At 41.6% G+C, this 55888-nt stretch carries 57 protein-coding genes (1 of these 57 running past the window's edge); 34 read left to right on the top strand and 23 right to left on the bottom strand.

Features of this window, described 5'->3' with window-relative positions; all coding sequences use genetic code 11:
- Together FXV91_RS10800 and FXV91_RS10795 are read right to left on the bottom strand one after the other, a co-directional pair.
- A partial coding sequence (locus FXV91_RS10800; protein ID WP_229390621.1) for a helix-turn-helix domain-containing protein occupies positions 1 to 171 on the bottom strand: 171 nt, incomplete at its 3' end.
- Positions 172 to 804: 633 nt separating this feature from the next.
- Positions 805 to 1053: a hypothetical protein gene (locus FXV91_RS10795; protein ID WP_229390612.1), complete on the bottom strand. Its 249-nt coding sequence runs from the start codon at positions 1051 to 1053 to the stop codon at positions 805 to 807.
- Positions 1054 to 1668: 615 nt separating this feature from the next.
- Between FXV91_RS10795 and FXV91_RS10790 the strand changes: the two genes are divergently transcribed.
- Both FXV91_RS10790 and FXV91_RS10785 read left to right on the top strand, forming a co-directional pair.
- Positions 1669 to 2568, top strand: a complete 900-nt coding sequence (locus FXV91_RS10790; protein WP_229390611.1) for a hypothetical protein — start codon at positions 1669 to 1671, stop codon at positions 2566 to 2568.
- A gap of 133 nt (positions 2569 to 2701) precedes the next feature.
- Positions 2702 to 4552 carry a TIGR04279 domain-containing protein gene (locus FXV91_RS10785; protein ID WP_229390610.1) on the top strand — a complete coding sequence of 617 codons (1851 nt, stop codon included), beginning with the start codon at positions 2702 to 2704 and terminating at the stop codon, positions 4550 to 4552.
- Positions 4553 to 4649: 97 nt separating this feature from the next.
- Here FXV91_RS10785 and FXV91_RS10780 read toward each other — a convergent pair whose 3' ends face one another.
- Positions 4650 to 5546 (bottom strand): SDR family NAD(P)-dependent oxidoreductase, encoded by an 897-nt coding sequence (locus FXV91_RS10780; protein WP_229390609.1) that lies wholly within the window; start codon positions 5544 to 5546, stop codon positions 4650 to 4652.
- Between the two features lie 824 nt (positions 5547 to 6370).
- Between FXV91_RS10780 and FXV91_RS10775 the strand changes: the two genes are divergently transcribed.
- From FXV91_RS10775 to dapB, 8 genes are all read left to right on the top strand, one after another.
- A complete protein-coding gene (locus tag FXV91_RS10775) occupies positions 6371 to 7258 on the top strand; it encodes a DUF1616 domain-containing protein (protein WP_229390608.1) in 888 nt (295 codons plus the stop codon).
- 2 nt (positions 7259 to 7260) lie between these two features.
- Positions 7261 to 8136 carry a type II CAAX endopeptidase family protein gene (locus FXV91_RS10770; protein WP_229390607.1) on the top strand — a complete coding sequence of 292 codons (876 nt, stop codon included), beginning with the start codon at positions 7261 to 7263 and terminating at the stop codon, positions 8134 to 8136.
- Positions 8137 to 8223: 87 nt separating this feature from the next.
- Positions 8224 to 9180 carry a hypothetical protein gene (locus tag FXV91_RS10765; protein WP_229390606.1) on the top strand — a complete coding sequence of 319 codons (957 nt, stop codon included), beginning with the start codon at positions 8224 to 8226 and terminating at the stop codon, positions 9178 to 9180.
- Positions 9181 to 9295: 115 nt separating this feature from the next.
- Positions 9296 to 10060 (top strand): heparan-alpha-glucosaminide N-acetyltransferase, encoded by a 765-nt coding sequence (locus FXV91_RS10760; protein WP_229390605.1) that lies wholly within the window; start codon positions 9296 to 9298, stop codon positions 10058 to 10060.
- Positions 10061 to 10641: 581 nt separating this feature from the next.
- Positions 10642 to 10983, top strand: a complete 342-nt coding sequence (locus FXV91_RS10755) for a hypothetical protein (RefSeq protein ID WP_229390604.1) — start codon at positions 10642 to 10644, stop codon at positions 10981 to 10983.
- A gap of 355 nt (positions 10984 to 11338) precedes the next feature.
- The gene (locus FXV91_RS10750) at positions 11339 to 11533 is read left to right on the top strand and encodes a 30S ribosomal protein S17e (protein ID WP_229390603.1); all 195 of its coding nucleotides are present in this window, start codon (positions 11339 to 11341) and stop codon (positions 11531 to 11533) included.
- Between the two features lie 83 nt (positions 11534 to 11616).
- Positions 11617 to 12492 (top strand): 4-hydroxy-tetrahydrodipicolinate synthase, encoded by an 876-nt coding sequence (gene dapA, locus FXV91_RS10745; RefSeq protein WP_229390602.1) that lies wholly within the window; start codon positions 11617 to 11619, stop codon positions 12490 to 12492.
- Entirely contained in the window at positions 12489 to 13280 is a 792-nt protein-coding gene (gene dapB / locus FXV91_RS10740; RefSeq protein WP_229390601.1) for a 4-hydroxy-tetrahydrodipicolinate reductase, read from the top strand. Before dapA ends, dapB begins: the two co-directional genes overlap by 4 nt.
- 460 nt (positions 13281 to 13740) lie before the next feature.
- On the opposite strand, the gene FXV91_RS10735 is transcribed toward dapB, so the two are convergent.
- The 4 genes from FXV91_RS10735 to FXV91_RS10720 all read right to left on the bottom strand — a co-directional run bounded on the left by FXV91_RS10735 (position 13741) and on the right by FXV91_RS10720 (position 15205).
- Complete coding sequence (locus FXV91_RS10735) at positions 13741 to 14133, bottom strand: hypothetical protein (RefSeq protein WP_229390600.1); 393 nt, start codon at positions 14131 to 14133, stop codon at positions 13741 to 13743.
- 143 nt (positions 14134 to 14276) lie between these two features.
- Positions 14277 to 14438 (bottom strand): hypothetical protein, encoded by a 162-nt coding sequence (locus tag FXV91_RS10730; protein WP_229390599.1) that lies wholly within the window; start codon positions 14436 to 14438, stop codon positions 14277 to 14279.
- Complete coding sequence (locus FXV91_RS10725) at positions 14438 to 14776, bottom strand: hypothetical protein (RefSeq protein ID WP_229390598.1); 339 nt, start codon at positions 14774 to 14776, stop codon at positions 14438 to 14440. Before FXV91_RS10725 ends, FXV91_RS10730 begins: the two co-directional genes overlap by 1 nt.
- A 30-nt stretch (positions 14777 to 14806) precedes the next feature.
- A complete protein-coding gene (locus FXV91_RS10720; RefSeq protein ID WP_229390597.1) occupies positions 14807 to 15205 on the bottom strand; it encodes a helix-turn-helix domain-containing protein in 399 nt (132 codons plus the stop codon).
- A gap of 241 nt (positions 15206 to 15446) precedes the next feature.
- On the opposite strand from FXV91_RS10720, the gene FXV91_RS10715 reads away from it, so the two are divergent.
- Genes FXV91_RS10715 through FXV91_RS10680 form a run of 8 tightly spaced genes read left to right on the top strand, consistent with a single transcriptional unit; the run spans position 15447 to position 20449 of the window.
- Positions 15447 to 15902 (top strand): hypothetical protein, encoded by a 456-nt coding sequence (locus FXV91_RS10715; protein WP_229390596.1) that lies wholly within the window; start codon positions 15447 to 15449, stop codon positions 15900 to 15902.
- 34 nt (positions 15903 to 15936) lie between these two features.
- Complete coding sequence (locus FXV91_RS10710) at positions 15937 to 16617, top strand: DUF1673 domain-containing protein (protein ID WP_229390595.1); 681 nt, start codon at positions 15937 to 15939, stop codon at positions 16615 to 16617.
- Complete coding sequence (locus FXV91_RS10705) at positions 16601 to 17257, top strand: DUF1673 domain-containing protein (RefSeq protein ID WP_345945498.1); 657 nt, start codon at positions 16601 to 16603, stop codon at positions 17255 to 17257. The genes FXV91_RS10710 and FXV91_RS10705 overlap by 17 nt, the downstream gene beginning before the upstream one ends.
- 5 nt (positions 17258 to 17262) lie before the next feature.
- Positions 17263 to 17877 (top strand): DUF1673 domain-containing protein, encoded by a 615-nt coding sequence (locus tag FXV91_RS10700; RefSeq protein ID WP_229390594.1) that lies wholly within the window; start codon positions 17263 to 17265, stop codon positions 17875 to 17877.
- Complete coding sequence (locus tag FXV91_RS10695) at positions 17874 to 18506, top strand: DUF1673 domain-containing protein (RefSeq protein WP_229390593.1); 633 nt, start codon at positions 17874 to 17876, stop codon at positions 18504 to 18506. The genes FXV91_RS10700 and FXV91_RS10695 overlap by 4 nt, the downstream gene beginning before the upstream one ends.
- The gene (locus tag FXV91_RS10690) at positions 18503 to 19120 is read left to right on the top strand and encodes a DUF1673 domain-containing protein (RefSeq protein WP_229390592.1); all 618 of its coding nucleotides are present in this window, start codon (positions 18503 to 18505) and stop codon (positions 19118 to 19120) included. The genes FXV91_RS10695 and FXV91_RS10690 overlap by 4 nt, the downstream gene beginning before the upstream one ends.
- A complete protein-coding gene (locus FXV91_RS10685; RefSeq protein WP_229390591.1) occupies positions 19121 to 19729 on the top strand; it encodes a DUF1673 domain-containing protein in 609 nt (202 codons plus the stop codon).
- Entirely contained in the window at positions 19730 to 20449 is a 720-nt protein-coding gene (locus tag FXV91_RS10680) for a DUF1673 family protein (RefSeq protein WP_229390590.1), read from the top strand.
- 105 nt (positions 20450 to 20554) lie between these two features.
- On the opposite strand, the gene FXV91_RS10675 is transcribed toward FXV91_RS10680, so the two are convergent.
- A complete protein-coding gene (locus FXV91_RS10675; RefSeq protein ID WP_229390589.1) occupies positions 20555 to 21028 on the bottom strand; it encodes a DUF5788 family protein in 474 nt (157 codons plus the stop codon).
- A 709-nt stretch (positions 21029 to 21737) separates the two neighbouring features.
- Between FXV91_RS10675 and FXV91_RS10670 the strand changes: the two genes are divergently transcribed.
- Positions 21738 to 22184 (top strand): hypothetical protein, encoded by a 447-nt coding sequence (locus FXV91_RS10670; protein WP_229390588.1) that lies wholly within the window; start codon positions 21738 to 21740, stop codon positions 22182 to 22184.
- Positions 22185 to 22407: 223 nt separating this feature from the next.
- On the opposite strand, the gene pyrI is transcribed toward FXV91_RS10670, so the two are convergent.
- From pyrI to FXV91_RS10655, 3 genes are all read right to left on the bottom strand, one after another.
- Positions 22408 to 22878 (bottom strand): aspartate carbamoyltransferase regulatory subunit, encoded by a 471-nt coding sequence (pyrI, locus tag FXV91_RS10665; protein WP_229390587.1) that lies wholly within the window; start codon positions 22876 to 22878, stop codon positions 22408 to 22410.
- On the bottom strand, positions 22875 to 23801 hold the full coding sequence (gene pyrB / locus FXV91_RS10660) for an aspartate carbamoyltransferase (protein ID WP_229390586.1): 927 nt from the start codon (positions 23799 to 23801) through the stop codon (positions 22875 to 22877). The genes pyrI and pyrB overlap by 4 nt, the downstream gene beginning before the upstream one ends.
- A 104-nt stretch (positions 23802 to 23905) precedes the next feature.
- On the bottom strand, positions 23906 to 24385 hold the full coding sequence (locus tag FXV91_RS10655) for a DUF5788 family protein (protein WP_229390585.1): 480 nt from the start codon (positions 24383 to 24385) through the stop codon (positions 23906 to 23908).
- Positions 24386 to 24741: 356 nt separating this feature from the next.
- On the opposite strand from FXV91_RS10655, the gene hxlA reads away from it, so the two are divergent.
- The 3 genes from hxlA to FXV91_RS10640 all read left to right on the top strand — a co-directional run bounded on the left by hxlA (position 24742) and on the right by FXV91_RS10640 (position 27699).
- On the top strand, positions 24742 to 25989 hold the full coding sequence (hxlA, locus tag FXV91_RS10650; protein WP_229390619.1) for a 3-hexulose-6-phosphate synthase: 1248 nt from the start codon (positions 24742 to 24744) through the stop codon (positions 25987 to 25989).
- 229 nt (positions 25990 to 26218) lie between these two features.
- Positions 26219 to 27007 (top strand): A24 family peptidase C-terminal domain-containing protein, encoded by a 789-nt coding sequence (locus FXV91_RS10645; RefSeq protein ID WP_229390584.1) that lies wholly within the window; start codon positions 26219 to 26221, stop codon positions 27005 to 27007.
- A gap of 161 nt (positions 27008 to 27168) precedes the next feature.
- Positions 27169 to 27699 (top strand): hypothetical protein, encoded by a 531-nt coding sequence (locus FXV91_RS10640; RefSeq protein ID WP_229390583.1) that lies wholly within the window; start codon positions 27169 to 27171, stop codon positions 27697 to 27699.
- Here FXV91_RS10640 and recQ read toward each other — a convergent pair.
- Positions 27691 to 30567: a DNA helicase RecQ gene (gene recQ, locus FXV91_RS10635; protein ID WP_229390618.1), complete on the bottom strand. Its 2877-nt coding sequence runs from the start codon at positions 30565 to 30567 to the stop codon at positions 27691 to 27693. The two genes, FXV91_RS10640 and recQ, sit on opposite strands and share 9 nt — an antisense overlap.
- A 1913-nt stretch (positions 30568 to 32480) precedes the next feature.
- Positions 32481 to 32624 carry a hypothetical protein gene (locus FXV91_RS10630; RefSeq protein WP_229390582.1) on the bottom strand — a complete coding sequence of 48 codons (144 nt, stop codon included), beginning with the start codon at positions 32622 to 32624 and terminating at the stop codon, positions 32481 to 32483.
- Between the two features lie 557 nt (positions 32625 to 33181).
- Here FXV91_RS10630 and guaA point away from each other — a divergent pair.
- Both guaA and FXV91_RS10620 read left to right on the top strand, forming a co-directional pair.
- Complete coding sequence (gene guaA / locus FXV91_RS10625) at positions 33182 to 34099, top strand: glutamine-hydrolyzing GMP synthase (RefSeq protein ID WP_229390581.1); 918 nt, start codon at positions 33182 to 33184, stop codon at positions 34097 to 34099.
- Between the two features lie 231 nt (positions 34100 to 34330).
- Positions 34331 to 35371, top strand: coding sequence for an archaeosine biosynthesis radical SAM protein RaSEA (locus FXV91_RS10620; RefSeq protein WP_229390580.1), 1041 nt, complete (start codon positions 34331 to 34333; stop codon positions 35369 to 35371).
- Between the two features lie 649 nt (positions 35372 to 36020).
- Here FXV91_RS10620 and argB read toward each other — a convergent pair.
- Positions 36021 to 36920 carry an acetylglutamate kinase gene (argB, locus tag FXV91_RS10615; protein WP_229390579.1) on the bottom strand — a complete coding sequence of 300 codons (900 nt, stop codon included), beginning with the start codon at positions 36918 to 36920 and terminating at the stop codon, positions 36021 to 36023.
- Positions 36921 to 37164: 244 nt separating this feature from the next.
- Positions 37165 to 37449 carry a non-histone chromosomal MC1 family protein gene (locus tag FXV91_RS10610; RefSeq protein WP_229390578.1) on the bottom strand — a complete coding sequence of 95 codons (285 nt, stop codon included), beginning with the start codon at positions 37447 to 37449 and terminating at the stop codon, positions 37165 to 37167.
- A 412-nt stretch (positions 37450 to 37861) separates the two neighbouring features.
- On the opposite strand from FXV91_RS10610, the gene mptA reads away from it, so the two are divergent.
- The gene (gene mptA / locus FXV91_RS10605) at positions 37862 to 38818 is read left to right on the top strand and encodes a GTP cyclohydrolase MptA (RefSeq protein WP_229390577.1); all 957 of its coding nucleotides are present in this window, start codon (positions 37862 to 37864) and stop codon (positions 38816 to 38818) included.
- A 141-nt stretch (positions 38819 to 38959) separates the two neighbouring features.
- Here mptA and FXV91_RS10600 read toward each other — a convergent pair whose 3' ends face one another.
- Together FXV91_RS10600 and FXV91_RS10595 are read right to left on the bottom strand one after the other, a co-directional pair.
- Positions 38960 to 39097: a hypothetical protein gene (locus tag FXV91_RS10600; protein WP_229390576.1), complete on the bottom strand. Its 138-nt coding sequence runs from the start codon at positions 39095 to 39097 to the stop codon at positions 38960 to 38962.
- A 24-nt stretch (positions 39098 to 39121) separates the two neighbouring features.
- Positions 39122 to 39262, bottom strand: a complete 141-nt coding sequence (locus tag FXV91_RS10595) for a hypothetical protein (protein WP_229390575.1) — start codon at positions 39260 to 39262, stop codon at positions 39122 to 39124.
- Between the two features lie 210 nt (positions 39263 to 39472).
- Here FXV91_RS10595 and FXV91_RS10590 point away from each other — a divergent pair, with 210 nt between their 5' ends.
- Positions 39473 to 39799, top strand: a complete 327-nt coding sequence (locus FXV91_RS10590) for a DUF2098 domain-containing protein (RefSeq protein WP_229390573.1) — start codon at positions 39473 to 39475, stop codon at positions 39797 to 39799.
- A 147-nt stretch (positions 39800 to 39946) separates the two neighbouring features.
- Here FXV91_RS10590 and FXV91_RS10585 read toward each other — a convergent pair whose 3' ends face one another.
- Positions 39947 to 41380 (bottom strand): methanogenesis marker 14 protein, encoded by a 1434-nt coding sequence (locus FXV91_RS10585; RefSeq protein WP_229390572.1) that lies wholly within the window; start codon positions 41378 to 41380, stop codon positions 39947 to 39949.
- 845 nt (positions 41381 to 42225) lie between these two features.
- Between FXV91_RS10585 and FXV91_RS10580 the strand changes: the two genes are divergently transcribed.
- Positions 42226 to 43389, top strand: a complete 1164-nt coding sequence (locus FXV91_RS10580) for a Coenzyme F420 hydrogenase/dehydrogenase, beta subunit C-terminal domain (RefSeq protein WP_229390570.1) — start codon at positions 42226 to 42228, stop codon at positions 43387 to 43389.
- Between the two features lie 730 nt (positions 43390 to 44119).
- Here the strand turns inward: FXV91_RS10580 and FXV91_RS10575 are convergent.
- Entirely contained in the window at positions 44120 to 44659 is a 540-nt protein-coding gene (locus FXV91_RS10575; RefSeq protein ID WP_229390568.1) for an OsmC family protein, read from the bottom strand.
- A gap of 392 nt (positions 44660 to 45051) precedes the next feature.
- On the opposite strand from FXV91_RS10575, the gene gatC reads away from it, so the two are divergent.
- From gatC to gatB, 3 genes are read left to right on the top strand one after another with little or no spacing between them, the layout of a single operon-like run.
- Positions 45052 to 45333 carry an Asp-tRNA(Asn)/Glu-tRNA(Gln) amidotransferase subunit GatC gene (gatC, locus tag FXV91_RS10570; protein WP_229390567.1) on the top strand — a complete coding sequence of 94 codons (282 nt, stop codon included), beginning with the start codon at positions 45052 to 45054 and terminating at the stop codon, positions 45331 to 45333.
- Positions 45334 to 45345: 12 nt separating this feature from the next.
- A complete protein-coding gene (gene gatA / locus FXV91_RS10565; RefSeq protein WP_229390566.1) occupies positions 45346 to 46773 on the top strand; it encodes an Asp-tRNA(Asn)/Glu-tRNA(Gln) amidotransferase subunit GatA in 1428 nt (475 codons plus the stop codon).
- Positions 46773 to 48260, top strand: a complete 1488-nt coding sequence (gene gatB / locus FXV91_RS10560; protein WP_229390562.1) for an Asp-tRNA(Asn)/Glu-tRNA(Gln) amidotransferase subunit GatB — start codon at positions 46773 to 46775, stop codon at positions 48258 to 48260. Before gatA ends, gatB begins: the two co-directional genes overlap by 1 nt.
- Before the next feature lie 228 nt (positions 48261 to 48488).
- Here gatB and FXV91_RS10555 read toward each other — a convergent pair whose 3' ends face one another.
- The gene (locus FXV91_RS10555; protein WP_345945497.1) at positions 48489 to 49307 is read right to left on the bottom strand and encodes a nitrilase-related carbon-nitrogen hydrolase; all 819 of its coding nucleotides are present in this window, start codon (positions 49305 to 49307) and stop codon (positions 48489 to 48491) included.
- Between the two features lie 297 nt (positions 49308 to 49604).
- On the opposite strand from FXV91_RS10555, the gene FXV91_RS10550 reads away from it, so the two are divergent.
- Positions 49605 to 50204, top strand: coding sequence for a class I SAM-dependent methyltransferase (locus FXV91_RS10550; RefSeq protein WP_255680199.1), 600 nt, complete (start codon positions 49605 to 49607; stop codon positions 50202 to 50204).
- 364 nt (positions 50205 to 50568) lie between these two features.
- On the opposite strand, the gene FXV91_RS19770 is transcribed toward FXV91_RS10550, so the two are convergent.
- From FXV91_RS19770 to FXV91_RS10540, 3 genes are all read right to left on the bottom strand, one after another.
- Positions 50569 to 50703 (bottom strand): hypothetical protein, encoded by a 135-nt coding sequence (locus FXV91_RS19770; protein WP_255680188.1) that lies wholly within the window; start codon positions 50701 to 50703, stop codon positions 50569 to 50571.
- A gap of 170 nt (positions 50704 to 50873) precedes the next feature.
- The gene (locus FXV91_RS10545) at positions 50874 to 51947 is read right to left on the bottom strand and encodes a hypothetical protein (RefSeq protein WP_229390560.1); all 1074 of its coding nucleotides are present in this window, start codon (positions 51945 to 51947) and stop codon (positions 50874 to 50876) included.
- 59 nt (positions 51948 to 52006) lie between these two features.
- Positions 52007 to 53287, bottom strand: a complete 1281-nt coding sequence (locus FXV91_RS10540; RefSeq protein WP_229390559.1) for an ATP-binding protein — start codon at positions 53285 to 53287, stop codon at positions 52007 to 52009.
- Positions 53288 to 53627: 340 nt separating this feature from the next.
- On the opposite strand from FXV91_RS10540, the gene FXV91_RS10535 reads away from it, so the two are divergent.
- From FXV91_RS10535 to htpX, 3 genes are all read left to right on the top strand, one after another.
- Positions 53628 to 54173, top strand: a complete 546-nt coding sequence (locus tag FXV91_RS10535; RefSeq protein WP_229390558.1) for a dihydrofolate reductase family protein — start codon at positions 53628 to 53630, stop codon at positions 54171 to 54173.
- An 80-nt stretch (positions 54174 to 54253) separates the two neighbouring features.
- Positions 54254 to 55174 carry a restriction endonuclease gene (locus FXV91_RS10530; RefSeq protein ID WP_229390556.1) on the top strand — a complete coding sequence of 307 codons (921 nt, stop codon included), beginning with the start codon at positions 54254 to 54256 and terminating at the stop codon, positions 55172 to 55174.
- Positions 55175 to 55623: 449 nt separating this feature from the next.
- Positions 55624 to 55888, top strand: partial view of a zinc metalloprotease HtpX gene (htpX, locus tag FXV91_RS10525; protein WP_229390554.1) — the 5' portion only. Its footprint extends 596 nt past the window's final position; 265 of the gene's 861 nt are visible here — the first part of the coding sequence; the start codon lies at positions 55624 to 55626; its stop codon lies beyond the right edge, outside the window.

Raw genomic sequence — 55888 nt, 5'->3', positions numbered from 1 at the left:
TAAAATCMTTTGTAAATMAAACCTTGATATCGGTTTGTTATTTTGCTGATAAGTTTTTATTTTCTGTTCTAAAGCCCAATTATAGACAAATCTACATGCACCAAAATTTACTTTTATGAATACTTCTTGGTCTTTATCTGGGTAGATTCGGTACTTGTAGGCTTTTAACATACGATAGATTATACGTTTTAAGGATATCTATAGGTTTTGTTAAACTTCCTATTATGAAGTTGACGGCTTTCATCCCCCACCTGTCGGCTGATGCCTCCGAGGAAGGGGACTTCCCGCCTCAAAGTTCATTTCAACTTTTCGCCATTATCCTTTCTTTGAATAATTTTTATTTTTTCCTTGAGTGATTTCGTATTCTCAATGAGTTATGTAATTTTAATATGTTATTTAATATATTATTTTAGTCGAGTTATTCTATTTTTTAATCGTTCCCGGATTGTTTACTTTTCTCCTTTTTTCGTAACTCTTGAATATTCTCGTTTATCAGTTCTTCAGGTACTCCAGACTCCTGGCTCTTGAACCTTAATGCTAAAGGTACTCAAGCCTCTATTCGCCTTATTTTAAAAAAAAAGGTGAGAAACAGAAGAAAAATCAAAGAAGGGTCAGATAAAAACTTGAAAAAGTAATTTAAAACAAAACTTGAAAAACGGAATCTAAAGAAACCTGAAAAAATGTAGTCAAAAATTGAAAAAAAACTTACTCAAAAAGAAAAAAATAGTGCAGGAATGCACAAAACATGTTTATTATGTCAATTATTATGTCAAAAAGGATGGGATAATTCCGGAAGCCCGGAATTTAAATGATTTCCGCAACCTTAAAAACGACAATTGCACCAAAGCAGAAAAGCAAAGGCAGAATTGACATATTAAAGGAACTGTCAAGGGACCTGTTCCAGTGCTCGGAAGCCGAAAGGACCTCCTTTAAAGAAAGGAGGGAAATCAGCCCGACAACTACCGCAGCACCGTACTGAGGAAGCCCGGGACTAGTAACCATAGAAATTGCACTTGAAGAAATTGCACTCGATGAAACTATACTTAACAGCATAAAGATACCTCCCATAAATAATTAATTTGTCTCACTCAAGATTTTGTGAAATTATTCATATAGAAAGACACCATATTATAAAAAAGTTTCCCGAAATATTAAACGATTAAGATATGATATTGATTAGAATACTATCATGGAATTGCAGTTTGTAAATATTACAAATAGAGAGGAATAAAGAGAATAATCAATATCATGTTAAGCTCCATGAGTGTAAAAACAGGAACATCGAAGCAAGGAGCAGTTAGGGATCTGAAAGAATAATTTAAGAAAATGATATAAACATTTAATAACATTACTGAACCATTTGAGAAAAAAATAAGAGGAAGTGAAACAGAGAAACATTAGCGATCTGAACCCAAAAAGATTAGTATGTTAGTCGAAATCGGGATATGCTATAAAAAACATAATCAAAATATAAAAATCTAAAATTAATTTGAAAAGAATTTAGTTTACTATCGATAAAAGTTTATATGACATTCACAGTAAAAGACTACATAATATCTTTCTTCAGCATTATTATAAAAGTTTAATTTTGCGACATAGGTCAAAAAAATTTAAATACTTACATAATAAAAATAATGAGCATATCCTGGTTTGAAAGGAGTCGTTCCCGTGAAAAGATCCATTCATCTCCATAAAAGGCGAAAAGAACATGCCTTTATAATCACCTCCCTTTCGGTTCTGATTCTGGCTCTACTGACAATTTCACCTGCAGCTGCAGCAGTTAGCAGCTGGGATTTATCCCCTGAAAAACCGGTTCTTGGAGATACCCTTCGCATTAAAGGAAGTGCATCTCCGGAAGAGGAAATCGAAGTACAGGTAACTTTTGAAAAGGAAGCCCCGGTGTCCGGAGGGGAGTACGAGTACATATTAGAAGGCGTGAAAATCCCTGAAGGATTCAACAATCGCTTTACGGTCCGGGCTACCGGAGCCAGCGACCTCAATGTAAGGGTAAAAATGCTAATCTGGGTGACTAAAAGTTCAGAAGCTTCCGGGGGCATTGCAACTGTAACACAGTCAAGTGTCCCTCCTGGAACCTACCAGATAAAGATGGACGGAGATGCCACAGGGGGAACTTCAACTGTAAACCTGAGAATTACCGCTGTTCAGCAAATAAAAGCGGATTCAGATGGAGATTTCAGTTATTCCTATAATACTAAAGCCGTTCCTCCCGGAGACTTTGAAATAAGTGTTGGAGGCGTCAAGAAAAAAGTAACCCTTGAACAGGGGAAAACTTCAGCTTCAGCCTCCGGTTCTTCTTCGCAGGGAATAGAGCCCGAAACCATAGAAGAGACTGAGGAAACAGAAGAGACTGAGAAAACAGAAGAGACTGAAGCCGTATTAAATCCGGAACAGATCCCTGAAAACGGAAATGAAACACCTGTTTTAGAGATAGAAAATGAGGGGCATGAAAATGATGAAGATGCAGGGCTACCTGTGGATATAGCCTATATGATGGGAGGAATGGGGTTAGCAATTCTACTCGTTATTATGTATTCTAAAAGAAAATGAAGAAAAAAATAATAGTTTCAGCCAGACAGCATGTAACAAACACTACATCCTGAAACTGATTAATCTAAAAGATTCAATGGGGAAAATGGAGGTATGTAAATTGAGAAAAAGTTTATTAATACTCATATTAACAGTGTTTATATTAACCTCTGCACCAGCAATGGCAGGAGGTGGAAAAACAGACGTGAACCCTGTTGGCGCTATAAATTTCACCGACAGAGTGGTTTACGCCCTTGACCATACCAGCAATCCTGATGAAGGGAACTGGATTACAATAGGATGCCCCTATGAAGGGAGAAGGGTTGAGGTTCCTCGGCCAATAAAACTCACATATTCAGGCCCGAAATACAAGAAATATGGAGGAGCTTCCGGGACCCTGTACAAAGATGAAGATGAAAGTTACACCATAACTTACCCATCAACTTCCCGCTACTGCACCCACCCCGTATACCTGCCCGGGGAAAACGTGAATATGTCTTTTTATGGGGAGTCCTGTCTGGAAGGAAAGGTGGAAATATACCTATTCAAAGTAAGTTCAGGCTATGCATATGGACTCTTTGATGCCTTTAAAGCCGGGGACATAGGGAACCTGGGCAACCTCTTCCACAGCAACATGGAGAAAGGGGATTATAAAAAATATTCTAACGTACCCCTTGGAAATAACGGTGACTTATTAGATTTTGACTTTGGACCCCAGGATGCAGGTGAGTACTGCATAGTCATGATACAGGAAAATGAGGACGGAAGCCTGACAGTCCTTTCTGCAACCGCCTTTGTTGTTACTGAATATGAACTGAATGTCGATGCTCCTTTATGCATAGTAAAAGGAGAAGACCTGGACATAAGCATGAACCTTGAGGGTGCCCCAGAAGAGATTGACTATACCTATGGAGCTGTACTGATCAGAGAAAAGGCATATAAAGCTAACATAGAAATCAATTCCGACGGCACAAAGAATGGGACTTCAGTTATAGTAAATGAAATGGATATCATTGATGAGTTTGACATTAACTCCTCAAATTACAGGTCAAAACTCACCAGAAACGAACTCCAGACAGAAATCCAGACACTTATAGGAGAGGGAAAGGGAGCCATAGCAATAGGCGAAGCCGGCTATAATGACCTTTCACTTACCGCATTTGATCTTCCCGTAGGCTGCTACTACCTTCTTGTTGGCGCATATAGCCCTGAAAAAGGTCTTGTGGGCCTTACCCAGCTGGAGGTCGAGATTAAAACAAAAGGAAGTTCAAACAGTAACGATAAAAAAGAAAAAGAAAAATCTGAGCCCTCGAAAAATGTCAAAATAAAAGATCTCTGCCAGCAGTTTGTTTCAAATGGGAAACGAATAAAATTTGATTTCTCAAATGGAGCTACCTCTATTGGCTATGTGGAGTTTACCTCCAAAAAGACTGCAGGCACTATAACAGCTACTATTGAGGAACTGAAAGGAAAATCCTCATTTGCTTCCACTGATCCTGAAGGCGAGGTATACAGACACCTTAATATCCGGGTTGGAGATGGTGAATTTGCAAATTCAAAGAACATTGAAAACGCTATTGTGGGCTTCAGAGTAAGTAAGGAATGGATAACTGAAAACCATATTAATATGGATACAATAACCTTGCAGCACTACAGCGGAGATCAATGGGACTCTCTTGAAACGGAAAAAGTAGGCGAAGATAATAAATATATCTATTTCGAAGCCGAAACTCCGAGCTTTTCCCCATTTGCAATTACAGCCGGCAAGAATATCCTTGAAATTGGAGAAAAAACAGAAGGAAATAATGGCCAGTTAACTCCAAATGCAGGGCAGCAAGATAGTTCTGAATTAGTTATGGAATCTGAGATGCCTTCTAAAGAAAAAGGAAATTCGGGATTAAAAATTGCCAGTTTCTTTATAGGTTTCCTTGTAATCATCGCGATAGGAACAATTATAAAGAAAAAAGCAGACCCGAATAATGAAGACAAAGGTTCTGAAAAATAAGGAAAAACAGGAGATATGATTTCTCCTGTTTAAATTTCATTTTTGAGACTCATCTGCGTTTAATACTGATTTTTTTAAGGAAGAATACCATTTATACTTAAATAAGACTTTTTAATCCCTGTTCCAGCTCTATCTCGCCTTTCCACCAGCCTGCAATTTTTGAGACATCTGCCTTTGAGTCCCTGACATCTCCTGCCCTTGATTCGGCGTGTACGATCCTGCTTGAGGAGCCGGTCAGTTTAATAATGTTCTCTGCAAGCTCCAGAACTGTTAAGCTTTTTCCCATAGCCACATTGAAGACCTGACCATCCCCGTGCTCGAGAGCTGCTGCGTTTGCCTTAACAACATCTCTTACATGAACAAAGTCCCGGCTCTGAAGTCCGTCACCGTAAATAACAAGATCTTTACCTGCCTTTGCCCTTTCCAAAAAAATGGGAATTACGGCTGCGTACGGAGATTTCGGGTCCTGGCGTGGGCCGTATACATTGAAGTAACGCAGGCAGGTAGTCCGAAGTCCGTAATCTTCATAAAACATTCTTGCCAGGTATTCTCCGTCAAGTTTGGAGATTGCGTAAGGTGAAGCAGGCTCGGGATACATACCCTCACTTTTAGGAAGTGCAGGATTATTTCCATAAATCGCAGCTGAGGATGCGGTAACAAATTTTTCGACTCCTGCCCTGACACATGCCTGCAATACATTAAGCGTTCCAAGGGTGTTTATCCGGAAAGCCTCAACCGGTTTTTCACAGCTGAGAGGTACTGATACGAGGGCAGCTTCATTGAAAACGTAGTCCATACCCGAGACCGCCTTTTCAACCGAAGAGGGATCACAGATATCCCCCTGAATGAATTCGACATTTCTGTGCTGAGGGATATTTCGAGAAAAACCGGTAGTGAAATTGTCAAGGATCCTTACACTATTTCCTGATTCTGCAAAATACTCAGCTATATGGGAGCCTATAAAACCTGCTCCTCCTGTAATCAGCACTTTCATGTTTCGAGAAAAGGAAAAGATACAAAATAAAATTATCTATGCAGGCTTGAAAGTTTTCAATTCGGACTACAATATTTACGAAGATGGGGGAAATAGACATTAGGTATAAAGTCACATCAGAAGGGAAAAATTTTTCATTCAAAGAAACCTTATGAATACAGGGGAATTAAAAAATTGGGAAATTTAGGAAATTTAGGAAATTTAGGAAATTTGGGAAATTTGGGAAATTTGGGAAATCTGAGTCTTCAAGATAGACCGGAAACTGATCAGTAAAGTACAGTTAGCCGTAGCTTGAGGAGGTTGGATATTTGTCAGGAGAGACATATTCAAAGGATAATACTCTAAAGAATATTACTCTAAAGAATATTACTCTAAAGAACATTACTCTAAAGAATATTACTCTAAAGAATAATGCTTCAAAGAATAATGCTTTAAAGAATTTACTTCAAAGAGCGGGTTACCTGTCGGTTTATTAAGTCAATTTACTTGGCCAAGTAATTTATTAAAAAAAGTAAAAGTAATCAGATGGAATAAAAATATTTAAAAAGATTGAGATGTATTAAGAACAGGAATTTACTCAGCGAATATTCCTTTTAGATTCTCCATTAGTCTGCAGTAGCGATGTTTTAAGATAGAATGCTGGCTGAATAAAATGAAAAAGCGCAGGGCAGGCATAAAATAGAGACAATGAAGCGTATTAATAAATGCAAAAAGATAGAATTGTAGAAGATTGAAAAAGATAGAGCCATAGAAGATTGGCGGAAAGCCTACATAAGTATAAATTGTAGAAAGAGAGAATACTAAATATTTTCGCAGTGATAAAAATGGCTGGAAACAGACAATTTCCTCTTGATTTGCTACTTGTGGCAGGTCTTGTAATCCTTACGGATATCTTCGTACTTGTGCCCGTACTCAGCGGAAGCTTTCTGCGCACTGCCCTTGGACTTCTTCTGGTTCTATTCTTACCAGGATATGCCCTGACAGGAGCTCTCCTACCTGCAAAAAAAGATATGGATGGAATTGAGAGAGCCCTGCTTTCCCTGGGGTTAAGCATCGCCGTAGTCCCACTGATGGGACTTGGAATGAACTACACTGACTGGGGAATCAGAGAAGTTCCAGTACTCATAGGTCTTTCTGTTTTTACTCTTCTCATGTGTGGGGCGGCATATTACAGAAGAATCAAGTTGCCTGAAGCTGAGGCTTTTAAAATCTCGATCGGAACCACTATATCTACTCTGAAAGCAGAGTTTCTGGAAGAAACGGGGTCAAGAGCCGACAAAGCCCTTGCAGTGTTACTGGTAATGTCTATCCTTGCCTCTATTGGAAGCCTTGCTTATGTCATAGGAAATCCCAGAGACGGAGAAGCGTTCACCGAGTTTTATATCCTGGGACCTGACAGAACGGCTGAGAATTACTCCACAGAATATACACCGGGAGGCAGTGGAACGGTTGTTGTAGGAATTACAAACCATGAGCGCAGGACTGTGGATTACACAATGGAAGTCAGGCTTGAAAATCGTTCCCTGCCTCTTCCGGAAGACCAGAAATATATCAGCCTTGACCATAACGTGACCTGGGAAGAACCGGTTACTATTACTCCACCTGTTGAGGGAAAGAATATGAAACTGGAATTTCTGCTTTTTAATGAAACTGAAAAAAGTGTACCTTACAGGAACGTGCATCTCTGGATTAATGTCACGAAGGAGAGCTGAACATGGCATCTCCGGACTATCCATCTTCAGAGCTGGACGCAGGAACGATTTCTTTGCCGGAGCTTGGGAAAATGTTTAAAGTGCAGACCGACGAAAAAACCGGATTATTAAAAAAGATATTCTCTGCAGGAGCTCCTGTTATTGCTATTGCTTTTGCCGAACTGTTAATATTCAGCGGAAGAATAAATGAAGCCGCAGTAGCCTATACACTGCTTCTTATCATCCTTTCATTTTCAATAATAATCTCAAAAAAACTGGAGATACGCAAAATTCACCAGGCATTCATACTCCTCCCTATCCTTCGCCTGGTAAACCTTTCAATGCCTATCTTCTTTGAATCAAACCTCTACTCTTTCTTATTCATTTATGTACCCATGGCAATTCCGGCAACTATTATATCCGTTCATCAGGAAATTCCGGGAGAGAAAAAAGCGGATTTACTCAAGAAAATGAAGGTTTATCTGCCCTTTTCTATCCTTGCAGGCCTGGTCTTAGCAGAGGCGGAGTATTTATTCATCCGGACCAGCCCTCTTATCCCTGATCTTTCGCCTGTTAATCTGCTGCAGCTTACAATTATAATGATTTTTGTGGTTGGCTTTGTAGAAGAATTTATCTTCAGAGGAATTATCCAGACAAGACTCGAAGAATTCTTAGGACCTGCAGGAGGTATCCTGCTTGCAAGCCTCTTATTCGGGATAATGCACTCAAGTTACGGCACCCCTTACGAGATTGCATATACTTTTCTTGCAGGAGGTATACTCGGGTACCTGTTTTACAGAACAAAAAGCCTCTCCCTCGTAGTAATGATTCACGGTTTTATAAACGTATTTTTATTCGGGTTAATTCCACACCTGGGCCCGGGACTGGGACTGATATAAGCTGTTGGAAAAGAATAAAGGGAACCACATATAGCAGGAATATAAATTAGCTAAGTTGGTTGAAATTAAAAATACGGAAGAAAAACTATGAGGCATATAATGCTCAAACCGAGCAACGCAGGACAGAAGACCCTGTTTTGTTTACTTATTATGATAATCCTGTTTTTCGGGACTACAGCCACTCCTGTCGCTGCAAGCGTGACAGGCTGGGAAGTAAAACCTGAGAACCCGAAAATCGGGGATACTCTCATAATCAGCGGACTTGCCTCGCCTGAAGAAGAGGTGGAGGTTTCGGTTTCCTTTAAAAAAACAGTGCCTGTATACCTGAGAGAGTACACCTACGAGTTCGAAGACATTGAAATTCTTAATTTTAATAATCTTATTACAGTAAGAGCAGAAGGTGTAGAAAGCCTTAAAGTAAAAATGAAAATGGTCCTCTCAAAAACTGAGAGCGCCTGGGCAGAGGACGGGGTAGCTACCGTGACCCATTCCGGGGTTTCTCCGGGAAAATATAGAGTCAGAGTAGATGGCATGGCAGAAAATGGAGCTTCAGGTGTTAACCTGAAAGTCACAACAATTCAAAAGCTAAACGCCGGAAAAGACGGAAAATTTAGCTACCGGCACAGCACAGAATCGGTTCCTTCAGGAAAACTTGAAATTAAATTGGGGAATTCGGAAAGGGAAATCATCTTTGACGGAAAAGGAAACGCCCCTGTCCTGCAGGCTTCTTCGGATTCTTATCAGGTCCAGACATCCGGAGAGCCCGGTGAGAGAAAAACTTCCAAATCAATGACACTTGCAGGCAAAAGTTCCACAGACTCGGAAATAGCAGACAGAGAGAATGAAGAAAGACGCAGCATTTACCTGACTGAAAGTTCATGGGACGAAGAAACGACTGCAACTGCCGGAGAAGTTCCTTCAAAAGAATCAGCAGAAGGGCAGGAAATTCAGGAGCATGTGAATCAGGCCATCAATTTCTCCTATTTGCCTGCCGGAATCCTGGCAGGGTTCGGGATTTTACTGGCGGTTAGGAGGAAAAAGTAAACAGTACTACTTTCGTTATTCTCCGTGTCCCGTAGAGTATATAAGTGTGGCTCTCTTTAAAGGAAGTCGAAAGTTCTTTATTAACGGGATTTCAGGACATTTCGGAGAAAGGTTTATGGAAAGGCGCTCAAGCCGCTTCTGGGAAATTGATTGCCTGCGGGGTTTTGCCGTAATTTTAATGCTTGCATACCATTTCCTTTACGACCTTGATTTTTTCGGGCTTGCCGATATTGAATTAAGGTCCGGTACTTTTCTTTATATTGGCAGAGGTGCAGCTTTTCTTTTCATCCTTATATCCGGAGCCGCTCTTTCTATAAGTCGTTCAAGGACTCTTGATAACGAAAGATCAGGAAAGCCTGCGGGAAATTTCTCAAAATACCTTAAAAGAGGGCTGAGACTTTTTTCGATGGGACTTGTAATCACAGGAATAACCTGGATTTTCTTTCCGGGACAGTATGTTCTCTTTGGAATCCTGCATTTTTTCGGAGTTTCGGCAGTGTTTGCCTACCCTTTCCTGAAGTTCGGAAAGGAAAACCTGCTCTTCGGCCTGCTTTTTGGCATCATAGGATTCTATCTCAAAGACAGGACTTTCGGGTTTTCGGCTCTTCTCTGGCTGGGCTTCAGGCCCGAAGGCTTCACAACCCTTGACTACTTTCCTCTATTCCCCTGGTTTGGAGTACTTCTTACAGGAATCTTCCTTGGAAACTCTCTTTATAAAGGTGGGAATAGGCAGTTTAAAATTCCTGAAGCCGATAACTTCTTGCTTGAGAAACCCTTTTCTATGGTCGGGAAACATTCCCTGTTCATATATTTTATCCACCAGCCTCTCTTTCTCGGGCTTTTGCTCCTGAGCGGGCTCCTTGACCCGGGGACGCTGTAAAAATATTTCAGAATAAAATTAAATATTTGAGCAACTTTTCAAGATACCTGAAGCCTCAGGGATAATGACAACGGGAAAATATTATTAATAATAGAGAAATAATGCCCGGAAACAAAGATCAAATCAACCAAAGCGCTATTATACTACGTGACTGTTTGTACTATATGACCGTTTATACTACATCACTAATTATATTACACGGTTGATTACTCTACAAAAAACTGCTTTTTCGTCTGCTTTTTTGGCTCAAGGAGAATTGACAGAAAGAACTAAACCGGCTGGTTTTATATATGATATGGAGTACCTGATTTTGCATCATAATCCTGTATTAATATTGCTCATCCGTAACTACCCGGCGATAATATTATTCACATAAACGACAATATTTTCACATTTAATATTATCGTCCTATCGCAAACTGAGAGATTATTGTGACACGGATCTCTCAATGGCTCCTAATGGTTCCTGAAATTCATCAAATAGCTCCTGAAAATTCATCAGCGCGATTTACCCGATGGAAAACTCCTGATATCAGCCTGTAAAGGAGCGGAAAGTGCAGAAACTAAAAAATTGGAGAAAAAATGTATCTGGAAATTGCAATGCTTGCCTATTTTGTAGTCCTCTTCCTGACAATTCGGGATATCCGGATTTTTAAAAGGACAGGCTATCTTTCCTACAGGAAAGGCGCCCTCAGAGGGCTTGCAGCCTCTTCTCTGGTCCTTTTAGGAGCAATTAGTGTTGAGGCAAAACCGGAAATTGGTCTGCTTATTGTATTATTCGGACTTGTAATTAACCGTAAAGGGATAAGAGAGCCTGTTTTTACAAGTGCAGGAACACTTGACCGCTTCCTTGGAAAAACGGACTATAGAAAGAGTAACAGATTAAGAAGAAATGACGAAAAGGCAGAAGTGAGCAGAAAATAAAAGATAAAAAGCGGTAAACAGAATCAAACATGAGAAGGATTAAAAGGGAACAAACAGAAAAAAACATTTACAGAAAAAGCAGGAGCGTTCCCCAAAAATATTTTTTTCACCCCAAAACTTATAAATCTCAAGTTACCTATTAGTCGACAAAATCAGTATAGTCAAATTTTTGAATCCAGTTTCCGCTAAATCATTAATCGGAGATAGAAGAAAACCCATTTTATGGAACTGCTTCTTTTTCCGGCTTCACGTTAACCGCTTCACGTTAACCAGAATTCACAGGGAAACATGGTTAGACAAACCGCAAAAACTTGAATAACTGGAATAAAAAAACAAAAAACCAAGAGGAGATACGATGGGAAATATAAGACAGACAAATATCAAAAGAACTGCATTCAGCCTTCTTGAAAACTACGGAGAAGTTTTTACAAAGGACTTTGAGACCAACAAACTTCTTGTGACAAAGTATACAACCATTGAAAGCAAAGTAATCAGAAACAGGGTTGCAGGCTACGTCACAAGAAAAGTTGCACGCATGAAAATTTACTGAACAAGCACGCAGGACAATTTAACTGAATGAGTTTGCTGAATAGATAAAGAACTTATTTCCGGGAAACAGGCAGGGATATCTATATGTTTGAAGGAGCAATGCCTGCCCTGATCACTCCTTTTACGAAAGACGACAGGATTGACAGGGAAGGTCTACGAAGGAATATAGCGTTTGTTGAAGAGGGGGGGGTTTCAGGGATAGTGCCCTGCGGCACAACCGGAGAATCGGCGACCCTTTCCGCAGTGGAGCATGAAGAAGTAATCGATATTGCAGTAGAGTGCTCAAAGGTTCCTGTGATCGCAGGGACAGGTTCGAACAACACAGGGGAAGCCCTCCAGTTCACAAAACATGCCGCAGATGCGGGTGTTGATGGCGTACTTCTCATCTCTCCCTATTACAATAAGCCTAATCCTGCAGGCCTGCTTGCGCACTTCAAGAAAATTGCAGAGGCTGTGGATATCCCTATGATCCTTTACAATGTCCCGTCCCGGACAGGACAAGACATGCCTGTAGATGTCATCACCGAACTTGCGAAGGTAGATAACATCGCGGGAATCAAGGAAGCCAGCGGGAACGCCGCCAAAGTTTCTCAGATCCTTGAGCAGACTATAGATGATGACTTCGTGGTTCTCTCAGGCGAGGACGGGCTGACTCTTCCGATCATTTCTATGGGAGGCAGAGGAGTCATTTCGGTCGCTGCAAATGTTGTGCCTGACAAAATGTCGGAAATGGTAAATGCAGCTCTCAAAGGAGATTACGAAACTGCAAGAAAGATCCATTTTGAAATAGCCCCTCTGATCCGTGCCCTTTTCCTTGAGACAAACCCGATTCCGGTTAAGAAAGCTGCAGAACTTATCGGGCTTGCAAGCGGGCACCTGAGGCTTCCACTCGCTCCCATTAGCGATGCCAATCAGTCAAAGCTTGTAAATGAACTCAGGAAACTGGGGGTAATGGAATGATCAACGCAGCGGTACTCGGAGCCTGCGGCAGGATGGGCTCCTTAATCATAGAAAACATCACCTGCTCAACAAACATGCAGCTGGTTGCCGCTTTCGACATAGGCAATGTCGGAAAGGATGCAGGAGAACTTGCCCATGTTGGCACCCTGGGGATCCAGATCTCAGATGTTAAAGACCTCGAAACAGTCCTTAAAAAGACTCAGGCTGATGTCCTTATTGATTTTACTGCAGCCGGTGCAACCATTGTAAACGCCCCTATCGCAGCCAGGTGCGGAGTGAACCTCATCATAGGCACTACAGGCCTCACTCCAGAACAGCGGACAGTAATTGATGAAGCTATTCAGAAAAACCAGGTACGTGCAGTTATATCTCCTAACTATTCAGTAGGCGTTAATGTATTCTTCAAAATAATAAGAGAAGCTGCAAAGTACCTTTCAGATTACGATATTGAGATTATCGAAGCTCACCACAACCAGAAAAAAGATGCTCCAAGCGGGACTGCCCTCCGTGCAGCTGATGTGATCAGCGAAGCTCTGGGTGGCAAAGAGTACGTATACGGAAGGGAAGGTATCGCACCCCGCGGGAAAGAGATCGGCATTCACGCAGTGCGCGGTGGGGACATCACCGGAGACCACACAGTGCTCTTCGTAGGAAACTCCGAAAGGATTGAGATCCATCACATGGCTCACTCCCGCCAGATCTTTGCCAAAGGCGCAGTCCGTGCAGCTGAATGGGTCTGCGGTCAGAATCCTGGGATTTACTCCATGGATGATGTGCTGGGGTTGTAAGAGAAAGTTAAAAGTTATAAAACAAGGTCGGTTTCTGAAACAATTCAAACCGGCCTCTATTCTAGCCTCAACCGGCATTAACATTTATTTTTTTCTTCTGACTTTTTTCTAGTTTTTCCTGGCTTCTTTGAGCTATCTCGAGTATGTCGCACCTTTACTCATAAATTATTTTAATGTCAACCATAGCGAAAACTATAAATTATATTAAACAGGAAATAGGAGGGTGCTTGCTTGCAGGTATTCGACCCCTGAAGTCTGAAAACACCATATCATCCCACAATACAGATGCGGTTACCTGCTTGCAAGCAAATTATCATATAAGACCACCACCCAGGAATGCAGGCTCCTAAAAAGCAGAAGCTGAAAAACGGACTCTCATGAACCAAACGGAGCCCTGCAAATCCAGAAAACTTTTTTTTCTAAAGATAGACCTGAAAGAGATCTTAACAGCTATTTCTCCTTAAACAGTCGTCTCGCCTATGAGAAGAGGTTGGCCTTTCGCATACTCAGAGTAGAGTTCTACTTCAACAGTATTCCAGGGCTGGATATTTGTCGGGTAAGTTTCCGTAAACTTGTTGTCAAGTGTAAATTTGAATGTATAATCCACAATCTCAAACCCTGACACGCGAAATCTGAAGGGTTTGACATGATAGACTTCCTCTCCTGCGGAAAGTTTGTATGTTTCATCGAGCACGGAGCTGTTTTTCGAATCATAGATTTCTATCCTGAGTTCGTGAACCCCAACATCGTGGTTTTGAACGTGGAAAAGAGGAGTAGGGGGTCCGGCTATGAGATAGGGGACGACTACAAACAGCAGCATGAATATCATTACCAGAAATGAAATTCCGAGCATTAAACTTCTTCGAAAACTTCTCATAAAGATTTCACCTGATCTTAATTCTTGAATCTCAACTTACATTGAGCAGCTTCAACATTCTTCCGGCTCTACGGTTTCACCCTCACTGACTGATTTATATGGCCTGATTTAGTGAGTTATCACTGTCTGGAAAACGCAATCCCCGAACTCAGGTTTTCAATTCTGTCCGCAACAACAACATTTCCCTGTATTCCAAGCTTTTTTCCTCGATACCATTTTCTTCGAATAAGAAGCCTATCCTCAGCTGAAACGAGGCAAAGGCCATGGTAAAATACAACCACTATTTTTCCTTCGTGTTCAATAGAGAAAACGCTCTCGTATTTGCTTTCAATGCTTCCAAAAACAAAAATAAAAGGTATACCGAGAAAAAAGAAGGACGTTCATAGATTCTGGAATCAACAACTGTCTTTGCTTCAATTCCGAATGTCTCAACCTCATCTTTTCTTTTTTCTTCATTTTTGGATTTAGAATCCAAAGGATCCACTATCAGTGTGGAAAGCAGAAAGACACCACTGATTACTGCAAAACCTAGCATCCAATTATTTACCAGCAGAAAGACAAGGAAAGAGGTGACAGACGTAATCCCTATAATCAGAAAAATTTTTTCTGTTTTATTCAAGTTCCTACCCCTTTTCAGATCCTGAAGAAATCAGTCCCTGTCGATGCAGAAGTTTTCTTCCTTGCCGTGAAGGAACATGCCAAGAATTTCTGTCTTGCAGCCATTCCTGCATCCCGGGACAAGGACTATTATTTTTTCAACAGGCTCGTAAATCTTTATTTTTCTGCCCCTCTGGCTCCATTTTACCTCCGAAACCCGAATCATGTCCACCTTTATGAGAGAATCAAGGTTGTATTTGAGGGTGCTTAAGCCAAGCCCGAGCTTTTCTGCAAGTTCACCTGCTGACATATCCTTGCTTTCCAGAAGCTGGAGGATTTTTATTGAATTTACATTAGAGAGAGCCTGCACTAGTTTTCGGGAATCTTCCGAAAGAAACAGGATTTCTAAGTTTTTTTCTGAATAATCCTCATTCAGCATATCAAATCTCATTTTATCCTCGGCTTCTACTCTTTATAATTTAAGTATATTATTTATTTTTATAATATCCAATTGATATTAGTGTTTGAAAATCAATTCTAACTTCTTTCAATATATCTTTTATGGCCAGATCATCAAACAATCATACAAAAACTCCAATATTCCTGCAAGTGAGTAAAAATCTTCAAGACAAAAAACTTAAAAAGTTCAGGATATAGAAAGCTATAAATAGTCAACATCGAGATGTTTACATATGTTCCTTCCGGAAGGTGAAAAACAGTTTGAATTCTGGGTCCTGCGTCGAAACGGACTCCCGAATATCAATATCTCAAAGCATTTTGGAGTCTCCAGGCAGGCAGTCTCACGAGCCCTCCTGAGTATGGATAAACGCATCGAAGGAACTCTGCTTGAGATGGCCAGGGCAAACAGAATAGAAGTAGAGAAACTGGACTCAAAGAAAGGAATTCTCTTCGGGAGATCCATTCCTTTCAAGACCAGCGCAATAATCTTTGTCTCGATAAAACACGGAATGCAGGTCTGGTACGAACATGAAGGAGAATGCGGGTCTTGCGAAAGGTACAGGGAATGTATCGAACTCCTTTGGGACTTTGCAGAAGAAATGCAGCTCAAACTCAAGAGTGCAGAAGACCCCACAAAAATAGCTGATGAATTATTTGGAAAATTGAAAGAAATGGTGGAACAGGCCTGACTTAAGGCAGGTGAAACTGAAGGAAGGGTAAACGATGGATGTGTTCACAGAGAGTATAAGGAAACTGATGGGATGGTGTCCTAATGCTAAAGCACATGAAACCAAGCATTCCATCTGCCCTGAATATTTAGAGACTGATAACCAATCAAAGGGAAGAGATGCAGGAAATATCCCTATTTTACCCTCTGGATGGTGGAACAAACGCCGTAACAGGTCATTAATAGTTTCCTCCGTGCTCACAATCTTTTCCATATATTGGGTTGCATTCCAAGGAGAATCTCTCAAAAATGAAGCTTTTATACACGGGTTAATTTTCGGAATTATTTGTAACCTGCTCTTTTGTATCTGGAACTGGAGTTATCTGGACGACATAAAGAACTCAAGCAGAAAAATAAAAATTATAACTGTATCGTCGAAATGGAGAGTTATAAATTTAATACTATCCCTGGGGTTACTGTATCTCTTATTTTCAAAATTTAACTGGGGATTCGTTTTATTTTTAATCTCTGCTTTTTGTTTGATAGCTTTGCTGTACTACTTTAATTTTAATTCAGCTCCCCTAGTGTTTCTTCTTTACTTCGATTCATTCAACATGGCAGTTATGGCGTTTATATTTGGCACTTGTTTGACAGCTTTTCTGTATTACCTTACGGATGCATACTGGGAGAAGAAAAATCATATGAAAATTTACATAATATTTGAAAATAGCTTCTAAAAGATGTATGCTATTGGGGAAAAGGAGGAAAAATGTGAACTTGAATACTGAATATATAAAAAAACTGATGGGATGGTGTCCTAATGCTAAAGCACTTGAAACCAAGCATTCCATCTGCCCTGAATATTTGGAAGCTGATAACCAATCCAGGGGAAGAGATGAAGGAAATTCTCCGGTTTCATCTCCCGGCTGGTGGAACAAACGCCATAACAGGTTATTAATAGTGTCCTCTGTGCTTACCATCTTTTCCATATATTGGATTGGATTTCAGGGAGAATATTTCAGAAATGAAGCTTTCATACCGGGGTTAATTATCGGAATTATTTTTAACCCGCTTCTTTGTATCTGGAATTGGCGTTTTCTGGATAAAATTAAAAACTCTAACAAAAAAGTTCAGATGAAAAATAAATTGATAACTATGGCTGGAATACTGGGCCTGACATCACTGCTCATAAATTCTTCATCGCTAGGATGGAAGTTCGTATTAACTTTCAGTTTAACTTGTGCTTCCGGCTTTTGTTTGACAGCTTTTCTGTATTATCTCACAGATGTATACTGGGAAAAGAGGAATAAAAAAATCATTATTCTGGAAGGGTATTACACACCAGAGATCTACATTGTAAATAAGGGAGCGGAGTAACGACCATGACCCTGGAATACATAAAAAAACTAATGGGATGGTGTCCAAATGCAAAAAAGCTTGAAGCCGTAAATCAAAATAGCTTTTCTAATTTTGAAGCATATGACCAATCGGGAAAAGAAAAATCAAACGTTTCGAAGGCTTCAGACAAGCATTCCAGACTTGATATCCAGCTCTTCCTGTTACCATTTTTCTTTACTCCTATTTATATAAACCTATTCCAAAAAGGTATAAATACGGAAGCTTTCCTTCTTGGCCTTTCACTTTCTTTGCCGATCTATCTGCTCGGCTGGAAAAAGCAGATGCATCAATACGATACCGCGAAAGAGAAACCTGTAATTCACCCTTCCTTTAGAAAGACATTAGCCTGTGTGGTCTTATTCCTATTTTTGGGTTTTACTTTGCTTCTGGCTTTCTTGCCTTATATCTCGTCTCATGTAGCTTATCTTCTTAAATATCAGACACTGGACTCTTTTGTTTCAGGAACTCTGATTCTAATGTGGGGTTTCTATTTCCAGCTAATTTACTGGGAGAAGAGGAACCATATGAAAATGTATATAAGAAGAGAAAAGGGACAGCAAAAGCTGTATGTCCTTGGAGAAAAGGGGGGAGAACTATGAGCCGGGAATCCAGATACATAAAAAAGCTTATGGGATGGTGCCTCTATGCAAAAACATTCGAAACCGGATCTCGAATTAGCCCCGCTAATTTTGAAGCATATGATCAGTCTGGAGGAGAAAAAGCCAGAAATCCTAGGGCTCTGAGCCGATTCTCCAGGCTCTTTTCCAGATTTGACGTCAGAATTCTTCTACCAACACTATTCTTTACTTTTTATCTTATAAATTTACTATCCCAAAAGGGTATAAACTCAGAGGCTTTCCTTCTAGGCCTTTCACTTTCTTTACTTACCTATTTGCTCGGCTGGAAAAAGCAGATGAATAAGTACGATACCCTGGCAAAAAAACCTGCTGTTGTTTCTTCCTTTAAAAAAACATTCATCTGGGTTCTCTCAGTCATAATTTTGGGCTTGATTTTGTTTATGGTTTTACTGTATTATCTGTCTCACACGGTCCATTTCCCTAATGCTCAGTCAATGTATTCATTTATTGCAGGGGCTTTGATCCTGATGTGGGAAAGTTATCTTCAGCTCATTTACTGGGAATGGAAAAACCAAATGAAAATTTATGTAAAAAGTGAGAAGGGGTTCCAGAAAATGTATGCACTTGGAGAAAAGGAGGCGAAACTGTGAACCTGAATACTGAATACATAAAAAAACTGATGGGATGGTGCCCGAATGCCGGAGCAGCTGAAGCCAGACGGAATGTTAGTTTTGAGAATTTTGATTCTGATATTCCGGAAAGAGCAGAGGGAGAAAACGAAGACCTGAAAAATCCCGGATGGCTACGGAAAACAAGTACTTATATTCTCCTGATTAACACTTTTTTTGCACTTGCATATTTTCTGGTAATCAATCAGCTAGGTATAAATCTAGCTCTGGGTATAAATCTGATCCTTTTACCGACCGGATTTTTCATTGCCCTGTTTTTAGTTATATTTGACTGGAAGGCTCAAATGCAGAGATATGACGCTCTAATAAAACATCCAGTAATTGAATATTCAGATAAGAAAAAACTGTATTACATACTTGCATCTGCATTTTTTATTTTGATATATCATCTTTATTTTAAAGGCCAGGAACTTGCTCTGCAATTAATGTTTTCGTTTGTGGGAGGTCTCCTGATCGGCATGTGGCTTAGCTACTTCCAGCTAATATATTGGGAGAAAAAGAACCACAAAACGATTTATTTCGACGAAAGCCACGGGCTGTGGAAGGAATCATACATAATTCGGGAGAGAAAATAAATGCCCGATAGGACTTTTGATTTTGGCCAGATTAAAAAGCTTATGGGCTGGTGCCCGAATGCCAGATCATCTGAAGTCAGACAGCATGTTAACCTTGAGATTTTTGATTCCGATGTCCCGGAAAGAGCAGAGGGAGAAAATGATGATCTGAAAAATCCGGGCTGGTTTCGGAAAGTGAGTACTCAAATTCTTCTGGTTGATATCTTTTTTACGCTCGCGTATATTCTGATAATTAATCAGCTGGGCTTAAATCTGATCTTTTTATTCATCGGATTTTTCGTTGCTCTGTTTTTTATCATATTTGACTGGAAAGCTCAAATGCAAAGATATGATAATCTAATAAAACAACCAGTGACCGATCAATCTGATAAGAAAATACTGTATTTCATACTTTATGCGTCTGTATATATTGCGCTATTTTACCTTGATATGAAAGGCTGGGAACTAGCTCTGCAAGCAATGGTTTCATTCTTCGGAGGTTTCCTGCTTATCATGTGGCTTGTATATTTCCAGCTACTTTACTGGGAAAAAAAGAATCATAAAATGATTTATTCCGGCAAGAGGTACGGGATATGGAAAAGATCGCATATTATCAGGGAGAGGAAATAAATGCCTGCCAAAGCTATTGCCTTTGACCGGATCAAGAAACTGATGGGATGGTGCCCGGCTTGCAGGAAAATGGCATTAAAAACAAAATATCCCTGTAAATTTTCAAATACGTCTCCTGTTTCCGGAAAAGCGGAAAATCGCCCGGAGTTCCAAACTTCAAATGTGATTTTTCCTGCAAATACAACTCTTGTTTTTGTACTTTTTTATACATGTTTCAGCCTGCTTCTTAGGTATCCGGAAGACATTACATTCTTCCTGGTAGGTATCTTCCTGCTTAACATTTGCTACTACTTTCTATATCTCAAAACTCTCGAGGCATCAGTTCTGGTAGACAGATTCGGAGTACACCTGCATGCCTTCAGACTAAAAAAACTTGGAATTCCTTATGAAGAGATTGAAAGTGTGACTTCGCACAAGCTTGAAAAGCGTTCAAAGAAAATATCCCTGCTTCTAGTAATTGGAGAAATTGCCCTTTGTGGATTCTTTGTTTACATGGCTGTCGTAAAAGGAGAATGGAAGCCGCTTCTGCTATTGGTCTCAGTATTTCCCTTCCTGTTGTTGGTGGAAAGGAAACAAAAGACTCGATTCGGAGACCTGAATATGCAGCTTTACATCAAGACCAGACACAAAAGATGGTTTGAATGGACTCCTTATTATTCCCTGATCACGGATGAAGCCTCGGCTGCAGAGCTTAAATTAATTATCGAAAGGCATTTGTGAAGGCGTGTGAAATCGCTTTTGAGACATCATTCCGAAAACTGAGGGGGTGATGTCAGATGAAAGACTCACTCCGGAAATCCCCTGAAAAAGCAGAAAACAAACTCATTATTTCAGATTTCTTAAGAGTTGTTGAAAGCCCTTTTCATCCACAACCCTCTGGGTATTGAGCATCTTCTTAAATTCATCGGCACCTTTTTCCCCGCTTTTCCCTTCAAACTTACCCTTCAGCTCCATCGTCGCCCGCAAAAGACCGGCTGCCTCTTCATAGAGGGCTTCTGCTTCTGCCTTTGTAAGTTCCCCGGTTTCAAGCAGCTCTTCATCTGCTTTTGCCTTTTTCTTCAGTTTAGGGATAAGAGCCCTGATTTCGGCAGTTTCTTCCGGACTGAGAAGTTCTTTTTCTCCAAGTTCCCGGACCATGTCGTGCAGCCTGTACTCCTCACCATCTATCTCCACGCTTTCAGGGATTTTCTTTCCTGCCCAGGCAAAATCGCTCCTGAGGCTCCAGAGAAGTTTATTACGCTCCTGATAACCAGGCCATCCTATTTCGGTTTTGTTTGTTTTTTTCTCATCTTTCAGCATAAGTTTTTCCTCAGATCCAGTATACTTTTATGATTTCCCCTCCAGGTCTCATATTCTTTTCTATTCTGGCTCGAAAAACAATCTAAAGAAAGCTTACCTCAAGCCATACTACTGTAGTTTGATTCAGTTAAGGGATCTTTTCTCCCGATATCCGATAATATCAGGATTTGCTCTGTCTCCCATCTCCTTTTCATTTAAAAGGGCTCCAGCCTGGATAAAGTACCAATCTGAACAGAATACTGGTAGACCTCAGTTTATTGTATTTTCAAGCAAGTTAGCTGCTTTTGAATTTTTCTATATACATTTTTTTACTCAATTTTCATTTATCAATATTAATTTTTTATCAATAATTGCAAAATAAGCCAAAGAGTCCAGGGTCCAGTGAGTATACTATTTCTTATCTCGATCTAAAAAACAGCTACATTGTGCCTTTAAGGAGAAAAGAAAACCATTCTTTCCTGGAAACCATATAATTTATTATGAAAATCCATCAAAAACAGAAGCCTTAATTTTATACAGAAAAGTATTAAATATTTAAGATTATAATAGTTGTTAGGGAATTTAGACTAACTGGCAATCGGATAGGGAGCCTGGGGAAGAGGTAGAAGTTATAGACATAATATTTCCTTATCTGAGCCTGTGAAATCTTTTTTCTCTATACATAAAAATGGGAGTGAAAAACTTGAGGTATTTGACTAAAATCTTAGTAATGACAGCTTGCCTGATAGCATTGAGTGGAGTTGCAGCAGCATGCGACTGTGGAACTAACGAATGCAAAAGCCCTGGTTATTGGAAAAACCATCCGGAAGCGTGGCCCGTTCAATGCATAAAAATAGGTAATACAGAGTATACCAAGGCACAGGCAATAGAAACCATGCAAATGCCTGTAAAAGGGGACAAAACTTATACAATGTTCGATGCACTTGTTGCAGCCAAACTGAATGTAGCTAATGGATGCCCATCGTGTCAGATAAAGAATACAATCGCAGATGCAGACCAGTGGATGGGTGCAGTCCCTTACTTTGGTCCGGCTGGCAGTGGTGTAAAGGCAAACAGTGACGCATGGCAGAAGCGTACACAGGTAGGAAAGTGCTCGATTCCATCTGGAGAATATCTGTATCAGAAGCTTGATGCTTATAACAATGGTCTGCTCTAAAAAGAACTGTACTAGTGAAATTTAGTGAGATTAGACTGCAATAAATCATACACATCCTTACCCACCGGCTTCCCGGTGGGTTTCAGGAGAAAAAACGGAACAAAAACTATTTTCCTAACCGGATCCAGGTTCTCCCTCCGGTTACAGGAAATTTTTGTGTTTTTTTCAGGACCTGCACTCCTTTTTTCATGAAAAATCTTTAAGCCAAAGTTTTCAAAAACCTTTACAGCAAATTTTCCGCAATCTCTTCGGAAATGACGTGTTCACAGTACAGGCAGTGAAGGGAAACTCCATCTTCTTCTGATTGCAATACTGAAAATTTGGATTTTATAGGTTCACTGCTATTTGAAATACAGTTGGAATTCGTACAGCGGACAACGCCTTCCACATAAGATGGGAGCACAACATTATTTTTCTGAACCACTTCAAAATACCTTATGATATTGATTGTAGCTTTAGGAGAAATAAGGGCTATTCTGTTAAGTTCCTCAACACTGAGTTCCTTGCCCTCGATCTTAACGACATCTTTTTTTCCTCCCGCCCCTGGAGCATTCATCACGAAACTGATAGTTGCCCGAAAAGCACTGGAAATTCCCAGGATGCGCAGGACATTCAGAGCCTGTCCGGCTTTTATGTGATCGATCACAGTCCCGTTCTCAATTGCCTGGATCTTAAGGTCCCTTTTTTCTTTCACTCAATCACCCCCATTGCCAGAGCGAGCAGTGCCATCCTTATTGGTACTCCGTAGAAAGCCTGCTCGAAATAGCATGCATGAGGGGTTGCATCTACCTCAGGAGAAATTTCATTTACTCTCGGGAGAGGATGAAGGATCTTGAGCTCAGGGTCTGCAGCCTTCAATATTTCACCTGTGACCTTCAACCTGTTTTTAACCTTCTCGTATTCTTCAGGGTCAGGAAAACGTTCTCTCTGAACTCTTGTCATGTATAGGACTTCGATATCTCCTATTATCTCCTCAAGAGAATCTGTTTCCTTTATGCGGATCTTTTGCTTCCGGAGGTCCCGGACAATTTCTGAGGGCATCTGGAGCTCTGGAGGCGAAACAAAGGTCATTTCTGCTCCGTAAAGGGACAGGGCATGGCAAAGAGAATGGACGGTCCTCCCATATTTAAGGTCTCCTGCCATAGCAATTTTCAAGCCTTCAAGATGGCTTTCTCTGCGGATTGTATAGAGATCAAGAAAAGTCTGGGTAGGGTGATGGACAGAGCCATCTCCTCCATTGATCACAGGGACACTAGCAAACTCCGCAGCCATTCGCGCCGACCCATCAAGCGGGTGACGCAGTACGATAAGGTCTGCATATTTACCGATTACACGGATAGTATCAGCAAGGTTTTCCCCTTTCATAACGGAGCTCGCCTCAACTGAGCCCAGATTCAGGACCTGTCCTCCGAGCCTCTGCGTAGCAACCTCAAAAGACAGCCTTGTTCTTGTGCTTGGTTCAAAGAAAAGAAGGGAAACAATTTTTCCTTCCAGCAGCCGGGACATTTCCTCGCCCCTGGCTACAGGTTCAAGTTTTTCTGCGGTGTCCAGAACATAATCGATTTCTTCCCGCGAAAAATCTTTCATTGAGATGACGTGACGGTTCTTGAATGACATCCGTTTTTCATAAATGATCCTCAGAGATATAACCTTTGCTCCGGACGTTTTCCAGATCAGTGCCGCAACAATTAAGCCCTGATCCGTACAAGGGTTATGCCATTTTACTTTGATACGTTCTTTATGAATTCAAGCCAGAGCTTGGCATCCCTAACCCTCTGATTGACAAACTGCTCTTGAAAGCGTTTTGTACTCTCTTTAAGAGCACCACTCTCAATTTCTTTAAGGTCCATTATTGCACGCAGCAGGCCTGCAGTCTCATGGTAGAGAGAGTTTGCTTGCTCCTGGGTAAGAGGCTTCTCTTCAAGCTCTTTTTCGTCCTTCTTTTCTTTTGCCGAAATAATATCGATGCATTTATCTATTCTGGATTTCTCACCTGCAGTAAGGCTGTCTTTCTGAATTAATTCCCATACATAATTATGAAGCGGATATGTTTCTCCCTCAAATTCCACATAATCCGGGATATGCTGCCCTACCCAGAAAAGGCGGGAATGTAAAGCGGATAAAAGCTGTCTGCGTTCCGCATCAGTTATAAATTTTTTTGAGCATTCTTCTTTTTCATTTGTTTTAAGGTTCTTTTCCATGATCAATCCCCGACAACTAAATTGTCCTCCCTGATCAAAAAATTTTTGTGGCAACCGTTTAATGTCGGATTTTTGGCTGTGAAGATGAAACTTTAGAGGTAAAAGCGTTCAAATGAAAGAATTCGGAATAAAAAGTAATATAGATAATGAGGGACTCACATACTAAAAATGGGCAGTAACAAATAAAACAGAGAGACTAACTGAATCAGAAAGACAATAAAAGTGCGCAGTAAAAATAAGACATAACAAAATTGAAAAATGAAAACATGATGGAAACCGTATAAAAACTAACTCCCCATTTTCTGGTTTCCCATAGAGGTGATACTATTCCCATAATTCAGGTTGCACTTGATCTTCTGGAACTTGACCGCTCAGTTGAGATTGCAAAGGAAGCAATCGCAGGAGGTGCGGATTGGATTGAAATGGGGACTCCCCTGATCAAAAGCGAAGGCATGAATGCAATCCGTACCATGAGGAAAGCTTTTCCGGAAAGGACAATTCTTGCCGATATGAAAACCGTAGATACCGGAGCCATGGAAGTAGAGATGGCAGCAAAAGCCGGGGCAGATGTAGTTATTGTTCTCGGCAGTGCAGATGATTCTACAATTCTTGACGCGCTCCGTTCAGCTCACAAATATGGGGTCAGGCTGATGGCAGACCTGATATCGGCTCCTGACCCTGTAAAAAGGGCAGTAGAACTCGAGGCTCTGGGTGTAGACTATGTGAATGTTCACGTAGGCATAGACCAGCAGATGATTGGAAAGGACCCTATATCCATTTTAATGGAAATCTCAGAGAAGGTGAGCGTACAGCTTGCAGTTGCCGGAGGACTTGATGCCGAAAGTGCAGCTCAGGCAGTCAGGGCAGGTGCCAGGATTGTGATAGTGGGAGGTAACATAACCCGTTCTGACAATGTAACAGAAGCTGCAAGAAAAGTCAGGCAGAGTGTGGACTCTCCGGAGTCTGTAGACATTCGGGGCAGGGGAACTGTAGATCATGAAATAAGAGAGATCTTCAAGGAAGTTTCCACCTCAAATATCTCGGATGCCATGCACAGAAAAGGGGCAATGAAAGGCATCCATCCTCTGGTAAGAGGAAAAATGGTAGGAACTGCAATTACGGTGCAGTCTTTTGCCGGGGACTGGGCAAAAACAGTCGAAGCCATTGATATCGCAAAAGAAGGAAATGTAATAGTAATCTATAACGAAAGCAAGGATATTGCTTGCTGGGGAGGGCTTGCGACACTGAGCAGCCTGAATAAGGGAATTGCAGGTGTGGTAATAGAAGGGGCTGTAAGAGATATTGACGAAGTGGAGAATCTCGGGCTTCCGATTTATACCAGCAATACAGTGCCAAATGCCGGAGACCCGAAAGGTTTTGGAGAAATAAATGCTGAAATCACCTGTGGAGGCCAGACTGTAAAACCCGGTGATTATATAATAGGCGATGAAAGCGGAGTTGTGGTTGTCCCGAAGGAACGCGCCTACGAACTCGCAAGAAGGGCAAAGGAAGTAAATAAAACAGAAAAGAGGCTCTTTGATGAGATCCGGAGAGGTGGGACCCTATCAGAGATTCTGGAACTCAAGAAATGGGAAAAGTTTTGAGAAAAGCAATTCTCTGGCAAACTTTTGAAAACCGGAAAAACAGAAAACCGAAAAACAGAAAAACAGAAAAACCGGGATTGACAAAGGAATAAAAACATAGATGAGAACCGGGAGTCAAAACCCGAAATAAAAAACTGCACTAATAAAGCTATAGAAAATAATAAAAACCAGTACGAAAAAAAGGTTGTAAACGGAGAAACACAGAAAATAACAGAGCAGAAACATACACATGATAGAAGTTTTGAAGCTGGCAGCCTGTCTGCCTTTTCTCCTTTACTCATCTTACCTTGACCTGAAAACCCGCAGGGTTCCAGACCATGTATGGAAACTTATGCTCCTTTCGCTTTCAGGCTTCTTACTCTATGAGACTTTGGATGAGGGAATGTTCTTTCTTTTCCGGCTAGTTTTTTCTTTTTTTTCCAGCTTTTTTCTGGCTTATCTGTTTTTCAAGATAAGAATTTTTGGAGGTGCGGATGCAAAAGCCCTGATAGTGATAGGCACTCTTTTTCCGGTTTACCCTACCCTGGAATTTTACGGCTATGATTTTCCTCTACTTGGAGTGCCTCCTGCAGGGATCTTTGCGTTTACTATCCTTGAAAATGCCTTCCTACTTACCGTTGCCGTACCGTTAGGAATTCTCTGTTATAACCTTCTACATTTTACTCCTGAGATGCTCAAAAAGCCATTTTATATGTTTTTTGCATACAGAATAGAAATTAAGGACCTGCGAGAACTTCTAGAAAATGGCAGACATATCCGGCTAGCTGAACGTTTTGAGCTGAATAACGGGAAGCTACTTCACTTTTTTGCAGGCAGAGGAATTAATGTAAATCATAATATTCTCTCCCGACTTGAATCACATCAGGAAAAAGGACTCCTTGACAGTATTGTCTGGGTAACTCCAGGACTTCCGTTTATGATTCCTATAACAGCAAGTTTTATTCTGGCAGTTATATTAGGAGACCCCATTTATTATCTCATGACGAAAATTCTTGCATGGCTTTATCATCTAATATAAACGTAGTAAGTAATCCCATAATATAGGGACTGATTCAGGACTGAGAGAGTCTTGAAACTTTTTATACATAAAAGTGCATAACAATGTTAATAAATAACAATGTTAATAAATAGCAATGCTAATAAATAGCAATGCTAATAAATTAATCTGAAGAATTCAAATTGCTTCCACATGGGGGTGAAGCTATTTCGGGTTCAGGATTCATTAATGGATTTATAACCAGGTCCTTAAGTAAATCCTTAAGAAGGCCCCTAAGTAGATTAAGACGTGATGAGAAAGCCGTAAACCGCATTTTAGTCGTTGCCCTCGCAATGGATGTGTATGGGGGACTCCTTGCTCTTATGGTGGGAGCTGTGCTCCTTGGAGGGAGTACGGAAAGAGCCCTGAAATCAGGAACTTTTACACAATTGGATATCCAGATACTCGATTCAAAGAACTTAAAAATAGAACATGAAGGAGGAGAGCCAGTTAACTTAGGGGAAAGCACCGGCGTTTATCTCCAGCATAACAGTATTGATTATGAAATTAGCCCTGATCCTCCTGTTGTTCTGGAAGTAGCAAACAGTATAAAACTATCCCTGCCTGAGGAAGTTGAACTGAAAGATGGAGATTCGGTTATTATCATGGTAAAAAATGAAAGGAAAAACAAAATAATTTATAGAAAAGAACTTCTTTCGGGTTCTTCAGACTGATGAGAGCATTTTTGACAGGAGGAGAGCTCTTATAAGCTTCAGTTCCTCTTCCTGGCTTCCTTCTCCAACCCTTGCCCTGATCAGGGAGTCAAGTTCAATCTCCAGTACTTCCAGTGTCTCCGATATTTGCTTCTGTCTTTCCGAAGGCACAAGCCCTTCAATTTTTCTGACATTTCCAGCAAGTATTAATTTCTCAAACTGCCTGTAGACGTTTTTCACACTCAAGCCTTCGATTTCTGCAATTTCACCAATATCGAACCCCTGCAAATAGAGCGAATAAGTATTCTCAAGAGAAGCCTTTTCGAAGAGATCTATATCAGAAGATTCGAGCTCAGAAAAACCTATTTCGTCAGAAATCGTTTCAGAAGAATTCACTTCAGGAGAATTCACTTCAGGAGAACCCGTTTCAAGGGAACTTGCCTCAAGGCTATCAGGTTTAAAAGAACCTGCCGTGAAAGGCTCTTCTTCGACAGGTTCCATCTCAAGATAGACATTTTCGGAATGATTTTCAAGACTATCCGCTTCAGGGATATTGCCAACTGATTCAGGGAAACTTCCTTCAAAGTCTATATCATTAAGGTTATCAGAAGAAGAATCTGCTTCTGACCAGTCCTGGATACTCATATCTAAATACCTTGCTCTCTTAACCGGTAACCTGCGTGTTTCTAAAGGTCTTTCGGATGGTATGTCGGAGGAAGTTTCTAATGTGTTCTCATCGCCGGTTTCCGGGATAGGAGTTCCACTTCCTAGAGCCTCAGTTTCGACTTTGAGTTCTTGAAGTGGGCTCGTATGCACTGAGCTTTTTAAGGCTTTCCTCTTTTTTTCAGGTTCAGTCCAGTTATCTCCGGAACTTCCGGCTTTCTCCGCAGGTATCAAGTCGTAGTCCCTGCAATAATCGTTGATCTCTTTGAGGAAATCGTCTCCGTATTTCCGGAGTTTATGGTCTCCTACCCCTGTGATTGAATGGAACTCCTCAGGGGTGCGCGGAAACCTTGCAGCCATTTCTTTGAGGCTTGTATCGGAAAAAATGATGTATGGAGGAAGATTTTTCTTTAAAGCAATCTGCTTTCTCAGGGCTTTTAACCGCTCAAAAAGGATGGGGTCGTGTTCTGTCCCCGATCTCGGAAGCCCTCTGAGCTTTGCTTTTTTAAGAATATCAGTAGCAATTGAATATCCGCCGGCAGGAAGCTGTATATCGTCTTCATCCATTCCTGAAGTTTTGCCTGCAGGCGCTGGCGGCATAAAACTCTCTTCAGTTCCGGGAATGAAACCTTCAGGACAGACAAGTTCAACATTCTCTGATCCCTTTAAAATTTTCCTGCTCATGGCATTCAGTTTCAGGACAGGGTACTGCGCTCCGCTTACTTCAAGAAGTCCGGTATTCAGCATTTCAGAGGCAAGCGACCTCCACTGTTCCTTAGTAAATTCCTTGCCGCTGCCATGGGCTTTCAGCTTTTCATGGCGGTTTTGTTTGATCTTTTTATTCTTTGAGCCTGTGAGCACATCAATAACATAGTTCGTTCCAAAACGCTGGTTCAATTCCTGAATACAGGCAATCAGTTTTATGGCAGCCCCGGTCCCGTCAAAGGTATTTTTAGGTCTGAGGCAGGTATCACAGTTCCCGCATGAGGCTGAAAGCTCCTCGCCGAAATATTCCATAAGGGTCTGACGCCTGCACTTATTTCCTTCACAGTATGCCACCATCTGCCTTAACTGTACAAGGGAAATGTCCTTTTCTTTCTCATTTGTTTTTTGCGCGATAAAATACTCAATCTTAAAGCGGTCTCCCCTGCTAAAAAAAAGGATACATTCGCATGGGCTGCCGTCCCTGCCTCCTCTTCCGGTTTCCTGGTAATAGCTCTCAAGGTTCCGGGGAAGGTCATAATGTATCACAAACCGGACATTGGACTTGTTGATTCCCATCCCGAAAGCGATTGTAGCCACTATTATGTCCACATCATCTTTTATGAACATATCCTGGTTTCGGGCACGCTCGGTATCTGAAAGTCCGGCATGATAGGGAAGAGCCCTGAATCCGGCGACGTTCAACTTTTTTGTAAGGGTTTCCACGTTGTTCCGGCTCTGACAATAGATGATTCCGGCTTCACCCCTGTGCCTGAGCAGGTAGTCAGTTATCTCTGAAAAAGTGTCTTTCTTTGGCCTGACCTCATAGTAAAGGTTGCTCCGGTTAAAGCTGGCAACATAAGTACCTTTCTCAGGATCGATACCAAGCCCAAGCTGGGAGATAATATCTTTTCTGACCCTGCCGGTAGCTGTAGCCGTAAGCGCAATAACCGGTACATCAGGAAAACCGGTCTTTGAGTCCCTCAGGAGTTTCAGTTTCCGGTACTCAGGCCGGAAGTCATGCCCCCATTCCGAAATACAGTGAGCCTCATCAATTGCAAAGAGGCTGACCTTACCTTTCTTCAGAAAAGCAAAAGTCCCGGGCATCATAAGCCTTTCTGGCGCAACATATAATATCTTCAACCTATTTTCCAGAAAAGCTGTTTTAACATCCCGGGTCTCTCTGGCATTCTGGGTACTGTTCAGGCATGCCGCAGCAATTCCATTTGCTTCAAGCCCGTCCACCTGGTCTTTCATCAGGGAAATAAGGGGAGAAACCACAACAGTAACCCCGTCCATAAGAAGAGAGGGCAATTGGTAGCAAATTGACTTGCCCCCTCCTGTAGGCATGAGCACGAAGACATCTTTTCGGTCCAGGACATCCCTGATAATTTCCTCCTGCAGAGGGCGAAAAGCAGTATACCCGAAGTACTGGCGGAGTACAGAGTGCATTCTGGCAGACATCAATACTCTGGACTCAAGCTCATTTTTACTATCCCTTAATACTCCGTAATCAGTGCCCATTGTTTCATCCCTGAGTTTGCAGAATTCGTACCATACCATAATAGTTATCGAGAAGATCCTTGAGAGTCAATTTATGAGATAAATAGAGTCAATTTATGAGATAAATATACTCATGAAATCGATTATAACACTTGCACAACAACTATACTTATTTGTGAATCCGCAATGCTGTGATGTTTTGGACTCATCTTATTTAAGTTGCAGGTATGCAGGGTGAAAGTATTACGCATCCGGAGATCGGAAAGACATTTAGTTATTTTCAAAAAATGAGAGATAAGCTTCTTTTTAAAATCAGAAAAACAGAAATGCGGACCTGCCTTACTCAGGTAACTTAGCAAATGGAGAGATCCTTTAGAGGAGATAACTTAACGCATACTCTAAAAAGAAATCTTAACGCATACTCTAGAAAGAAATCTTAACGCATACTCTAGAAAGAAATTTATGTAATGATGACGTTTAACTTTATTGGTAAATAGAATGTGTAAAAAGAGCAGCTTAAATTCAAGACCGGTGAACTTTATAGATATAATGTGGAAGTAACTATAAAGTAGCTGTAGATTAAGTGGCTAGTTCATCTAGAATATTTAACAGAATAATTCCCTGGATATGCAAAGTACTCCTGTTCCAGTGCCGTGACAATTAAAGCCCCGCACTGAAGAGGAAAACTTCTTAGTAACGATGATGGTGCCTTTTCTTCGTGAGATGATAGGACTTAAGAAGAAAAGGTGAGGCCGCTAAGGCGGAAAAGCAAATATGGAAGTAAAGAAGGGGGGAATGGAGCGGCTCTAAACCTCTAAACCGGGCATCCTCAGCGCCTGGGAAGTTAGTGCCTGGTAAGAGGTGATAGAAGGAGGGGGAAGAAGTATGGCCGCACGTCAATCTTTACTTCCATCATTTGCAAAATACCTTTTTTAATTTCGAGCTTTAAATATCCGACTGGCAGATTACATCCAGCCGATTTTATATTCAGCAGATCTCAACTCTCAGTTAAGTTCATATATGCTGGTTCCAGGAACACAATCGCCCGGGAACAAACTAACGTAAATTGTTCAAAGAAATTGATCTGTAAAACTTCATATTAATGAATGGGATAAAATTTCGCTAAAGGTCTCCTCTTGGAACAACAAGAGCTTTTTTGTCCGAGGATGTGTTTTATTAACCAGCAGCAATGACCATAGTTAGAATAAACAGCACTCCGAGCATCAATATAAACATCAGAACCATCCATAACTTTAACGCTTTTTCCGTATTCAAAGTTCCAATTCCCCTCTTCTTAATTTGAACTGTACTGATATATAAATGCAAGAATAAATATTCAGAAACAGGGGTATTTCATGTCAGGTTGTTTATTATATTGTCAGCTTTTATATTGCCACTTTTATATTATACATCCTTTTTTAGATATTACCTTTTAATTTTTTGGATTAAATTATAGAATTTTTTCATGCTCTCTATGATATAAGAAAGAAGAATATATATGGTATATATCTAACAATGCAATCACATAACATGTCAGGAAAAACTTTCCCTGGAACTATATCTCTTCTAAAGACCTGTATTTCACGAGAAATAGACGAAATTATACTGGAAGTGAAGCCAAGCCTGGAAGTGAAATTAAGCTTTTAATCCAAAAAACTAAAACAGACTTCTCTGGATAAATTTCCAGATGAAGTTGAGGGGTATCAAACAGGTACTCGAAAAAAATAAATCTGGTACTTACTTCTACTTTTTTGAGATTATCATATCTTTTCAGTCCTGAAAAAATTGGTACTTGTTAACATAATACTTGGTAACATATTTACCCCGGAAACCTCTTGGCTGCTGAAAGCAAAAGTCCTTTAATAGATAAAATTAACACATATAGTCCTTATGTTTTTTTCATTTAATTTTTGCTTTTTACTATCGACAAATCCTTAGGTCTCCAAATCCATAATGCCTTTTTCCTGTGCTAGCAATTCCAGAATGTCAACTATTCTCTTCTGAGACTCTGCCATGCTCTCCAGGGACTTTGCAATACTCTCAAGCTTATCAATCATTTCATAGTTTTCATTACCCATACCTATCACTAACTCCGGTCCGACCTTTTTACTAGCAATATTTTGGAGAAGCTTAATATATAACTGTAATTTCTGGTTTTCTGGAGGGAGTTGGAAAGTAACTTAAGGGTTAAAAAAACGCTCATATAAGTTTCTCCCATTGATTTTTTTGCCTAATTTTCTCTCGGGTCTTTTTATTTCAAGTCATTACCCGCATTTTTTATACATCTCTTGAAGGAACAAAGATACGCCATCCACTGAAATCTTACCAGCGAGTAAGGTACTGGACAGTAAGATAAAATAAAAATATTTTCAAGAGAGTCTTGAGAAACTTTGGGCTTTACGGAAATTGTAAAAACAGGCAACCATCTGGCCTTCAGGAGAACGGGGCTGAACTCAAAATTAGCTTAATTAAAGAAGGAAATAAACGAATTCTCCGACTATACCTTTAAATATCAAAAACCCCATGCACTGACTCATATATCACAATAAAATATAATCAAATCTTAATAATTTTCATACATTCACCAATCACTATCATTTCTTCAAAGGAAAGATTCACTCGAAGGAGCACTTCAATGGTAAAACCCGAAAAATTCATTCCAAAAGCAGTTGAGAAGATCAGCCAGGAGATAAAGGATGGGAAAGCAATTATTGCACTTTCCGGCGGTGTGGACAGTTCTGTTTGTGCGGAGCTGGCTTACAGGGCAATTGGGGACAGGTTGCAGCCAATCTACATCGACACAGGGCTTATGAGGAAAGGAGAAACAGAGAGGATAAAGCATATCTTCTCCCATATGAACCTGGATATTGTTTATGCAAAGGACAGGTTCCTTGCAGCCCTGGAAGGTGTTACTGACCCTGAAGAGAAACGGAAGGCTATAGGCGAGACTTTTATCCGCGTTTTTGAAGACGAGGCAAAGAAGCTTGCAGCCGATTACCTGATCCAGGGCACGATCTATCCTGACAGAATCGAGTCAGAAGGCGGAATCAAGTCCCACCATAATGTTGGAGGGCTGCCGAGCGTAATGGATTTCAAGAAAATAGTTGAGCCCATAGAAGACCTTTACAAAGATGAGGTAAGGGAAGTTGCCTGGGCTCTCCAGCTGCCTGATGAGATTTGTGAAAGGATGCCTTTCCCTGGACCCGGGCTGGCTGTGCGGATTCTCGGAGAAGTTACTGAGGAGAAGCTCGAGGTAGTACGTGAAGCCAACTTCATAGTCGAAGAAGAGCTCCTTGACAGATTCTGTCCCTGGCAGACTTTTGCTGCCGTACTCGGCAAGGGAACAGGAGTAAAAGGAGATATAAGGGCTTATGGATGGATAGTAGCTGTAAGAGCTGTCGGGTCGAGAGATGGAATGACTGCGGAAGCGCTTGAACTCCCGTGGGATGTGCTCAAACATCTGGAAGCCAGGATCACCTCTGAAATCCCGAAAGTGGCCAGGGTAGTCTATGATATCACGCCCAAGCCGCCTGCAACAATCGAGTTTGAGTAAAACCCGGAGAATACTGGAACCGGAAAATAAAGATATCATAAAAATATAAGATAAAAGTGAAGCCTTTCAAGGCTTCAATCGGCTTTTTTACAAATTGGACAGAAAGTCATAAAGTGAAAGTCATAAAGTGAAAGTCATAAAGTGAGATATTAATCCACAGGTACGAATTCACAATACTAATTAACAAATACTAATTCACAAATACTAATTCACAAAGCGAGTTTTAAGCCCATGTCCCTTAATAAAGCAGTACTGGATATCCGGCAGCGGATTAAAGTAAAGCCCTCACCTACGAACGAACCTGCGGCAAGCTGGACCGGAACGGATCTTGTAAATGGGGTTCAAACAAAGACCCTCACTGTCATCTTCAAAAGCGCAGGCTGCCGCTGGGGAAAAGCCGGAGGCTGTACAATGTGCGGCTATGTCTATGACTGTGCAAATGAGCCCCCTTCCCTCGAAGACTATAGAGCCCAGCTTGTAAAAGCGATGAGGAAAGCTGAAAAATTCCCTGAATTCATGGTCAAGATCTTTACCTCAGGCAGTTTCCTTGACGAGCAGGAGGTCCCTCCTGAAGCCAGAGATGAAATTCTCAAAACCCTTGCAGAGGATCTCAGAGTCGTTAAGGTGCTTGTTGAAACACGCCCTAACTTCGTAACCGAGGAGAATATACAGGCCTGTCTGAATATCCTGAAAGATAAACCCTTCGAACTCGCGTTCGGGCTTGAAACAAGTTCGGACATAATCCGAAGAGACTCCATTAACAAGGGTTTTACGTTCCAGGACTTTGTCCGCGCAACAGAAATCGCAAAAAAGCATGGTGTAACCATAAAAGCTTACCTTATGCTCAAGCCTCTCTTCCTCTCCGAAAAACAGGCAATGGAAGATATCACACGCTCCATAGACGATGCGGCTCCATATGCGGACACTATATCCATCAACCTCTGCAATGTCCAGAAAGGTACCCTTGTCGAAGCGCTCTGGGAAAAAGGCCAGTACCGCCCACCCTGGCTCTGGAGCATCATTGAAATTCTCCAGAAAGCAAAAGCCGCCCACCCTGATCTCCCCCTGATGTCCGACCCCGTCGGCGCAGGCTCAAAACGCGGCCCCCATAACTGTAAAATCTGCAGCTCAGACGTTGCCGATTCCCTCAGGACTTTCTCAATCACCCAGAACCCTGCAGACCTCAGTACAACAGACTGTGAATGTAAAGAACTCTGGAAAAAAGTCCTGGAAATCGAAGACTTCACTTATGGGATGCCCATTTTAGACTAAGACTGCTGAAAAACACTTCGCTTGAAAAATATAAGTGCTAAAGCCAACAATGAGTTCACTTATAAATTAGTCCTTTGAGCGAAGAGCTGTATCAGAGCCTATAAAATAACCCTCTTGAGCGAAGAGAAAAGGGCAGCGGGTTGTTGCACTCACAGTGCAACTTCCAGGGAATCCCCATTTCCTATGATCCCAAATCTCAACTCGGGCAGGTCAATATCAAGCTCAACCTTTACAAGCATGAGCCAGTTATCTGCGGGTCCAGAATGTTTTCCAGTAGCTTTTTTCCAATGCCCTGACCCTGGTATTCGGCTCTTAATATCATGCCTTTACCTGACACTTTTGAATAGATGGAACCCCGCAATCTCTACGATATTTCCATCTAGTTCGGCTACCAGTACACGGTCATCGCGTCCCATGTTCTTCAGTAACCCTTCGGTAAAGGTTGTGGTTTTAGTTGCCAGGGGAAGTGTATTCGCCCTGACACCTTCTCCCCTTCTTATTTCATTAATTGATGTCCTCAGAGTGGCTTAATCTGACAGGTCTGATAAGTAAATCCATGGCTGCCTTTTACCTATAGTCCTGGATTCTTTGAGCTTTGGATTCTTTGAGCTTTGGATTTTTTGCCAGAAGGTGACGAATCTGCCTGTAATTATTCAGATGGGTGATCCGGCCCGTAAATCATTGTTCCGACTCCGCCGTCAGTAAAAAGTTCAAGAAGCATGGAATGAGAAACGCTTCCGTTTATGATATGCGCTTTCTCTACCCCGCTTTTAACCGCAACAGCAGCGCCTTTGAGTTTAGGAATCATACCACCCCTGATAACTCCTTCCCCAATAAGAGGATCAATCTCATCCAGGTTTACACGGGAGATACGACTGCCAGGATCTTTCATGTCTCTAAGGAGGCCGGAAACGTCGGTCATAAGGATAAGCTTTTTAGCATGCAAAGCCGCTGCAATGTCTCCTGCAACGGTATCAGCATTGATATTCAGGGCATTGCCTTTTGCATCCACAGCAACCGGAGAGATAACAGGAATATAGCCTTTTTCAAGCATAATAAGGAGAATTTCCGGATTTATGACTTCACTTTCCCCGACCCAGCCTATATCTACTTCAGTTTCCACGCCGTCAATAAGTACACGTTTTGCAGCCTGTTTGTGACCAAGGATCATTCTTCCGTCATAGCCAGTAAATCCGACACCTTTGCCGCCGAATATCCCGATCAGGGACACAATCTTTGTGTTTATGTTCCCTACCAGAACCATTCTTGCAATTTCCATAGTTTCGTCATCTGTAATACGAAGTCCCTGGAAGAACTCAGCCTTTTTGCCCATGCGTTCCATTTTTTCAGTGATTTCAGGCCCGCCCCCGTGTACAATAACAGGTTTGATTCCTACATAACGCAGGAGGACGATATCTTTTATGATATCCTCCATTATCTGGGCGCTGACCATGGCGTTTCCACCTACTTTGACAACCATGATCGAACCATAGAACTCCTGCATATAAGGCAGGGCTTCGATAAGCACATTCTCTCTTTTGAGTTCCATGATTTAGGAATCAGAAAATCTCTTTTTAAACTTATCGTTAAATACCACAGGTAAAAGCTGAGAAGGGATTGAATAAAAAGCAAATAGATGCAAACTCTCTTATAAATTTAAAGAGATATAATGGTTAGAGAAATAAACCAGCCCGGATAGTAGAAATCAAAGGCCTGTCCAGGCTAATTCCGTATCTGAATATCAAAAAGAAAAAGAAAGAACCCCGATTTCCAGGGCATGTGAGGGATAGAGTTTACTCGATTTTTTCGATCTTTTCTTTCTTGACAAAGGGCTTGCTGATTTTCTCAGGCATCCAGTCAGGCCTATTTTTGGGGGCTGCGACAAGTTCTTTCCATGCCTTGAAAACGTGCACCTTCTTTGTCCCGCGTTCTCTGAGGCGGATGACGTCCGGTTTGGATTTAGTACCGTCGCCCCGGTTTGCAGCTTTCAAAGCAGCCTGACGAGGCTGTTTTCCAGTGAAAACTCCATGCTCATTGCCTTCTTCGTCTCGTAAAACAAAATTTCTTGTGTTGGACATAAAGGTCACCTCGCAAATTGTATTGCTAGACACTGATTAATTTTTAAAGTATATAAAATCTTTCTTCAGGATGTTGCCTATAGTTATTGGTTTATACAAAAAGGCTCTTAATCTGTACAGGAGATATAAACTAAATTTTTATATATTGTGGTCAAAATGGGAAATATTTAAATATTTATCCTTTGTTAAAAATATGGTTTAAAATATGATTCAGTAAAGGGTTTTTAGATACTCTTACAAAATATATTTTATTGTACTTTTGGAAAAGAGCCTGGAAAGCACAAACTTTACATGCTATAACTTCTTATGGTCACTATATTTTTCCAAATGCATATAATAAAAATTATGTATTTGTTAAGGTTTTATTCTATCAATCAAGCACATACTCATCTTTTCACGGATCTGGTTAAATATGGAACACTGTACTTTCAACCTCCCGGACGTCCAGGCCAGCAGACCAAGCATAGCCATCAACCTCACCCGTGTTGGGGTAACAAACATGAAAAAGCTGGTTGAAATCAAACGAAAGGACAAACGTCCGATAGTGCTGATTTCAACTTTTGATGTCTTTGTTGACCTGCCCTCAGATCGTAAGGGAGCAAACCTTTCAAGGAACTTCGAAGCTGTAGACGAAGTACTGGAAAAGGTCCTCAGCACACCGGTGTACGAAATAGAACAACTGTGTAGTGATATTGCACATAACCTGCTTGGCCGCCACGAATATGCAAATCAGGCTGAAGTAAGGATGAAAAGCGAATATATGATAAGGCGTACTTCCCCCTCAACGGGGATCAAGTGTCAGGAAGTCGTTAATATCTTTGCTGAAGCTTCGGCTGTAAGAGGCGACGGAAACAAAGGCTACTTTGATGTGAAAAAGCTCATAGGAGCTGAAGTTGTGGGAATGACTGCGTGCCCCTGCGCTCAGGAGATAATGAGAGATAAGGCTGCAAATGAGCTTGCTGATCTTGGGGTTGACAGGGACACAATCATAAAATTCCTTGAAAAGGTTCCTATGGCTACCCACAATCAGCGCGGAATAGGTATTGTCTCAATCAAAGTAGCCCACGATTTTGATGTTTCCCTGGAAAGCATAATCAAGATAATCGAACGCTCCATGAGTTCAAGCGTTTATGAAATCCTGAAGCGCTCAGACGAGAAAGTTGTTGTGGAAACTGCACACATGAACCCCAAGTTTGTGGAAGACTGTGTAAGGGCAATGGCAGATAATATTGTAAAAGAATTCCCGAAACTTCCAGATAATGCAGTAATCACTATCAAACAGATTAATGAGGAAAGCATACACAGGCACAACGCATTTGCCGAAAGGGTAGCTCTCATGGGAGAACTCAGAAATGAGATTAACCAGTAAAGAGGTTACCCAATAAAAGAAAATTACCCATAGTGAGAGAAAGTAATCGATTACTGAGAGAAAGTAATCGATTACTGAAAAATTAACAAACTTTAAATTCTCTTTTTATTTTTTCAAACTGTGAAGTCTCTATTAAATCTGTCAGAGCTTTTTAGAGGCTGTTACAGGTAAAACCACAACTTGCCTCAAAGCGGGATACCCTTCTTCAACCCAAAAGGAGACAGGTAGGGGATGAAAACCGTCAACTGTACCGATAACCTTTTCGCTACCCCTAATCATTATATACCCTCAAATCAATATAATTTAGACACTGGGTTCAAGAACCTGGAAACCAATGTAAATAATGTTCACATTCAGGCTCACAAGGTCATGGAAAAACGCCTCTTCTTTGCTTGAAACTATGTAAAGCCGGATCGAGATAGGGACGAAACATAAGTAGGGCATGGAATGCCCGAATTAAACTTGTGAAAATTTAAAAAATAATCCATGAAGCAGAAAGCCCTTTCCTCGACTTTGAAGAGGCAGGTGAGAGTAGTTCGCTAAAGGGTCTGAATAACCTATAAATAGTTATTAAAAAAGGAAAACAGTTATTTTAAGAAGAAATGGACTTGCAGGGCCTGTAATGTCAGTCCTGGAAGCCCTTGAGGTGAAAGCATGGCTGATGCTGAAGAAATCACAGCGGTAGGGCGCAACAAAAAGACCATCAGAGTGGGAGATGCTGCCAAGTATGTAAATAGCGATACTGTAAGTTATGTGACCGAGATCAAAAAGGACGGACAGGGAAAAGTTTGGGTCCTGCTCGAAAGCACCGATCTCTGGTACAGAGAAGAAACTATGGAGCTTACAGATATCAGACCCGCAGAAAAGAGAGAGGAAAGGGAGTTTACTGCCGAGGAACTGGAAGAAAGATTCAGAAAAGAAAGAGAAACAATGCAGGGCTTCGATCTTGGAAAAGCAGGCGGAGGAGGAGCAGGAGGATAAATCACCCTGCTTTTACTCCATTACCCGGCTTTTTTTCAGTTTTTGCGATATACTTTCTAAACATTTCTTTGTTCATTATAAGAAATATTCACCGTTTTACTTTATCTATCATTTTACTTTATCTATCATTTCGCTCAATTTACCATTTCATCTTTCCTGCATTTTCATCCGCTGTGCAAGAATGCATTTTCCGCCATGCCTGCCACCAAGTGGGTTTTGAGGTGAACCCAGGGAGTTCATGCAGCGTGCCATAACAGCTGCACCTCTGGCAAGCCCGTCATCCACAAAGACCACTCTCTCATCGATTTTAGGGGCAAGGTTCATTTTCTCCAGGCAGCTCAGAATTAATTTAGGTTTGTTCCCGGTAATTCCTGCCCTACCTGTAATTCCGAAAGTTGTGTCTTCAAAGATGAGACCTTCTTTTTTTGCAACTTCTATGAGCCTGCACACCACTCCGGCCATTACCTCGTCAATAACAGCATAAACAATAGGTAACCCATGGCTTTTGCATATCTCCACGCCTATTGCACTCAGTTTTCCCATATTTGAGCCATTTTCCCCCACATCGCAACCTATAAGTGTTACACCTATCTCTTCGGCTGCGTCCGGCCTGACAGGGACACTGCCATATCTCTTTCTATCCGCAGGAACTTTCTCAATGATTATAAGCTCATGAATGCGCCTTGAATAATCTTCGATAGCTTTAGCCTTCATTTTCAAAGTGAGGAAAGAAGGTGGTTTCTGTTTCTCAAAAACCTCCAGAGCAGTACCCACTTTTGAGTCAACAATCTTCGAGCCCCGAATAATGGCGTCAGGAATTGCACCTGCATATCCGCAGAAGTTTCCAATTGTTTTTGCATACGGCTGGTCAGGGCTTGTTATCCTGCCATCAAGGGTTGTCCCGAAGTCAATTGAGATACATGGGTTCCTGAAATCCACATCCGTTAGTTTAGCAGCTTCTTTTATTCCTGCCGTTGCAAGCTCTCCCTCCATCTCGTTTGCAACAATTTCAACGCCAGTAGAACCTATCGGAGGCACAACGCCAGCTACGGCCCCATCAAAAATGACTTTTTCCAGTTTACTGTATTTCTGGAGTTTTTTAGAAATATTCGAGATGGACATTGGCGGAGTCATGTTCTTTGGAGGAACTCCTGCCATCAGACACCCGTCAGCAAGGGCTTTGATGAATTCGCCAACTTCTTCCGGAGAATCGAAACCTGCAACAACACCTGTAGAGCGTACCACAAAGTTAAGGTCAGTCTTTATATCCAGACTGGCTTTTTCCATGGACTCGGTAAGAGTGCTTTTCACCAGTTCTGCAACAGCCTCGCGCGTGAGTTCCACTCCCGTAAGTGTCTTTCCGAACACGGTTTCCCCGGGTTTTGGAGGACGGACATCCCTGGTCATGCGCAGGACCTTGTTTACGATATGCGTCCTTCCAGTGTCCATATTGGTGGCTGTAAGGATAGATTTAGTTGTGGTATTTCCTACTTCTACTGAAGCTACGATAAAGAATGGTTTTGATTTAAGGTCAATATAGCGAACCTGAGGAGATTCTGCAATTCTGGGTTTCAGAGCCATTTTTTTCCCTTCCTGAGGATCTGTACATAGTTTCAATTGAATCTACGTCCTGTAAGGTTGAACTGCCAATGTCGAATTCAATTGAACTTGTACTATAGAATGTAATAATGAATTTCATTTTAAGACGGATTGCTTTTTGCAGTTTAATCAAAAATAATCCAGACTAACTTGAAGCTGATTTAAATTAATATAGACTGCTTAAACCTGGTTGAATCTAATATGAATGCGTTGGGTACAACAATTAGAAACCGGATATTTTGAACATCGGGACATTCCGGAGATATTTATCTCCGGGATTTGATAAAGAGATATGACAAGAACACAATTTATCTGAAGTTTAAAGAAGGTATTAACCAAAGCCTATAATAATCTTTGCTAAAACACTTCAAAATGCTGGTTTATTTCAGTTAAGTCCTATCATAACTATCCATCTACAGCGGATTCACGACCCTGGCTTTTTATTATCTCTGCTCACCCATCCTGATCACCTGATTTTTGTATCGGTCTTTTTGTTGTATTCGAGTAATATTTTTAGTATCATTCTTGTTATGTCTACTTTATCATTACTCTCTCTTAGTGTGACACCTTTTAACTCATATCTCAACAGCATTTCTTAAAAAATATTTCGATTTCAAAGCAATGCTTTTAATCGAGCTTAAATTATTTACCCATAAGAATAAATTACAGAACATAATTATAAAGAGCATAATTATAATACCACGTATGATTAATATATACTCATTAAATATAATAATTATATGCTGAAGAACTGATCTAGATCTTTCCCGGGAATAGCAATATGATGTTCCTGAAATTTTCGGATAAATGTTCATTGGAGGCCTTTAATGCCACTAGACCCTATTTGCAAGAAAATTATATCTGACGATACTGAATACTTTTCGGATTACGGGGGAAAACATTACTATTTCTGCAGTACTGAGTGCAAGCATAAATTCGATGCACTTGAAAAAAGCGTTATCCGTCTCAAGCGGAGCCTGAGTGAAAAGGAAAAAATATCTTTTGGAAAGTTAAAGCGGGATATAATAAAACCCGGTATCTGCACTCTTTGCGGAGCCTGTGCAGCAAGCTGTGAATACATAACTATCAAAGACGGAAAACCCGAACTGGTAGGTCCCTGCAAAGCCTGTGGGGTCTGCTACTACCAGTGCCCGAGAACTATTACTACAGAAGAAGGGCTAATAGGAAGTTTCAGATACGCCTATGCTGCAAAGTCTGCCTTGCCGGAAATACAGGGACAGGACGGAGGAGTTGTTACCTCTCTTCTTCTGTACGCTCTGGACGAGGGACTTATCGACTGTGCAGTAGTTACAACCCGTTCAAAAGAAGAGCCCTGGAAGCCAATACCCATAGTTGCAAAAACCAGGGAAGAAATCCTGGAGAGCAGCGGCAGCATCTACTCCCATTCGATGACACTTGAAGCCCTTATGAGCGCAGTCAAGCAGGGGATGAACAGTGTTGCCTTTGTAGGGACAAGCTGTAACATTGATGCCGTCACAAAAATGCAAAAAAGCTCTTACGGTTTTCTGCACCTCTTTATGAGGGCAAAGGTTCTCAAACTGGGACTTTTTTGTATGGATACCTTCTCCTATGAGGGAATCAAAACCGTACTGGAAAATTATGGAATCACGCTTGAGAATGTCGATGCCATGAAAATCCGACGAGGAAAGTTCGAAATTACTTTAAAAGACGGAAAAGAGCATGTCTTCGAACTCAGTGACTTTGATGAATACCGAAGCACCTCCTGCCGTTTCTGCACAGACCTGACTGCCGAAAACTCAGATATCTCCTTTGGCGGAGTCGGCAGCCCAAAAGGTTGCACCACAGTCCTGGCCCGTTCAGCCATAGGCTACGAAATCTTCAACGAAGCCGTAGATAACGGCTATATCGAAGCCCGGCACCTTACCGACGAAGAACTCGAAAAAGTACTCAACCTGGCAAAGATGAAAAAAGTCCAGATGTACGCCCTGCATATGAGACAGAAAGCGTGAAATCTTAAAATGAAGAAAAAAAATTCTTCCTGAGCAGGCTAAAAATACTGAAAAGAACAGCTTGCTCATTTTTTTAGCATTTTTCTGATTGAAGATTGGAGTTTGTTCCTATAAATCCCACTTTCCGCAGATGTCTTATCAACTTTCACAATTTTCTTGATATTGTTTTTTAGGAAAATGGCCTTAATTATTTAAACGTGTGTTTTTGAAATATCTCACACTTTTCGACCTTGTGCCTTCATTCAAAGATTCCAATTTCCATTTTCCGAAGATTCAGCTGAGATAATAATTGTGGATTTTTGAGAAATTATCCAAAACGATAGCAAGAAACATGTTACGTTATAGAGAACATCTGCGGAAATTCAGATAAATTAGTCTTCTTGAGCGAAGCGAAAAGGAAAGAGTACTCCCGAGGCGCAATTCGGGAGATGAAAAAAGTCCAGATGTACGCCCTGCATATGAGACAGAAAGCGTGAAATCTTAAAATGAAGAAAAAAAATTCTTCCTGAGCAGGCTAAAAATACTGAAAAGAACAGCTTGCTCATTTTTTTAGCCCGCGTGATAGAAGCTTAATGTTAATGCGTGTAAATCAGTCCTCTTGATAGAAGCTTAATGTTAATGCGTGTAAATCGGTCCTCTTGAGCCAGAGTCTCGATTGATTAATGTTTCAAACGCACTCATAAATTGGATATAACTGCAGATCTGAATATAAGGCACCTGCTAAAGGTTACTAATCTTCCTTTTTGAACACAATTTTAGGAATAATTTCAGTGGTTAAACAGTAATAACAGGGACAGCGTTGCTTTGCAATCTCATTAAATTTCTGGATTTCTTCCATGCTCATTCCAGAATCAACTATGATTTCGAATTTAATAGACTCATAGATAGGGATTGCAGGTTCGTGGGAAATTCCAAAGCTTACACTTAGATCCATATCAGCCCTAACCTTAATCTTGAACTGATTGAGCACTATACCTTCCATTGCAGTCCATTTAGCAAAGCTAGCTGCAAAACAGGATGCTATTCCATACAGGCCATACTGAACGGGATTGGGGGCAGTTCCTCCGCCTCCGAGAGCTACCGGTTCATCTGATTGAATCAGGAACTCTCCTCCCCTCTCGGAATTTATCTTTGTAGAAAATTGAGGCCCTGTCCTGCCAATCTCCCAATTCCCTTCAAACTCAATCACTTTTTTAGTTTTAGAAGGATCATCTTTTACTTTTTGAAGAGTTTCACTGAATTTATCCACTGCTATTCTATTTATTATCAATTTCTCACCTCATTCCAGAGAATTTTTGGGACCTTGGATTTCAGAGTGATTCCAGGAAATTTCCTAAATCGATTGAGATAGATGAAAGAATCAATAAAATTTGCAGGTATAAGTTTAGGGAATATCGCCGTCGAAGTATATTTATAACCAATATGAAAATTACCCGCATTGAGTATAGCAGAAGAATAAATTCGGAGTAATGTTAGCTGAATAATTATGAACTCTTAATCTATCTGAGAAAAGAATACTTACGCTAAATTATATTGAAAACACTTTCCTGTTTACCCTGCGAATTGAGAATAGGAAGAATATATATTTATTTCATAAACTGTTTCTATTATGCATTACCAATGGCATTCTATTCAAAATCATTCTATTTTTGAGGAATTTTTATGATTACAAAAGAAGATGTAGAACACATCGGCTGGCTTGCCCGTATTGAAATTAATGAGCAGGAAACAGTCGAATACATGGAAAAACTTAACTCAGTTTTGGAGTACTTTGGGCAGATTGATGAACTGCCGACCGAAGATGTTGCTCCCACATACCATGTTGCTGAGATCTATAACGTATTCAGGGAAGACATGGTTGAAGAATGCCTCCCGCAGGAAATTGTTCTTACAAACACCGAACACAAACAGGACGGGGCTTTCAGAGTCCCGAAGATCGGCTGAGGAGATGTTTTAATGGCAAAATGGATGAGTGTTGCACAGATTAAAGAGAAGATCGGAGAAAGCTCAGCCGAAGAAGTAACAGCCAGCTACCTTGAAGTTATCGGAAAGAGCAAAATCAACGGTTACGTAACGGTTTCCGATAAAGCCCTTGAGCAGGCAAAAAAGATCGACGTAGAAGGGCACGATGGACCCCTTGCAGGCGTACCAATCGCAATAAAGGATAATATCTCCGTCGTCGGGCTGCCAAACAGCTGCGGCTCGAAAATCCTTGAAGGTTACGTTCCTCCTTTTAATGCACATGTTATCGAGAAACTCCTTGCTGCCGGAGCCGTAGTCCTTGGAAAAACCAATATGGATGAGTTTGCAATGGGGTCTTCCACGGAAACCAGCCATTTCGGGCCGACTGCAAACCCATGGGACCTTGAAAGAGTACCTGGCGGATCTTCCGGAGGAAGTGCAGCGGTTGTTGCAGCAGGAGAAGCTCCTTTTGCCCTTGGTTCTGACACAGGCGGGTCCGTACGCTGTCCTGCGGCTTTCTGCGGGGTTGTGGGGCTTAAGCCGACCTATGGGGCAGTTTCAAGATACGGAGTTGTGGCTTACGCGAATTCCCTTGAACAGGTCGGACCTCTTGCAAACAATGTGGAAGATATCGCGGTCCTGATGGATGTTATAGCCGGCTATGACCGAAAAGATTCTACTTCCATTGACAGTAAAACCGAATACCGGAAAGCACTTGTTGACGATGTCAAGGGTCTGAAAATAGGGATTCCGCAGGAATTTTTCGGAGAAGGCATCCATCCGGATGTAGAAAAAGCTGTATGGAATGCTATTCACAAATATGAGAGCCTCGGAGCAACCTGGAAAGAAGTCTCAATGCCTAATATAAAGTATGCTCTTGCCTCATATTATATCATTGCAATGAGTGAAGCATCCTCAAACCTTGCCCGTTTCGACGGAACACGTTACGGGTTCAGAGAAAGCGGAGAAAACTGGCACACAATGGTTTCAAAGACGAGAGCAGAGGGTTTCGGAACCGAAGTCAAAAGAAGGATTCTCCTGGGCACCTATGCACTTTCTGCAGGCTATCACGACAAATACTACCTCAAAGCCCTGAAGGTAAGGACTCTTGTGAAGCAGGACTTTGACAAGGCTCTCTCGGCAGTTGACCTGCTTATGGCACCTACAATGCCGAACCCCGCTTTCAGGATAGGAGAAAAGATTGAAGACCCGCTCACCCTCTACCTTTCGGACGTAAACACCTGCCCGATCAACCTTGCAGGCGTACCTTCAATTTCCGTCCCTTGCGGCTTTACTGACGGATTGCCTATAGGGCTTCAGATAATGGGCAAACCCTTTGACGAGCCTACAGTCCTGCGTGCAGCCTACACTTTCGAGCAGAATACCGATTACCACATAAAGAGACCTCCGGAGGTGGCGTGATGGCCTACGAAAACCCTGACGGCATAAGGATAGGACTTGAAATACATGTCCAGCTTAACAAACTGAAGACCAAAATGTTCTGCGGCTGCTCTACCGATTACCACAATGCAGCCCCCAATACCCACACCTGTCCGGTATGTCTTGGTCTGCCAGGTGCGCTTCCTGTGCTAAATAAAAAGGCTGTGGAAGCCGCAATTAAGGTGGGGCTTGCCCTTGAAGGGGAGATTGCAGAAGAAACCCAGTTCCACAGGAAGAACTACTTCTACCCTGACCTTCCCAAAGGTTTCCAGGTAACCCAGTACGACTACCCCATTGTTGGCAAAGGAAAAGTCGTGATCGAAGGAGAGGACGGGGAGCATGTAGTCGGAATTACACGAGCTCACCTGGAAGAAGACCCTGGAAAGCTTGTGCATATAGGGAGCATTGAGAAATCCAAAGGTGTCCTTATCGACTACAACAGATCAGGTATGCCCCTGATCGAAACCGTTACCGAGCCGGATATGAGAAGCCCCAAGGAGGCACGGCGTTTCCTTGACAAGTTCAGAAATATCCTTGAGTACCTGGATGTCTTTGATGGAAACCTTGAAGGAGCTATGCGTGTCGATGCAAACGTCTCAGTCTACTGGGGTACACGTGTTGAGGTCAAAAATATCTCTTCCCATAAAGGAGTTGAAAGGGCTCTCCTCTACGAGATCATGCGCCAGAAGAACGTGATCCGTCGAGGAGGAAAAATTACTCAGGAAACCCGCCACTTCGATGAAGGAAGGGGCGTAACCATTTCCATGAGGACAAAAGAAGAGGCAGAAGATTACCGCTACTTCCGTGAGCCTGACCTTATGCCAATGCGAGTTACTGGCTGGATTCCTGCAATTAAAGAAACCCTGCCTGAACTTCCTGACGCCAAACGTGCACGCTTCATAGAGCAGTACAGCATAACGGATATGCACGCGAGGGCCCTTACCTCAAAGATCATGCTCGCCGACTTCTACGAAGGAGTCTGTGCGAAAGGTGTGGACCCGAAAACCGCCGCCACCTGGGCAGCCGATGTCTTCCTTGGGGAGCTAAACTATCGCGACCTTGCAATCTCTTCTTATGACGGCAAAACGATTGGCTTTATCCACGCAAAAGATCCTGCAGTAGAGAATTCCTTCAAGGTCTCGGATATGGTAGAACTGGTCACCCTTTTTGCCGAAGGCAAAGTAAGTGATAGGGCTGCAGTTGAGGTCATCCGTATAATTCTGGACGGCACTGAAGAAAAGACTCCCTCTCAGATTATTGAAGAAAAAGGCCTATTCAAAGCTGAAGATGACCTGGTCACCAGGGCTGTTGCAGAAACAATTGCCGAGAACACAGCCGCAGTACAGGACTACATTGGAGGAGCAGAAAAATCCCTGAACTTCCTTGTAGGACAGGTCATGAAAAAGACAAAGGGCACAGCAGACGCAAAAACTGCCCGCGAATTAATTGTGAAGGAACTTAAAGGGTAACCCGGTAGGGCTTACCTTTTCAACTACTTTTTATTGAACTTGTGGAATTCTGAAATTATGGATTACTTCTCTTCTGTTTTGGAGCGGTAAGGAAGTGTTTTATCTACCAGAGAGAAGCCGCAGCTTTATTTAGGTGAAAATCTTGTAGGGATTGCAGGATAAATGCAGGATTTTTTCGATCCAGCGCCTCAACGCAGCCTTGAATGTCACCTTATGAGGAAGTATGATTTAATACAGGTCAGGTCTGCGACCTTCGAAAATAGAGCCAGTTTGCCTGATTTCCGTTGCCTCATCAAGATCAATTTCCCCTATGAGGACACACTCTTTCTTTTCGGCTTCTGCCAGAACGCGGCCCCAGCCGTCTGCAATAAAAGAGCCGCCAGGATAAGTCGAATACCTATCTTTTCCCACTCTGGTGCAGGCAATATGAGGCAACTGGTTTTCAATTGCACGGGAAAGGGACATAATTCGCCAGGGGTATATATAAAAATCCGGGATATCGGCAGCTGAAACCAGCAAATCTGCTCCCTCAAGGGCCAGTTTTCTGGCAACTTCCGGATATCGGAGCTCATTGCAAACTATGAGTCCTATGGAGAGCCCGTACTTTTGCAATCTGATAGGAGCTATGCTATCTCCGGATGCAAAATACTCTTTTTCCGGGCCATAAAGCTGGACTTTTCGGCGGATGCCTGCCAGCTTTCCGGACTCGATGCAGAAACCGAGGTTATACTGGGAAGGAGCCTTCTTTTCTAAACTTACTGTATCCTCTTCACTTCGTTCTATCTTTTCTATCATTGAGCCTGCAAGAATACAGTTATATTCTCTGGAAAAGGCACGGAGAGCTTCAAGCGTGGGACCGGAAACAGTTTCAGCTACTTCCTCTATATGGTCATAACAAAAACCGGTTGAGAAAACTTCCGGAAAGACGAGAATCTCAGCTTCTTTTGAAACCGCTTCTTCTGCCAGGGAGAGGGCACGCTCAAGATTTTCATGTTTCGAGCAAAGTGAGATATTCATTTGGATGCAGGCAGCTATTATGCTTGTCACTTTTATTCCTTCCATTCACAAAATATGATTACTTTACTTAGATACTTTATAAGGTTATTCTATTTTCTGATTTAAGATTAAGGTTTTGAACTGCAGTATAACACTGGTGGTACGGTGTTAGGCACACTGTTGGGTAGTGGTGGTACAGTGCTGGTCCGAAGTATGGATAGTTGCTTCAGGCAGCACTTTGATTACATATGTATCCGAATATTCAAGTATAAAAAAATAAAAGTCGTGAAAACCTGCTGCAGGCAAAATATAAGATATGTGAATCTCAAAATAGCTTGAAGGAAAAAGCTGCCTGCAAGAGAAAGGCCTGAACCATTACTAACCAGAAGACCGACCATAGAGGAGGAAAACACCACGGAAGAACCAGTTTCTGATTTTCGATTCCACGCAACGACACTTATCTTCAAGTTCCGGGACTTCTTTTTCCCCCGCAGGAAAATCCTGGAAGAAGCCGGAATAAAACCCGGTTTCAAAATTCTGGATTACGGCTGCGGATCAGGTTCTTATATTCGTGATGCTTCCGAAATGGTGGGCCCCTCAGGAAAAGTCTATGCCCTGGATATCAACCCTGTTGCTATTGAGATGGTTCGGCACCTGACTACTATAAAACAACTAAAAAACATAGAGACTATCCTTTCTGACTACGATACGGGCCTGCCCAGCGCGAGCCTGGATGTTGTTCTCTTCTATGATACCTATCACACCCTGAACAAGCCGGAACTTGTCATGAAAGAGTTGCACAGGATCCTGAAACCTGAAGGAACCCTTTCTTTTAGCGACCATCACATGAAAGAGGAAGAAATCATGGAAAGTGCAACCCGGAAGAGGTTATTCAAGCTGAAAAAGAAAGGCAAAAGGACATATTCCTTTAAAAAGGACAGTAGTTGATTCAGGTACAGGAGTATCCTGTTTATTTACGTTACTAAAAAACAATAAAAGGAGTAAAAAAAAGAAAGAAATGAAAGAATTGGAGCTCAGGAAAAGCACAGAGCTTATGGGTCAAGAGATAATTTTCTGTAAATATTCACTTTTCAGGTAATTTGACTTCCATCGTCATCTTTTGAGCTTAAGAATGAGCTGGAGCAAATCACTGGTAGTGGGAAGGTCGATTTAATACTTGGAAGGTTGGTTTGTTGGATTTTTGGAGGTTAGCTTAACAAATAGCTAGATATTTTGTAGAATAGTTGTAGATTGTTTATTAACCAATTCCCTGACCCGTTTACAATGCGCTTTTTCCGGTTCACTTTCGAGTTCATGCTCTTGTTGCTGGAATGACCCCAAGGCTTTCCATGATTCTCATTTCCGCCGGGGTGATAAACGTACCATTGCCGAACAAAAACCCATGCAAAACGGGTTTTGGAGCCTTTATCTCTACTTTTTCTTTCATATCCTGGATCTCCGTTTCTTATATTGCGGTTTCCCGTTCACTACAGGATGTCCGGAATCCTATTACCGTATCAACCTATAAATAATTTTCTCTTAATTTGAAGAAGATAGATAAAAGCACCGGACAAGCTGAGCCAAAAAGAAGCTAAACGCAAAAATCAGAATTTTGAGTTAACTCCCATTATTCCCAAACTCTTTCCTCACTTCAGCCGGCACCCTGTTAAAAGGGCACCCAAAATAAATACAGCGGGAACATTCATACCGCCATATTGTCAGTAAAAAAAGCAAGATGGAAACTGAGTAAGTTCCCAGAAGGAATGGCTCTTCCAAAAGCCATGGAAGTGGGAAGAAAATCACAATCAGGAATCCCAGAGACGTAATAGCAAGATAGAATTTGCCCGGAGGGCACGGTCTGGATCTGAAGTGTTTCGGCCAGCCTCGGTTCATCATGCACCCCAATTTTTTTCCTTCCGTGGGAAAATAAGGGCAGTGAGTACAGAAAAAACGCTGCTCCAGAACATTGAAGTGGAAAAAGACTGTGAAAATATAGGCAAGCAGCCACCCGGTTGAACTGATGCCGATAGCAAGTCCAGCCGAAAACAAAATAGTTAGAGTTACAAAGTTCCAGTAGAGGAAGTCTTTGAATTTGTGTTCCATTTTAAAGGAAGAACATCTGCCTGAGCCTGATACCAGAAGCTCCTTTCCTGAAAGTTCAATCTTCTCTGAACGGTCATCGCTTTTCTCAAACTCATCTTTTACGCCTGCCGGCACCCGGTTCATAGGACACTCGAAGTTAAGGCACCTTATACATTCGTAACGGCGGGCGGTCAGAAAGAATAATGCCCAAGCAACTATATAAGCCCCCAGCAGCAGAGGATCCCTGATAAGCCAGTAAACAGGAAAAAGAAACATAGGTAAAGCTCCCAGAGCTGTCATCGCTTTTTCAAAAGGGCTGTGAGGGCCGGGACGGGCTTTGAAAATCTTGGGTACTCCCGAAAGCATCATGCATTTTACGCAGCCTTTGCTCCTAATGTAGTAAAGGCAGTGAGTGCATGCGAACCGGAATTCGATGATCAGGAAGAAAAAAAGGGCTATTCCTATGTAAACTGCGACCCATTTGAGCGAATCCCTGGCAATTGCTATTGAACCGATCAGAAAAGGAATCATATTAAAGAAGTTCCAGTAGAGGCGGTCTCTAGCAGAATGTTCTGTTTTAAGGGGAAGCGGGATGCAGGGGGAGGACATGAAGGAGTTTTTGGGGGAGAAAGAGTAAAAAGGTTATGTTTGCCTCTCAAGTGTCTATATTACTTCTCAAGCATCCACATCCAGAGTGGAATGTACGTGATCCCATTTTCTGTCTTTTCAGTGTCTTTTGTCAGCAGGATGAGTTCATTTATGCGAGAAGCAAATTCCTCTTCTTCAGAGAACTTCTTTAGAGCACTTACCTCTCTTTCATCAATACTGTCGTTGTACGTGACATTGATTGCGGTCAGCGAATTATCCTCTTCCTTCACCACGAAATCCACCTCGCCCCCGTTTTTCCAGTAATATACCTCTTTTTCCCGGCGCATGAGCTCAAGGAAAACCAGGTTTTCGGCAAGCCTGCCTTCGTCCTTTGAAAAGGAAAAAGATACGGCGTTCCGAAGTCCATTATCGAGACAGTAAACCTTTTTCGGGTTGATTGACTGGGACTTTAAAGAATAGCTGAAAAGGGGCAGAAAATAAACCAGAGAGATATCCTCAAGATGGGAAAGGTATTCCAGAAGAGTACCTTTTGAGACTTCCTGATCCTGCTTTATCGCCTTATAGTAGGAAGTTACACTGAAAGGATTCCCGATGTTTGTGATCAGGTATTTTGTCAGAGCTTTGAGCAGGGTGGTGTTCCGGACGGAAAAGCGTTCCACAAGATCCCTGTATATCATCATTTCAAAGTAATCCTGAACAATCTTCTTCCGGAGCTCTGGAGCTTCGAGCACGACTTCGGGAAAGCCACCATTATAGAGGTATTCCTCAAAGAGTTTCTTGAGTTCAAAACGCTGCTTCGAGTACTCGAAATCCCTAACAGGCTCAACTCCCCGAAAAGCAAGGTACTCCCGAAAATCCAGGGGGTAGAGGTAAAAAGAAAGAGTTCGACCTCTAAGGCTTGTTGCAAGCTCCTTTGAGAGCATCTTCGAACTCGAGCCCGTAAGAAAGAGCTTCAAATCCCCTCTGTCATAGAGCCTGCGCACATAGACTTCCCAGCCCGGAACATTCTGCACCTCGTCAAAAAAGAGATACAGCTCCCGGCCCGCATTTTCAGGGTAGAGCTCATAATACGCCTCAAGGATCGAGTTCAGGTCCTTAACATCCAGAGGCAGGATCCTCTCGTCCTCGAAGTTGATGTAAAGAATCCGTTCTCTCCCCACACTCGCTTCAAGCTCCCCTATCATCTGGAAAAAGTAAGAAGTCTTCCCTATCCTCCTCGCCCCTATCAGACTTACAATTTTCCTGGTCTGCGGAATTTCAAGGGCACGAGGATAAATTTCAGGGAGCTTCCTTTCGTGGAACTCCTTTATGAAGTATTTGAAAAGCTCCTTTTTTTCCATGGTCTTCTATAGGAGACCATTTTACTTAAAATTTGGTCTTATATAGGAGACCATTTTACTTAAAATTTGGTCTTATATAGGAGACCAATTTTGCCATATTCTGGTCCTCTATAAGAGACCAGTGTGAGAGAAATCCTGTGTTTCTTAACTTAATTCAGTAAAAGGCAGAAGAAAAACCCGGAGCAAATACATCACCCAGGCTGCGTGAATAGCTTATCCCCGTCTGTCTTGTCATGTTCACAAGCGAACGGTCTGAACCATAAAAAAACTGAAATGAAACAATAAATAAGAAGCAAAATCACATAAAATCAAGTAACAATCACTAAAAGGGGAAGGGATAATGAAAGAAAACAAGCCCAGAATAAAACTCTACATCGCCTGCAGCCTTGACGGCTTCATCGCCCGAGAAGACGGCAGCATCGACTGGTTAACTAAATACGAAAATAACCCAGAAACAGACTATGGCTATTCCGAATTCTATGGATCAATCGGCACAGTCCTTATGGGCAGAAAAACCTATGAGCAGGTCCTGGAATTTGGAGACTGGCCTTACGGGGAGAAAAAGGCATATGTTTTTACAAGACAAAACGAACCCCTGCGTCGAGAAAAAAACGTAGAATTTGTTTCCGGGGACGTAGGGGAATTTGCGCGCCGGCTAAAAGAAAATACTGAAGAGGATATCTGGCTTGTGGGTGGGTCGCAGCTTATCAAGGTATTTCTCGAAGAAAATCTGGTGGAGGATATGATTGTTTTTGTGGTTCCGATCATTTTAGGGAGTGGAATCCCACTATTTGACCGGATCGGGAAAGAAATTAAGCTCAGGATAATTAATACAGAGAGATATGAGAGTGGGTTGGTAAGGTTGGAGTATATAGTTAGAGGGTGACATAAGAAAAAAATAGCAAACCATAAAAAGAAGATCGCTCAAAGTTCTTAACAAAATTAATCCAGCTTTCGAGTGATCCAATGGTAATTCCAGATTATCAATCTATAATGCTCCCTCTGATAAAATATGCAGGAGACGGTAAAGAGCATCGAATCCGTAATGCAGTGGAACAGTTAGCCGAAGAATTCAGGCTAAGTGAAGAAGAAAGAAAAGAACTGTTACCGAGCGGGCGGCAGGCTATTTTTAATAACCGGGTTGGATGGGCGTGTACTTACCTGAAAAAAGCCGGATTACTGGATTCCAGAAAAAAAGGATATTTTTCCATCACCCGAAGAGGATCGGATGTCATTAAAGAAAAACCTGCCTCCATTGATGTCAATTTTTTGAAACGATATAAAGAATTTAATGAGTTTTGCAATAAGGACAAACTGACTTTAATCGATAAACCAGATGTTCCTGAAATAGAAGGAACAAAAGCCCTCGATCCCGAAGAGTCCCTTGAGATCGCGTATCAGAAACTCCATAACGAACTCGTTTCCGAAATTCTCTCTATCATAAAGAAATGCTCAGCCGGTTTTTTCGAGTCGTTGGTCGTTGATGTCCTGACAAAAATGGGCTATGGAGGTTCAAGAGCCGATGCCGGAAAAGCGGTTGGCAGAAGTCATGATGGTGGAATCGACGGAATCATAAAAGAAGACAGGCTCGGGCTCGATGTCATCTACATACAGGCAAAAAGATGGGAAGGCACGGTCACAAGACCTGAAATCCAGAAATTTGCCGGAGCTCTTATAGGAAAAAAGGCAAAGAAAGGAGTTTTCATAACGACTTCAGGTTTTTCAAAAGAGGCTCTAGAATATGCCGATTTTACAGGGAATATTGTCCTGATTGATGGGGAAATGCTTGCAAAGCTGATGATCGAGTATGGAGTGGGAGTTTCAAAAGTAAAATCTTACGATGTTAAAAAGATGGATACGGATTATTTTGAAGAAGAGGTAGTCTGAGAATTGGAAATTCCACAAAAGCCTTCTTTCAATAAAAAATATATACTTGAAGTCCCCATATAATAGTTTGAAATCAAACTAATGTCAGCATCCAAAGACATACTAAATATAAATATATCTAAACCGATATTTTAATGAATGCTGTGAATTTAAAATCTGGGGATTGCAGCAGAAGACAGGATAGAACTTTTTGTATAAAAATTGAAATTTCCGGTTTGGGGAATAAACTCTCCATTTTATAGAATTTGAGAGTATTATTTGGATAATCAGGGAAACAAAAATGACACAAAAAGGAAAGTCCACCTTATGCTAGATAAGAAATATATATCTGTAATCAGAATACTTATTATTGATTCTACTTGATTGAACTTAATAAAATAAGTCCAGAATATAGAAATCAAAGACTGAAAACCCAGACGTTAGCCTGGGAGGATGTCGTGTGAGAAGTCATGAAGAACATGTTTAAAACCACAATTCTACTCGCTTCCCTTACAGGGCTTCTGGTCCTTATCGGAAACTACTTCGGTGGGACGGGCGGAATGATAATCGCATTCTTATTTGCGGTCATCCTAAACTTTGGGAGTTACTGGTACAGCGATAAGCTCGTGCTGAAAATGTACAGAGCAAGGGAAGTTACCCCGGCAGAGTCTCCGAACCTGCACAGGATCGTGAGTGACCTTGCAATGAAAGGAGGACTTCCGAAACCTAAAGTTT

The sequence above is a fragment of the Methanosarcina sp. DH2 genome, from assembly GCF_020804225.1.
In the GTDB taxonomy this organism is placed as follows: Archaea; Halobacteriota; Methanosarcinia; order Methanosarcinales; family Methanosarcinaceae; genus Methanosarcina.
This window is presented reverse-complemented; position numbering and strand designations above follow the sequence as displayed.

Coding starts and splice junctions, on each gene's coding strand:
- FXV91_RS10795 (WP_229390612.1), bottom strand. CDS start 1,053: ATGCTGTTAAGTATAGTTTCATCGAGTGCAATTTCTTCAAGTGCAATT.
- FXV91_RS10780 (WP_229390609.1), bottom strand. CDS start 5,546: ATGAAAGTGCTGATTACAGGAGGAGCAGGTTTTATAGGCTCCCATATA.
- FXV91_RS10775 (WP_229390608.1), top strand. CDS start 6,371: ATGGCTGGAAACAGACAATTTCCTCTTGATTTGCTACTTGTGGCAGGT.
- FXV91_RS10770 (WP_229390607.1), top strand. CDS start 7,261: ATGGCATCTCCGGACTATCCATCTTCAGAGCTGGACGCAGGAACGATT.
- FXV91_RS10765 (WP_229390606.1), top strand. CDS start 8,224: ATGAGGCATATAATGCTCAAACCGAGCAACGCAGGACAGAAGACCCTG.
- FXV91_RS10760 (WP_229390605.1), top strand. CDS start 9,296: ATGGAAAGGCGCTCAAGCCGCTTCTGGGAAATTGATTGCCTGCGGGGT.
- FXV91_RS10755 (WP_229390604.1), top strand. CDS start 10,642: ATGTATCTGGAAATTGCAATGCTTGCCTATTTTGTAGTCCTCTTCCTG.
- FXV91_RS10750 (WP_229390603.1), top strand. CDS start 11,339: ATGGGAAATATAAGACAGACAAATATCAAAAGAACTGCATTCAGCCTT.
- dapA (WP_229390602.1), top strand. CDS start 11,617: ATGTTTGAAGGAGCAATGCCTGCCCTGATCACTCCTTTTACGAAAGAC.
- dapB (WP_229390601.1), top strand. CDS start 12,489: ATGATCAACGCAGCGGTACTCGGAGCCTGCGGCAGGATGGGCTCCTTA.
- FXV91_RS10735 (WP_229390600.1), bottom strand. CDS start 14,133: ATGCTCGGAATTTCATTTCTGGTAATGATATTCATGCTGCTGTTTGTA.
- FXV91_RS10720 (WP_229390597.1), bottom strand. CDS start 15,205: ATGAGATTTGATATGCTGAATGAGGATTATTCAGAAAAAAACTTAGAA.
- FXV91_RS10715 (WP_229390596.1), top strand. CDS start 15,447: ATGTTCCTTCCGGAAGGTGAAAAACAGTTTGAATTCTGGGTCCTGCGT.
- FXV91_RS10710 (WP_229390595.1), top strand. CDS start 15,937: ATGGATGTGTTCACAGAGAGTATAAGGAAACTGATGGGATGGTGTCCT.
- FXV91_RS10700 (WP_229390594.1), top strand. CDS start 17,263: ATGACCCTGGAATACATAAAAAAACTAATGGGATGGTGTCCAAATGCA.
- FXV91_RS10695 (WP_229390593.1), top strand. CDS start 17,874: ATGAGCCGGGAATCCAGATACATAAAAAAGCTTATGGGATGGTGCCTC.
- FXV91_RS10685 (WP_229390591.1), top strand. CDS start 19,121: ATGCCCGATAGGACTTTTGATTTTGGCCAGATTAAAAAGCTTATGGGC.
- FXV91_RS10680 (WP_229390590.1), top strand. CDS start 19,730: ATGCCTGCCAAAGCTATTGCCTTTGACCGGATCAAGAAACTGATGGGA.
- FXV91_RS10675 (WP_229390589.1), bottom strand. CDS start 21,028: ATGCTGAAAGATGAGAAAAAAACAAACAAAACCGAAATAGGATGGCCT.
- FXV91_RS10670 (WP_229390588.1), top strand. CDS start 21,738: ATGACAGCTTGCCTGATAGCATTGAGTGGAGTTGCAGCAGCATGCGAC.
- pyrB (WP_229390586.1), bottom strand. CDS start 23,801: ATGTCATTCAAGAACCGTCACGTCATCTCAATGAAAGATTTTTCGCGG.
- FXV91_RS10655 (WP_229390585.1), bottom strand. CDS start 24,385: ATGGAAAAGAACCTTAAAACAAATGAAAAAGAAGAATGCTCAAAAAAA.
- FXV91_RS10645 (WP_229390584.1), top strand. CDS start 26,219: ATGATAGAAGTTTTGAAGCTGGCAGCCTGTCTGCCTTTTCTCCTTTAC.
- recQ (WP_229390618.1), bottom strand. CDS start 30,567: ATGGGCACTGATTACGGAGTATTAAGGGATAGTAAAAATGAGCTTGAG.
- FXV91_RS10630 (WP_229390582.1), bottom strand. CDS start 32,624: ATGGGTAATGAAAACTATGAAATGATTGATAAGCTTGAGAGTATTGCA.
- guaA (WP_229390581.1), top strand. CDS start 33,182: ATGGTAAAACCCGAAAAATTCATTCCAAAAGCAGTTGAGAAGATCAGC.
- FXV91_RS10620 (WP_229390580.1), top strand. CDS start 34,331: ATGTCCCTTAATAAAGCAGTACTGGATATCCGGCAGCGGATTAAAGTA.
- argB (WP_229390579.1), bottom strand. CDS start 36,920: ATGGAACTCAAAAGAGAGAATGTGCTTATCGAAGCCCTGCCTTATATG.
- FXV91_RS10610 (WP_229390578.1), bottom strand. CDS start 37,449: ATGTCCAACACAAGAAATTTTGTTTTACGAGACGAAGAAGGCAATGAG.
- mptA (WP_229390577.1), top strand. CDS start 37,862: ATGGAACACTGTACTTTCAACCTCCCGGACGTCCAGGCCAGCAGACCA.
- FXV91_RS10600 (WP_229390576.1), bottom strand. CDS start 39,097: ATGATTAGGGGTAGCGAAAAGGTTATCGGTACAGTTGACGGTTTTCAT.
- FXV91_RS10595 (WP_229390575.1), bottom strand. CDS start 39,262: ATGCCCTACTTATGTTTCGTCCCTATCTCGATCCGGCTTTACATAGTT.
- FXV91_RS10590 (WP_229390573.1), top strand. CDS start 39,473: ATGGCTGATGCTGAAGAAATCACAGCGGTAGGGCGCAACAAAAAGACC.
- FXV91_RS10585 (WP_229390572.1), bottom strand. CDS start 41,380: ATGGCTCTGAAACCCAGAATTGCAGAATCTCCTCAGGTTCGCTATATT.
- FXV91_RS10580 (WP_229390570.1), top strand. CDS start 42,226: ATGCCACTAGACCCTATTTGCAAGAAAATTATATCTGACGATACTGAA.
- gatC (WP_229390567.1), top strand. CDS start 45,052: ATGATTACAAAAGAAGATGTAGAACACATCGGCTGGCTTGCCCGTATT.
- gatA (WP_229390566.1), top strand. CDS start 45,346: ATGGCAAAATGGATGAGTGTTGCACAGATTAAAGAGAAGATCGGAGAA.
- gatB (WP_229390562.1), top strand. CDS start 46,773: ATGGCCTACGAAAACCCTGACGGCATAAGGATAGGACTTGAAATACAT.
- FXV91_RS19770 (WP_255680188.1), bottom strand. CDS start 50,703: ATGAAAGAAAAAGTAGAGATAAAGGCTCCAAAACCCGTTTTGCATGGG.
- FXV91_RS10545 (WP_229390560.1), bottom strand. CDS start 51,947: ATGTCCTCCCCCTGCATCCCGCTTCCCCTTAAAACAGAACATTCTGCT.
- FXV91_RS10540 (WP_229390559.1), bottom strand. CDS start 53,287: ATGGAAAAAAAGGAGCTTTTCAAATACTTCATAAAGGAGTTCCACGAA.
- FXV91_RS10535 (WP_229390558.1), top strand. CDS start 53,628: ATGAAAGAAAACAAGCCCAGAATAAAACTCTACATCGCCTGCAGCCTT.
- FXV91_RS10530 (WP_229390556.1), top strand. CDS start 54,254: ATGGTAATTCCAGATTATCAATCTATAATGCTCCCTCTGATAAAATAT.